Origin of the sequence: Rhizobium sp. WW_1 (genome assembly GCF_003610155.1) — a bacterium.
Lineage (GTDB): Bacteria > Pseudomonadota > Alphaproteobacteria > Rhizobiales > Rhizobiaceae > Rhizobium > Rhizobium tropici_A.
On the sequence record NZ_RAIN01000012.1, the window covers coordinates 1 to 57,671 of the forward strand.

47 protein-coding genes (1 of these 47 running past the window's edge) are annotated in these 57,671 nt (G+C 61.6%); 25 read left to right on the forward strand and 22 right to left on the reverse strand.

Features of this window, described 5'->3' with window-relative positions; genetic code table 11:
- The first annotated feature begins 477 nt into the window (after nt 1–477).
- From hrpB to BJ928_RS27545, 3 genes are all read left to right on the forward strand, one after another.
- Nucleotides 478–2,955 carry an ATP-dependent helicase HrpB gene (gene hrpB / locus BJ928_RS27535; RefSeq protein WP_047633916.1) on the forward strand — a complete coding sequence of 826 codons (2,478 nt, stop codon included), beginning with the start codon at nt 478–480 and terminating at the stop codon, nt 2,953–2,955.
- Nucleotides 2,956–2,957: 2 nt separating this feature from the next.
- Entirely contained in the window at nt 2,958–4,295 is a 1,338-nt protein-coding gene (locus tag BJ928_RS27540; protein WP_047633918.1) for an ActS/PrrB/RegB family redox-sensitive histidine kinase, read from the forward strand.
- 75 nt (nt 4,296–4,370) lie between these two features.
- Entirely contained in the window at nt 4,371–4,958 is a 588-nt protein-coding gene (locus BJ928_RS27545; RefSeq protein ID WP_047633921.1) for an ActR/PrrA/RegA family redox response regulator transcription factor, read from the forward strand.
- Between the two features lie 62 nt (nt 4,959–5,020).
- Here the strand turns inward: BJ928_RS27545 and BJ928_RS27550 are convergent, their stop codons facing one another.
- Nucleotides 5,021–5,509 (reverse strand): MmcB family DNA repair protein, encoded by a 489-nt coding sequence (locus tag BJ928_RS27550; protein WP_047633922.1) that lies wholly within the window; start codon nt 5,507–5,509, stop codon nt 5,021–5,023.
- Nucleotides 5,510–5,690: 181 nt separating this feature from the next.
- Here BJ928_RS27550 and BJ928_RS27555 point away from each other — a divergent pair, with 181 nt between their 5' ends.
- Nucleotides 5,691–6,365: a L,D-transpeptidase gene (locus BJ928_RS27555; protein ID WP_047634108.1), complete on the forward strand. Its 675-nt coding sequence runs from the start codon at nt 5,691–5,693 to the stop codon at nt 6,363–6,365.
- Between the two features lie 276 nt (nt 6,366–6,641).
- Here the strand turns inward: BJ928_RS27555 and BJ928_RS27560 are convergent, their stop codons facing one another.
- The 6 genes from BJ928_RS27560 to hslV all read right to left on the reverse strand — a co-directional run bounded on the left by BJ928_RS27560 (nt 6,642) and on the right by hslV (nt 15,535).
- Nucleotides 6,642–8,810: a malate synthase G gene (locus tag BJ928_RS27560; protein ID WP_047633925.1), complete on the reverse strand. Its 2,169-nt coding sequence runs from the start codon at nt 8,808–8,810 to the stop codon at nt 6,642–6,644.
- A gap of 118 nt (nt 8,811–8,928) precedes the next feature.
- On the reverse strand, nt 8,929–10,932 hold the full coding sequence (locus BJ928_RS27565; RefSeq protein WP_047633927.1) for a hydantoinase/oxoprolinase family protein: 2,004 nt from the start codon (nt 10,930–10,932) through the stop codon (nt 8,929–8,931).
- 87 nt (nt 10,933–11,019) lie between these two features.
- Nucleotides 11,020–12,414, reverse strand: coding sequence for a cytochrome P450 (locus tag BJ928_RS27570; protein ID WP_047633928.1), 1,395 nt, complete (start codon nt 12,412–12,414; stop codon nt 11,020–11,022).
- Nucleotides 12,415–12,535: 121 nt separating this feature from the next.
- Nucleotides 12,536–13,489, reverse strand: a complete 954-nt coding sequence (locus BJ928_RS27575) for a DUF1402 family protein (protein ID WP_047633929.1) — start codon at nt 13,487–13,489, stop codon at nt 12,536–12,538.
- Nucleotides 13,490–13,652: 163 nt separating this feature from the next.
- Nucleotides 13,653–14,963: an ATP-dependent protease ATPase subunit HslU gene (hslU, locus tag BJ928_RS27580; protein ID WP_047633930.1), complete on the reverse strand. Its 1,311-nt coding sequence runs from the start codon at nt 14,961–14,963 to the stop codon at nt 13,653–13,655.
- A gap of 44 nt (nt 14,964–15,007) precedes the next feature.
- On the reverse strand, nt 15,008–15,535 hold the full coding sequence (gene hslV, locus BJ928_RS27585) for an ATP-dependent protease subunit HslV (protein ID WP_047633932.1): 528 nt from the start codon (nt 15,533–15,535) through the stop codon (nt 15,008–15,010).
- Nucleotides 15,536–15,747: 212 nt separating this feature from the next.
- On the opposite strand from hslV, the gene hisB reads away from it, so the two are divergent.
- The 7 genes from hisB to coaA are packed head-to-tail and all read left to right on the forward strand — an operon-like array spanning nt 15,748 to nt 20,417.
- Nucleotides 15,748–16,356 carry an imidazoleglycerol-phosphate dehydratase HisB gene (hisB, locus tag BJ928_RS27590; RefSeq protein ID WP_015338215.1) on the forward strand — a complete coding sequence of 203 codons (609 nt, stop codon included), beginning with the start codon at nt 15,748–15,750 and terminating at the stop codon, nt 16,354–16,356.
- A 24-nt stretch (nt 16,357–16,380) separates the two neighbouring features.
- Nucleotides 16,381–16,878: a DUF2628 domain-containing protein gene (locus BJ928_RS27595; protein WP_047633934.1), complete on the forward strand. Its 498-nt coding sequence runs from the start codon at nt 16,381–16,383 to the stop codon at nt 16,876–16,878.
- A gap of 2 nt (nt 16,879–16,880) precedes the next feature.
- Nucleotides 16,881–17,531, forward strand: a complete 651-nt coding sequence (gene hisH, locus BJ928_RS27600) for an imidazole glycerol phosphate synthase subunit HisH (RefSeq protein ID WP_047633935.1) — start codon at nt 16,881–16,883, stop codon at nt 17,529–17,531.
- A gap of 26 nt (nt 17,532–17,557) precedes the next feature.
- On the forward strand, nt 17,558–18,301 hold the full coding sequence (gene hisA, locus BJ928_RS27605; RefSeq protein ID WP_047633936.1) for a 1-(5-phosphoribosyl)-5-[(5-phosphoribosylamino)methylideneamino]imidazole-4-carboxamide isomerase: 744 nt from the start codon (nt 17,558–17,560) through the stop codon (nt 18,299–18,301).
- Nucleotides 18,298–19,086, forward strand: a complete 789-nt coding sequence (gene hisF, locus BJ928_RS27610) for an imidazole glycerol phosphate synthase subunit HisF (RefSeq protein ID WP_047633937.1) — start codon at nt 18,298–18,300, stop codon at nt 19,084–19,086. Before hisA ends, hisF begins: the two co-directional genes overlap by 4 nt.
- Nucleotides 19,087–19,099: 13 nt before the next feature.
- Nucleotides 19,100–19,414, forward strand: coding sequence for a phosphoribosyl-ATP diphosphatase (locus tag BJ928_RS27615; protein WP_047633939.1), 315 nt, complete (start codon nt 19,100–19,102; stop codon nt 19,412–19,414).
- Between the two features lie 7 nt (nt 19,415–19,421).
- Nucleotides 19,422–20,417, forward strand: coding sequence for a type I pantothenate kinase (coaA, locus tag BJ928_RS27620; RefSeq protein ID WP_047633941.1), 996 nt, complete (start codon nt 19,422–19,424; stop codon nt 20,415–20,417).
- A 3-nt stretch (nt 20,418–20,420) separates the two neighbouring features.
- Here the strand turns inward: coaA and BJ928_RS27625 are convergent, their stop codons facing one another.
- From BJ928_RS27625 to BJ928_RS27635, 3 genes are all read right to left on the reverse strand, one after another.
- On the reverse strand, nt 20,421–21,029 hold the full coding sequence (locus tag BJ928_RS27625; protein ID WP_047633943.1) for an alpha-ketoglutarate-dependent dioxygenase AlkB: 609 nt from the start codon (nt 21,027–21,029) through the stop codon (nt 20,421–20,423).
- Nucleotides 21,030–21,310: 281 nt separating this feature from the next.
- Nucleotides 21,311–21,745: an alternative ribosome rescue aminoacyl-tRNA hydrolase ArfB gene (arfB, locus tag BJ928_RS27630; protein ID WP_047633945.1), complete on the reverse strand. Its 435-nt coding sequence runs from the start codon at nt 21,743–21,745 to the stop codon at nt 21,311–21,313.
- Between the two features lie 216 nt (nt 21,746–21,961).
- A complete protein-coding gene (locus BJ928_RS27635; protein WP_047633947.1) occupies nt 21,962–23,572 on the reverse strand; it encodes a phosphoenolpyruvate carboxykinase in 1,611 nt (536 codons plus the stop codon).
- 351 nt (nt 23,573–23,923) lie between these two features.
- Between BJ928_RS27635 and BJ928_RS27640 the strand changes: the two genes are divergently transcribed.
- From BJ928_RS27640 to trxA, 12 genes are all read left to right on the forward strand, one after another.
- Nucleotides 23,924–24,658 (forward strand): response regulator transcription factor, encoded by a 735-nt coding sequence (locus BJ928_RS27640; RefSeq protein ID WP_197070140.1) that lies wholly within the window; start codon nt 23,924–23,926, stop codon nt 24,656–24,658.
- Between the two features lie 149 nt (nt 24,659–24,807).
- On the forward strand, nt 24,808–26,646 hold the full coding sequence (locus BJ928_RS27645; RefSeq protein WP_047633951.1) for a sensor histidine kinase: 1,839 nt from the start codon (nt 24,808–24,810) through the stop codon (nt 26,644–26,646).
- A gap of 8 nt (nt 26,647–26,654) precedes the next feature.
- Nucleotides 26,655–27,119: a serine kinase gene (locus tag BJ928_RS27650; protein ID WP_047633953.1), complete on the forward strand. Its 465-nt coding sequence runs from the start codon at nt 26,655–26,657 to the stop codon at nt 27,117–27,119.
- A 140-nt stretch (nt 27,120–27,259) separates the two neighbouring features.
- The gene (locus BJ928_RS27655) at nt 27,260–27,661 is read left to right on the forward strand and encodes a PTS sugar transporter subunit IIA (RefSeq protein ID WP_015338202.1); all 402 of its coding nucleotides are present in this window, start codon (nt 27,260–27,262) and stop codon (nt 27,659–27,661) included.
- A 19-nt stretch (nt 27,662–27,680) separates the two neighbouring features.
- Nucleotides 27,681–27,956: an HPr family phosphocarrier protein gene (locus BJ928_RS27660; protein ID WP_047633955.1), complete on the forward strand. Its 276-nt coding sequence runs from the start codon at nt 27,681–27,683 to the stop codon at nt 27,954–27,956.
- 183 nt (nt 27,957–28,139) lie between these two features.
- Nucleotides 28,140–29,540 carry an adenosylhomocysteinase gene (gene ahcY, locus BJ928_RS27665; protein ID WP_047633957.1) on the forward strand — a complete coding sequence of 467 codons (1,401 nt, stop codon included), beginning with the start codon at nt 28,140–28,142 and terminating at the stop codon, nt 29,538–29,540.
- Between the two features lie 317 nt (nt 29,541–29,857).
- Entirely contained in the window at nt 29,858–32,437 is a 2,580-nt protein-coding gene (locus tag BJ928_RS27670) for a PAS domain-containing sensor histidine kinase (protein ID WP_047633959.1), read from the forward strand.
- A complete protein-coding gene (tsaE, locus tag BJ928_RS27675) occupies nt 32,434–33,942 on the forward strand; it encodes a tRNA (adenosine(37)-N6)-threonylcarbamoyltransferase complex ATPase subunit type 1 TsaE (RefSeq protein WP_047633961.1) in 1,509 nt (502 codons plus the stop codon). Before BJ928_RS27670 ends, tsaE begins: the two co-directional genes overlap by 4 nt.
- 74 nt (nt 33,943–34,016) lie before the next feature.
- Nucleotides 34,017–34,748, forward strand: a complete 732-nt coding sequence (locus BJ928_RS27680) for a nucleotidyltransferase family protein (RefSeq protein WP_047633962.1) — start codon at nt 34,017–34,019, stop codon at nt 34,746–34,748.
- Between the two features lie 4 nt (nt 34,749–34,752).
- Nucleotides 34,753–37,944: a double-strand break repair protein AddB gene (gene addB, locus BJ928_RS27685; RefSeq protein WP_047633964.1), complete on the forward strand. Its 3,192-nt coding sequence runs from the start codon at nt 34,753–34,755 to the stop codon at nt 37,942–37,944.
- On the forward strand, nt 37,937–41,503 hold the full coding sequence (addA, locus tag BJ928_RS27690) for a double-strand break repair helicase AddA (RefSeq protein ID WP_047633966.1): 3,567 nt from the start codon (nt 37,937–37,939) through the stop codon (nt 41,501–41,503). The genes addB and addA overlap by 8 nt, the downstream gene beginning before the upstream one ends.
- Before the next feature lie 75 nt (nt 41,504–41,578).
- Entirely contained in the window at nt 41,579–41,899 is a 321-nt protein-coding gene (gene trxA, locus BJ928_RS27695; RefSeq protein WP_047633967.1) for a thioredoxin, read from the forward strand.
- A 269-nt stretch (nt 41,900–42,168) separates the two neighbouring features.
- Here the strand turns inward: trxA and BJ928_RS27700 are convergent, their stop codons facing one another.
- The 11 genes from BJ928_RS27700 to BJ928_RS27750 all read right to left on the reverse strand — a co-directional run bounded on the left by BJ928_RS27700 (nt 42,169) and on the right by BJ928_RS27750 (nt 54,224).
- Nucleotides 42,169–43,521, reverse strand: coding sequence for a folylpolyglutamate synthase/dihydrofolate synthase family protein (locus BJ928_RS27700; RefSeq protein WP_052227824.1), 1,353 nt, complete (start codon nt 43,519–43,521; stop codon nt 42,169–42,171).
- A gap of 32 nt (nt 43,522–43,553) precedes the next feature.
- On the reverse strand, nt 43,554–44,465 hold the full coding sequence (accD, locus tag BJ928_RS27705; protein ID WP_047633968.1) for an acetyl-CoA carboxylase, carboxyltransferase subunit beta: 912 nt from the start codon (nt 44,463–44,465) through the stop codon (nt 43,554–43,556).
- Nucleotides 44,466–44,573: 108 nt separating this feature from the next.
- Nucleotides 44,574–45,413: a tryptophan synthase subunit alpha gene (gene trpA / locus BJ928_RS27710; protein ID WP_047633969.1), complete on the reverse strand. Its 840-nt coding sequence runs from the start codon at nt 45,411–45,413 to the stop codon at nt 44,574–44,576.
- A gap of 10 nt (nt 45,414–45,423) precedes the next feature.
- Nucleotides 45,424–46,638, reverse strand: coding sequence for a tryptophan synthase subunit beta (gene trpB / locus BJ928_RS27715; RefSeq protein ID WP_047633971.1), 1,215 nt, complete (start codon nt 46,636–46,638; stop codon nt 45,424–45,426).
- Nucleotides 46,635–47,309, reverse strand: coding sequence for a phosphoribosylanthranilate isomerase (locus BJ928_RS27720; RefSeq protein ID WP_047634110.1), 675 nt, complete (start codon nt 47,307–47,309; stop codon nt 46,635–46,637). Before BJ928_RS27720 ends, trpB begins: the two co-directional genes overlap by 4 nt.
- Nucleotides 47,310–47,612: 303 nt before the next feature.
- Nucleotides 47,613–48,374, reverse strand: coding sequence for a SprT family zinc-dependent metalloprotease (locus BJ928_RS27725; protein WP_047633973.1), 762 nt, complete (start codon nt 48,372–48,374; stop codon nt 47,613–47,615).
- A gap of 100 nt (nt 48,375–48,474) precedes the next feature.
- Nucleotides 48,475–48,915, reverse strand: a complete 441-nt coding sequence (locus BJ928_RS27730; protein WP_047633975.1) for a DUF2852 domain-containing protein — start codon at nt 48,913–48,915, stop codon at nt 48,475–48,477.
- Nucleotides 48,916–49,235: 320 nt separating this feature from the next.
- The gene (gene phaZ / locus BJ928_RS27735; protein WP_047633978.1) at nt 49,236–50,513 is read right to left on the reverse strand and encodes a polyhydroxyalkanoate depolymerase; all 1,278 of its coding nucleotides are present in this window, start codon (nt 50,511–50,513) and stop codon (nt 49,236–49,238) included.
- A 299-nt stretch (nt 50,514–50,812) separates the two neighbouring features.
- Entirely contained in the window at nt 50,813–51,655 is an 843-nt protein-coding gene (locus tag BJ928_RS27740; protein WP_047633980.1) for a fumarylacetoacetate hydrolase family protein, read from the reverse strand.
- Nucleotides 51,656–51,792: 137 nt separating this feature from the next.
- A complete protein-coding gene (locus BJ928_RS27745; RefSeq protein WP_047633982.1) occupies nt 51,793–53,205 on the reverse strand; it encodes a pyridoxal-dependent decarboxylase in 1,413 nt (470 codons plus the stop codon).
- 65 nt (nt 53,206–53,270) lie between these two features.
- Nucleotides 53,271–54,224 (reverse strand): glutathione S-transferase family protein, encoded by a 954-nt coding sequence (locus BJ928_RS27750; protein WP_047633983.1) that lies wholly within the window; start codon nt 54,222–54,224, stop codon nt 53,271–53,273.
- A 158-nt stretch (nt 54,225–54,382) separates the two neighbouring features.
- Here BJ928_RS27750 and BJ928_RS27755 point away from each other — a divergent pair, with 158 nt between their 5' ends.
- The gene (locus tag BJ928_RS27755) at nt 54,383–54,667 is read left to right on the forward strand and encodes a DUF2218 domain-containing protein (RefSeq protein ID WP_047633984.1); all 285 of its coding nucleotides are present in this window, start codon (nt 54,383–54,385) and stop codon (nt 54,665–54,667) included.
- An 85-nt stretch (nt 54,668–54,752) separates the two neighbouring features.
- Nucleotides 54,753–55,352, forward strand: coding sequence for a nitroreductase family protein (locus BJ928_RS27760; RefSeq protein ID WP_047633986.1), 600 nt, complete (start codon nt 54,753–54,755; stop codon nt 55,350–55,352).
- A gap of 65 nt (nt 55,353–55,417) precedes the next feature.
- Here the strand turns inward: BJ928_RS27760 and gyrB are convergent, their stop codons facing one another.
- Nucleotides 55,418–57,671, reverse strand: partial view of a DNA topoisomerase (ATP-hydrolyzing) subunit B gene (gyrB, locus tag BJ928_RS27765; RefSeq protein WP_047633987.1) — the 3' portion only. Its footprint extends 176 nt past the window's final position; the window shows 2,254 of its 2,430 coding nt (coding positions 177–2,430); the start codon falls outside the window, past its right edge; it ends in the stop codon at nt 55,418–55,420.

The window sequence follows — 57,671 nt, forward strand, 5'->3', positions numbered from 1 at the left end:
AAGGAAACACCAGAGCGAAGGACTTCGTCGCCAGCAGCGCCGCCGCCCTCGTCAGTGATCGGGCTTATAGACCCCCCAACCCGACATAGTCAACACCGCCGCTGTAAAAATTCTGACATTTTTCTAAGCCACTGTTTTTAAACAACTATTACAACCGTCAACCAAAATACAGAAGAAACTTACTCAAACGGGGGCGGTTTCCGGATTCATTTTACGCCCTTTGCCGGAATCGCCCGGATGACTGCTTGCAAAAGCCACCGCGAGGCCCCTCGACTAAGGTCTCATTGCCAGCCACACGCCCAGCACCTAATAGACATCGAACGAATGAAGGAAGCGAAGCATGTTGCTTCTTGATGAAAAGCGAACGCGGATGGCATTGCGCTGGCATCAATTGACCGGGGTTAAGGCCCTCACTCTTGGGTGCAGCCTCATACCAGCCCGGCATCACAGCGACAGCGCAATACGGAGCCGGCGGGCGTGACATATAGAGTACCTCCATTGCCGGAGCTGCCGGTCTCGCATGTGCTTGCCGATATCGGCACGGCGCTTATCGATCATCGCCGGGCCGTGCTTTCCGCGCCGCCCGGCGCTGGCAAGACGACGCTGGTGCCGCTTTATCTTCTTGGTCAGACCTGGCGCGGCGACGGCAGGATCATTCTCTTGGAGCCGCGCCGGCTGGCGGCAAGGGCTGCGGCCGCCCGCATGGCGTCGCTGCTTAATGAACAGGTGGGCGACACTGTCGGCTACCGCATGCGGCTCGACAACCGTATTTCCTCCAAGACCCGCGTCGAGGTGGTGACTGAAGGCGTGTTCGCGCGGATGATCCTCGACGATCCCGAACTTTCGGGCATCTCCACCGTCATCTTCGACGAATTCCACGAGCGCTCGCTGGATGCGGATTTCGGCCTGGCGCTGGCGCTCGACGTGCAATCGGCACTGCGCGAGGATCTGCGTATCCTCGTGATGTCCGCGACGCTGGACGTGGGGCGCATCGCAGCACTCCTCGACCATCCGCCTGTGATCGAAAGCATGGGCCGGAGCTTTCCCATCGATATTCGCCATCAGGATAGACCAGCAGGAGAGCGGATCGAGGATACGGTGACGCGGGCGATCCTGGATGCGCATGCGAGCGAACAGGGCTCGATCCTTGCCTTTCTGCCCGGACAGGCAGAGATCAGCCGGACGGCGGAGCGGCTCGAAGGCCGGCTCGGACCGGAGACGATGATCGCCCCGCTTTATGGCAATCTCGGCCAGAGAGAACAGGATGCCGCAATCCAACCAGCCCCCAAGGGCACGCGCAAGATCGTGTTGGCCACCTCGATCGCCGAAACCTCCATCACCATCGACGGCGTACGGATCGTGATCGACAGCGGTCTGCAGCGCCTGCCCGTCTTCGAGGCTTCGACCGGCATCACGCGGCTGGAGACGGTGCGCGTGTCGCGCGCATCGGCCGACCAACGGGCCGGCCGCGCCGGGCGAACCGAGCCGGGCATCGCCATCCGGCTGTGGCATCCGGGGCAGACGGCGGCGCTGCCCGCCTTTACGCCGCCGCAGATCCTTTCGAGCGACCTTTCGGGCCTTGCACTCGATTTGGCCCATTGGGGCGTACAGGACCCGTCGACCCTTGCCTTCGTCGACCAGCCGCCGGCGATAACGCTTGCCGAGGCTCGGACCTTGCTGCGGCAGCTCGGAGCGCTCGACGCGGAAAACGCGCTGACCGCGCGGGGCCGGCTGATGCGCGAGCTCGCCTTGCCCCCACGGCTGGCGGCCATGGTGATTTCGGCTGGCGAATTCGGCCAGGGGCGCGAAGCCGCGCTGCTTGCGGTGCTGCTGACGGAACAGGGGCTCGGCGGACAAAGCATCGACCTGGAAGAAAGGCTGCGGCGCTTCAAGACGGAGAAGGGCGAGCGGGCGGAGGCGGCACGCCGGTTGGCCGGTCGTCTTGCACAGGCAGCCGGCGAAAGCGGCAACTCCGGTTCCGCCGTGCCGCAGCTTGCCGGAGCATTGCTGCTGCACGCCTTTCCAGATCGGATCGCCCTGCAACGCGGCGGTCGCGGACGCTTCGTCATGGCCAATGGGCGAGGTGCTGAGCTGCCCGAGACCGAGCGGCTGGCAGGCTCGCAGATGCTCGTGATCGCCGATCTCACAGGCCGGGCGGCGCAGGCGCGCATTCTCGCGGCGGCGGAGATTTCCCGCGCCGATGTCGAAGAGCATCTGCCGGGCGAGATCCGCACGGAGGATCAGAGCTTTTTCGACAGAGCGAGCCGGCAAGTGCGGGCGCGGCGGGCGACACGGCTCGGCGCCATCATCTTCGAGGAAACGCCCCTGCCGCGCCCCAGCGGCGAACAGGCGGCCAAGGCGCTGGCAGAAGGCATTCGCGAACTCGGGATCGGCGTCCTGCCCTTCTCCAAGGAGGCGGCGCAGCTGCGCGACAGGATCGGCTTCTTATATAGGACGATCGGCGATCCCTGGCCCGATATGAGTGACGATGCCTTGGCAGCCCGGCTCGACGACTGGTTCACACCGTTTCAGACCGATGCGCGCGGCCTTTCCGACATCTCGGCCGGCGGGCTTTCCAACGGGCTGATGTCGTTGGTGCCGCATGAACTGCAGCGCGATCTCGCCCGGATGGCGCCGACGCATTTCGAAGCGCCGACCGGCCAGCGCCATCCCATACAATATGATGGCGAGGAGCCGCTGCTCACCATTCGCGTCCAGGAGCTCTTCGGGTTGAAACAGCACCCGGCGATCGGTGGCGGCAGATTGCCGCTGGTGCTGGAGTTGACATCACCGGCGCACCGGCCGATCCAGACGACGCGCGATCTGCCGGGCTTCTGGGCCGGATCCTGGAAGGACGTGCGCGCCGATATGCGCGGGCGCTACCCGAGACATCCCTGGCCGGAGGACCCGGCCGAGGCCTTGCCGACGACACGCGCCAAGCCAAGGGGGACCTGACGATGGCACGCTTCTTCCGGGGACTGGAAAAACTCTCCGAAGCCGAGCTGAAGGCACAGGAGGGCCATCACACCAGCCGGCGGCTGCGGCTGCAGACGCTGGTGCGCCTGCGCTGGCTTGCGGTCGGCGGCCAGACGGTGACTGTCATGATCGTCGCCTTCTGGCTGAAATTTCCAATGCCGCTCCTGCCCTGCTGCGTGCTGATCGCCTGCCTTGCCTGGATCAACTTCTTCCTGACGCTGCGCTATCCGCCGACGCACCGACTGGAGCCGCCTGCGGCCTTCGCCCTGCTCAGCCTCGACCTTTTGCAGCTTTGCGGATTGCTGCTGATCACCGGCGGGCTTGCCAATCCCTTCTCGGCCCTGGTCTGCGTGCCCGTCATCATCTCCTTCGCCTCGCAGCCTATCCGATACAGCATGCCGCTGATCCTGCTTGCGATGATCTGTATCACCGGTCTTGCCTTCTCGCCCTTTCCCCTCCCCTGGTACGAAGGCGTCACCATCAGTGTGCATAGCGTGATGCAGCTCGGCGTCTGGTGCTCCATCGCCTCCACCATGGCCTTCGCCGCCTTCTATGCCTATCGCGTCTCCATGGAAGCCTCGCAGCTTGCCGACGCGCTCTCGGCAACGGAGCTGGTGCTGCAGCGGGAAAAGCACCTTTCGCAGCTCGATGGCCTGGCGGCGGCGGCCGCACACGAACTCGGCACGCCGCTTGCGACCATCAGCGTGGTCGCCAAGGAGATGGAACGCGAACTCAAGGAGGACGACCGTTTCCGCGAAGACGTGGCGCTGCTGCGCAGCCAAAGCGAGCGCTGCCGCGATATTCTCAGGCGGCTGACGACGCTTTCCTCCGAGGACGAGGCGCATATGCGGCGGCTGACGCTATCCTCGATGATGGAGGAGATCATCGCGCCGCATCGCGAGTTCGGCATCGCGCTGGAGCTGATTGAAAGGAGCCCACGCTCCGGCGAGCCAGTGCTGTCACGCAATGCCGGCATCATGTACGGCCTCGGCAACCTGATTGAAAACGCGGTCGACTACGCCCGCAAGACCGTGACCGTCACCGTGGAATACACGGCCGATATCCTGACCATCGTCATCGAAGACGATGGCAGCGGCTATTCGCCGGAAATATTGGCGCGGATCGGCGAACCCTACGTCACCTCGCGCCAGCGCGACGACACCGCGGGCGGCCTCGGCCTCGGCCTCTTCATTGCCAAGACGCTGCTTGAACGCTCCGGTGCCGCGCTTTCCTTCGGCAATCGCGATTCGGAGACGCCGGGCGCTCGCATCCGCGTCGAATGGCCGCGAATGTTAATCGACAGTAATTCGACAAAATGATTTTCACAGCTTAAAACAGCCTTCGTTACAATCGGTAGAATATGCAGGCGGATGATCGCCGGGATAGAAGATAGAATGACTGATAAAGAGAGCAGTGCCCCGCTGGCCGGGGCCAATGATGCCGCGGCCCACATAGGCCCGGATGCGACATTGCTGATCGTCGATGACGACGGTCCTTTTCTGCGCCGGCTGGCGCGCGCCATGGAAACGCGCGGCTTTGCCGTTGAGACGGCGGAATCCGTGGCGGAAGGCGTTGCGAAATCGAAGGCCAACCCGCCGAAACATGCCGTGGTCGACCTTCGCCTCGGCGACGGCAACGGACTTGATGTGATCGAGGCAATCCGCCAACGACGCGACGATACGCGCATCGTGGTCCTGACGGGCTACGGCAACATCGCGACGGCGGTGACCGCGGTCAAGCTCGGCGCGGTCGACTATCTCGCCAAGCCCGCCGATGCCGACGACGTTTATGCCGCGCTGACGCAGCGCCCGGGCGAGAAGGCGGAAGTGCCCGAGAACCCGATGTCGGCGGACCGCGTCCGTTGGGAACATATCCAGCGCGTCTATGAGATGTGCGAGCGCAACGTTTCCGAAACGGCCCGCCGCCTCAACATGCATCGTCGCACGCTGCAGCGCATTCTTGCCAAGCGCGCGCCGAAATAGAGCAATTCCAGGGAAGTGCGAAGCGGTTTTCCGTCCGGAATCGCGCTGGAGAGCAAGCTAACCTATTCGGAAGCGAAAGACTTGCCCGTCGCCCATTCGGCCAATAGCAGGCGCTCGGCGGCGGCGCGCGAGAAATTGAGCGTGACCGACTTGCGCGTCGCGGGCGACAGGCGATGCTCCGGCGCTTCGCGGAGCATGTGGGCGCCATAGCCGTCGGACAGAAACAGTCCGCAATCCTCCGGAAATATATCCAGCGGCACATCCTTGTGCGTGGCGAAGAACATCCTGTCGCAATGCTGCCGGTATTCCGGCCATTTGCGGTCGACGCGGAAATCCTCGATCGAGGTCTTGATCTCGATGATCCAGATCTCGCCCTTTTCCGAAAGACTTATGAGATCGGCGCGGCGGCCGCTGGCAAGCGGTAGCTCCGGTAGTACGGCGTGGCGCATATCGTGCAGTAATAGTTGCACGCCCTTGCGTACAAGCATGGCCCGTTCCGACTGACGGCCATCTATTAACGGATTGTTATTGTAAACGTTCAAAATGGTCATGAATTGTCTCGCGGACAGGCCCGGCGTTGTTGCAAAAAAACCATGTCCTTCTAATTTGCGCGCCGGCGCTATTTTTGTAGGGCCAGAGCAGCTTGCAAAGCCAAGTTTAATGGAAAATAAACTTTAGACAAAGATGGTTGATAGCCATCCGTTTCCCGCCACGAAAATTCAAGAGACTTCCATGCGCATCCGTAATGCTATGACCGCACTCGGCCTTGTCGCAATGCTCGCATCGGCTGGCTATGCCACCACTGCCGCAGCAGCGCCGGCCGCAACCGCAAATTCGGCCACTGAGACCATCAAGACGTTCGATGGCGACTACGGTGTCACGAGTGACAACGGCTTCCAGCTGCCGGCAATCCCGATCCAGAAGGTGAAGCCGCAGTTCCGCCGTCAGATCGTCGAATACAAGTCCGACGAGGCTGAAGGCACGATCATCGTCAACACGCGCGAGCGTCATCTCTATTACATCCTCGGCAATGGCGAAGCGATGCGCTACGGCATCGGCGTCGGCAAGCAGGGCTTCTCCTGGTCCGGGACCGCCTATGTCGCCTGGAAGCAGGAATGGCCGAACTGGCACCCGCCGAAGGAAATGGCTGTTCGCCGTCCGGAAATCGCCAAGTATGTCGATGGCGGCATGAACCCGGGCCTGTCGAACCCGCTCGGTGCGCGCGCCATGTATCTCTACAATGAAAAGGGCCAGGACACGCTGTTCCGCCTGCACGGCACGCCGGAATGGGCCTCGATCGGCACTGCCGCGTCCTCCGGCTGCATCCGCCTGATCAACCAGGACGTGATCGATCTCTACAGCCGCGTTCTTCCGGGCCGCAGTACCAAGGTCATCGTTATCCAGTAATCACTGCGCATTCGGATTGAAAAGGCCGCCGGATATCGATCCGGCGGCCTTTTTGTTTGAGGAACTCGGGATCGATCCTAACCGCCCCACCTGCCCTCGTCCTTCGAGGCTCCGCCCCCTTCGACAAGCTCAGGGCCTGCGCACCTCAGGATGAGGCTGATCTTCTCTCCTGGCCGAGGGCTCTCTCCACCTCATCCTGAGGAGCCTTGCCGTCGAAGCGTCAGCGCAGACAGCAAGGCCTCGAAGGGTCGAGGTGGCCTCCGATGGAGAGACGGATCACTTCGCCTGCTTTGCCTTCAGTTCGATGCGGCGGCGATGCAGGACCGGTTCGGTATAGCCGTTCGGCTGCTCGCGGCCCTTGAGCACGAGATCAAGCGCTGCCTGGAAGGCGACCGAGCCATCGAAATTACCAGACATCGCGATGTAGTGGGGATCGTCGGCGTTCTGCTGGTCGACCACGGCCGCCATGCGCTTCATCGTTTCCAGAATCTGCGCTTCGGTAATGACCTTGTGATGCAGCCAGTTCGCCATGTGCTGCGCCGAGATGCGCAGGGTGGCGCGGTCTTCCATCAGGCCGACATTGTTGATGTCCGGAACCTTGGAGCAGCCGACGCCCTGGTCGACCCAGCGCACGACATAGCCGAGGATGCCCTGGCTGTTGTTGTCGATCTCGCGCTGGATTTCCTCCGGCGTCCAGTTGGGCCGCGAGGCGACCGGCACGGAGAGGATATCGGAGAGCTTGGCGCGGGCGCGGCTCTTCAGGCTCTTCTGGACGTCGGCAACGTTGACCCGGTGATAATGGGTGGCATGCAGCGTCGCGGCCGTCGGAGACGGTACCCAGGCGGTGTTGGCGCCGGCCTTGGGATGGGCGATCTTCTGCTCGAGCATGGCCGCCATCAGGTCGGGCATGGCCCACATGCCCTTGCCGATCTGGGCATGACCGGACAGGCCGCATTCCAGGCCGATATCGACGTTCCAGTTCTCATAAGCGCCGATCCAGGCCGCCTGCTTCATGTCGCCCTTGCGGATCATCGGGCCGGCTTCCATCGAAGTATGGATTTCATCGCCGGTGCGATCAAGGAAGCCCGTGTTGATGAAGACGACGCGCTCGCGGGCGGCGCGGATCGCTTCCTTGAGGTTGACCGTGGTGCGGCGCTCCTCGTCCATGATGCCCATTTTCATGGTATTTCTGGGCATGCCGAGCAGGTCCTCGACGCGCGTGAAGATATCGACCGCGAAGGCGACTTCTTCAGGACCGTGCATCTTCGGCTTGACGACATACATGGAGCCCGTGCGCGAGTTCTTGCGGCGGCCGTTGGGGCCGATGTCGTAGAGCGCGATCAGGCCGGTGATGACGGCATCCATAACGCCTTCTGGCACCTCGTTGCCATCCCGGTCGAGGATCGCCGGATTGGTCATCAGGTGGCCGACATTGCGCACCAGCATCAGCGAGCGGCAATGCAGGTCGAAGGTGCTGCCATCCGGCGCGGTATAGGCGACATCGGGGTTGAGCCGGCGCGTAAACGTCTTGCCGCCCTTGGCGACTTCCTCGGTCAGGTCGCCCGTCATCAGGCCGAGCCAGTTGCGATAGACCTCGGCCTTGTCTTCGGCATCGACGGCCGCGATGGAATCCTCGCAGTCCATGATGGTCGTGATCGCCGATTCCAGGCGGACATCGGAAATGCCGGCCGGGTCGGTCTTGCCGATCGCGGTTGTAGGATCGATGACGATTTCGATATGGATGCCGTTCTGCTTCAAGAGGATATGCGTCGGGGTGGCGGTATCGCCGAGATAACCGGCGAAATGGCTGGCATCGGCGAGCTTTGCCGTGCCGCCCTTGGTCGCGATCGACAACGCGCCATCCTTGACCGCAAGGCCAGCGACATCCTTCCAGCTTGCGCCATCGAGCGGCACGGTGGAATCGAGGAAATCGCGAACCCAGCCGATAACCTTCTCACCGCGCTTGGGGTTGTATCCCCTGCCCTTCTCGGCGCCATCGGTCTCGGGGATGGCATCGGTGCCGTAGAGCGCGTCGTAGAGCGATCCCCAGCGGGCATTGGCGGCATTCAGCGCGTAGCGGGCATTCATGACGGGAACGACGAGCTGCGGGCCGGCGATCGAAGAAATTTCGGGATCGACATTGGCGGTCGAAACGGCAAAGGCCGGACCTTCGGGCACTATATAGCCGATCTCGCGAAGGAAGGCTTCGTAAGCGGCGAGATCGATGGGCGCGCCGTTCTTGCGATACCAGTCATCGAGAGCTTCCTGCATGCGGTCACGCTTGGCAAGCAGCTCGCGATTCCTCGGCGCGAGATCGTGGATGATCCTGGAGAAACCGGCAAAGAAGGCATCGGCATCCACGCCCGAACCCGGTAACGCCTCCTTGACGAGGAAATCGTAAAGGACCGGTTCGATCTGAAGCCCGTGTTTCTCAATGCGGCTCATGCCATATACTCCTCAAGGCCGTTCTACGGCTCAATTTTTACATGTTGCCACTTTGCTGACGCTTTCACTTCTGTCAATTTGGCAATAGTTCGAAAGATTTATGCCTTTAGGGAAATAATCAGTCCGCAGCGATTCGCGGGCGACCGCTGGCGGTGGCGATGAACCGCGCCTCGATCAGCTTACGATTGCCCTCGACCTCCGGCGCATCAACTTGTTCGTCCACAGCCACGACGAGATCGACCGCACCATTCAGCTTTGCTTGCGCCATCGCGGCTTCGACGGCCCGCGAGCGGGCATCCGCAAAGCTTCTGCCTTCGTCGGTGAAGCGCAGGCTCTCGCCGGCGCCGTTCAAGATATAGATGCCGTCTTCGGGCATGGTGACGAAGACGATGGCGCTGGCCCGCACCTGTCCGACCACGGCGCCGACGGCATTGGCGACATCCGAATCACCCGGAATGTCGCTCTCGGTCGCCAGCATCCCGGCGATCGCAGGATAATAGACCGGAGCGGAAGCACCGAGCCCGACCAGAGGACGATCGAGCGAGATGGCGAAACGGGCAATCCCCGAAGCGCGGCGAAGCGCACGATCGATGGAGATGGATTTGGCGGGATCGAGATCGGCAACGCCGTCCTCGGCCAGGCAGGCAGCAAGAATGACATCGGCCGACTGGCGGGTGAGGCGATCGACGATCTTCTGCGCGAGTTCCTCGACTGATGCCGCGATGGGGCGGCCGGAACCATCCTTCAGCCGCATCGCGAGCGCCAATCCGAGGCGAGCCGCTTCGGCATTCCATTGGCTCTGCCTGCCGAGCACATGCATGGCATCGGAAGGCGTCAGACCACTCAGATGCACGAGGCCGCGCGCGACCAGCCGGTCCAAAGTCGCCTTCTGCGACGTCATCGTCAGGAGCTTGTCGAGCGCAACGGGAGCGGCGCCGATGCGATCGAACAACGCTTGTTCGGGTCCTGTGAGACCGCTTGCCAGATGATCCGGTACGCCGGTGCGGAGCGCAAAACGGCCGGCATTGCGGGCGAGATGCGGCGCTCGAAGCTGCTGCTCCAAGACATCAAGTACCGCCCCGCCGTGCATATGGGCAGCGAGGCTCAGCGGCAGCAGGCGGCGCGGACCGAGTTCGAAAGCGGCGACAAGGCCGCGGTCGTTGATCTTCACTTCGGAATCGCCGCCGAGGCCGTAAGTGCGCATGGCGACGGCCTCGACCATGGTGCGATAGCCGCCGATCACGGCGCCATCGGCATCCAGCCGCGGCCGGCCATCCTCCATGACGGCAACGTCGGTGGTCGTGCCGCCGATATCGGAAACAACGGCATTGTCGAGGCCGGTGAGATAGCGCGCGCCGACGAGACTTGCGGCGGGACCCGACAGGATAGTCTCGATCGGCCTGAGCTTGGCTTCGTCAGCCGAAATCAGGGCGCCGTCGCCGCGCACCACCATCATCGGCGCGGAAATGCCGCGCGTGGTCAGAAATCCTTCGCAGGCGCCGACGAGGCGGTCGATCATCGAGACAAGGCGGGCATTGAGCAGCGTCGTCAAGGCGCGGCGCGGGCCGCCCAACTTGGAAGAGAGTTCATGGCTGCAGGTGACGGGCAGATGCGAGATCTCGCGGATGCAGTCGCGCACTCTGATTTCATGAGCCGGATTCCGCACGGCGAAATAGCCGGCGACGGCGAAGGACGATACCGATTTGGCCAGTTCCGGCAGCGCGTCGCGCAGCGCCGTCAGATCGAGCGGGTTTTCATTGCCGTGAACATTGTGGCCGCCGGGAAGATAGATCACCGGATCGGACCCCAGCGCATCCGCCAAACCATCGCGCTTGAGATCCTCCGGCCCGAAACCGATCATGACTAGTCCGGCCCGGCCGCCCTGCCCTTCGACAAGCGCATTGGTGGCAAGCGTCGTCGACAGCGATACGAGGCCGATCGCCGAAACCGGAATATCGGCCTTGGCGATCACGGCATCGACGGCGCCGGCAATGCCGACGGCCAGATCATGCCGCGTGGTCAGCGATTTCGCCTTGGCGATCACGCCATCGGTTTCATGAAAGAGAACGGCATCGGTGTAGGTTCCACCCGTGTCGATGCCAAGCAGGAAGTGAGACGTCACGACAATATCCGGCCCTTGAACGCACTGTGATGCCGTTATTGCACCCTTCCGGGCCGAGCCGCTAGCTGGCAAGCGGCAAAAACAGTTCTACCGCCTCGTGACCCGCATCGGCAAACCGCCGCGTGGCTGGGTGGTGAGCTTCTGCACCGGCCAGGGATCGGTATCTTCGGTAAGATCGAAGCGGAAGCGGCGCATCATCACGGCAAGGGCAATGACGGCCTCCTGTAGCGCAAAGGTGGCGCCGATGCAGACGCGCGGGCCGGCGCCAAAGGGCAGATACTGGAAGCGATTGATCTTGCCCCGGTTCTCCGGAAGAAAGCGCTCCGGCATGAAGGCGCGCGGCTTTTCCCAGTAGAGCTCGTGGCGATGCAGCGTCCATGGCATGATCAGGACGGTGATCCCCTTTTCCATCGTCACCCGCTCGCCCTTGGCGCTCGTCCATTCGTCATCGGCGATCGCGGCACGATTGATCGACGGTGCCGGTGGATAAAGGCGCATGGCCTCCTCGAAGGCAGCGCGGACATGCGGCATCAGGTCGAGCCAGGCGACCGGCTCCGCATCGGATGCGAGCACTCGGTCGATTTCCTCTTCCATCGCGTCGCGAATATGCGGGCTGTTGGCGACACAATAGAGCGTCCAGGCAAGCGCACGGGCTGTCGTCTCGTGGCCGGCGCCGATGAAGGTGAGGATATTGTCCTCGATCTCCTCCATCGTCAGGCCATCCGGACCTGCCTTTTCCAGCAGCAGCGTCAGAAAATCATCCGGCGCGCTGGCGCGATCCCTACGCATCTTTTCCAGGCGCAAGTCCATCGTGTTGCGGACGATGCCGCGGAACTTGTCGAGCATGCGCTGGCCGCCAATGCGGGTGACGCGCGGCACCCAGCCTGGCGCGCGCAGGAGATCCATGGGATCGACGCGACCCATACGGTGCAGCAGCTCATTGACGTCGTCGGAAAAACTCGTGCTTTCGGTGACGATCTCGCCGGAGAACAGGGTTTCGGCCAGAATGACGAAGGTCAGCTCAGTCATGTCGGCCGCGATATCGAATACCGCGCCTTCGCCGCCAATCTCTTCATACTTCTGCAGATAGTCCAGGCTCTGGCTCAGCATCTGCCCGGCAAAACCCTGGGCATGGCGCGGCGTGAACACTGGTGCCACCGCCTTGCGCGAACGCTTCCAGACCTGCCCTTCCGCCGTCAGTAGACCGTCCCGCAGGATCGGCCGCAGCACGAGCTGGCGGATATCGGCCATGCGGTAGTTGGCGGCGTTATCGACCAGAACATGCTTGATCAGGCCGGGATCGTTGACGATCAGCGTCCGCTCGTTGAAGAACTTGGTCTTGATCCAGGGCAGCGTGTAGGAAGGCTCTCCCCAGAGTTCGAGCGGATTGCGCAGGATGGTCTTGATGATCGTCCATCGTGACGGAGGGATCGTGCGTGGGATCGGCGCCGGCGGGCAGAAGGCTTCCGGAATCATGTCCATGCGGTCCATTCTCCTCGAAAACCGGCCCATTGCCCGATCGATGCCACTCGAACGGCGCACCCATCCGATATGGGGAACGCCGCCCGCAAAATCCAGACGATAAAACGTCGCGCAGAGCCGCTTATAGAAGCGACTTCAGATCACTCAGCTTGTTGTTGATGAGCCAGCCATAGTAGTTCTCTTCCGGCCAGACCGGCTGCGAAGAGCCGCGATTCCTGGCCGCAAGGGCGGCGGCGCGCTTGCGGGAATTGCCGAGATTATAAAGCGTCGCGGTAATGCCGGGATTGCCTGAGATATCCATGCCGGCAATCGAACGGTAGTCATCGATCGACTTGCGGATTGCCGCAGCCACGAAAGCCAGCGACAGATCCGGGTCCATAATCGCCTTGTAGACGCCGCCGGCATCCTTTTCGTTGAGCTTCGGGATGCCCGAGGTGCGGCTGACGAGATCCGACAGCTCAAGGGCCGTCAGCGGATTGACCTGACCGAGGCCGAAGGTCTGGCCGGCATAGAAGGGCTGGAAGAAGACCGCGCTGAAGCGATTGTCGGGATAGGACTTGCCGCCGACCGTCTTGCCGCGGAAATCGTCTTCCCAGATATCCTCGCGGCAGGTCCAGAGACTGTAGGAATCGCCCTTGCCCTTGCAGGCATCGAATTGCGGCCGGGCGACGAAATCATCGACGTTTTCACCATTATAGGCGAAGCGGAAGCTTTGACCGGCGTAGGATGCGGCCTTCACGTAATAGGACTGCAGGCCGTCATAGGCATCGACATTATAGGTGTGCTCGCCGACAAGCGCCCCGATGATATGGATCGGATCGATACCGTAGGCCCGCGCCGTCGACTTGATCTTCGACATCAGCTTCTTGTCGGTTGCCAGCAGCTCCCGCACCTTCTGGTATTTGCGATCGAAAGTGGAGCTGGTGCCGCGCGTGCGCCGCACGGACGCGCCGGGAACCGGCGGTTGCTCGGCATTGCGGTTGCCTGGAGGCACCGAGGTCGCCGCGTCCGCATAGGCGGGAATCCAGGAGAGGCTGACAACCGCCAGAAGAAGAGTGATCAGTATACGTCGCAAGATGGCCGTCCTGTCGAAGTTTCAACCGATGTTTCCATGCGCGTCCCTGACGGATAATCTTGGCCGAATAAGGCCTTGTCACACAAAGAAACGGGCCCCTAACTAAAAAGTTAACGGCCCGTTGTCGAGTGTTTACTGTTTTAGATCGCCTTCACGCGCCCCATTACAGGATGAAGCGGGAGAGGTCGGTGTTGGTTGCGAGGTCGCCGACATGCTCGCGGACATAGGCGGCATCGATGGTCACCGATACGCCGGCGCGATCCGAGGCATTGTAGGAGATCTCGTCCAGCACCCGCTCCATGACCGTCTGCAGACGACGGGCGCCGATATTCTCGACGGTGGAGTTGAGATGCACGGCGACATCGGCAAGCGCATCGATCGCATCGTCGGTGAAATCGAGCTTCAGGTCTTCCGTTTCCATGAGCGCCTTGTACTGGCGGATAAGGCTTGCCTGCGGCTCGGTCAGGATGCGCCGGAAGTCCTCCTTCGTCAGCGGACGGAGCTCGACGCGGATCGGCAAGCGGCCCTGCAATTCCGGCAGCAGATCCGACGGCTTCGACACATGGAAGGCGCCCGACGCGATGAAGAGGATATGGTCGGTCTTGACCGGGCCATATTTCGTCGAAACCGTCGTGCCTTCGACCAGCGGCAGCAAGTCGCGCTGAACGCCTTCACGGGAGACGCCGGCACCCATGCCGCCGTCGCGTGCAGCGATCTTGTCGATTTCGTCGAGGAAGACGATGCCGTCATTTTCGGCGGATTGCACGGCTTCGCGCTGGATCGCTTCGTTATCGATCAGCTTGTCGGATTCGTCACGCACCAGTTCCTTGTAGGAATCCTTGACCGTGGTGCGCACCTTCTTGGTACGGCCGCCCATGGCCTTGCCGAACATTTCCGACAGGTTGAGAACACCGATATTGGCACCAGGCATGCCGGGGATTTCGAAACCGCCGGGCATGCCGGAACCGGTGTCAGCAACTTCGATATCGATTTCCTTGTCGTCGAGCTGACCGTCGCGCAGCTTCTTGCGGAAGCTATCGCGCGTTGCCGGCGACGCGGTAGCGCCGACCAGCGCATCGAGCACGCGCTCTTCAGCGCTCATATGTGCCTTGGCCTGTACCTCGGCGCGCTTCTTTTCACGCACCAGGCCGATGCCGACTTCGACGAGGTCGCGGACGATCTGTTCGACGTCACGGCCGACATAGCCGACTTCGGTGAACTTCGTGGCTTCGACCTTGATGAAGGGAGCGCCAGCGAGCTTGGCGAGGCGGCGGGAGATTTCCGTCTTGCCGACGCCGGTCGGGCCAATCATCAGGATGTTCTTGGGCATGACTTCGTCGCGCAGCTCAGGCTCGAGCTGCTGGCGGCGCCAACGATTGCGCAATGCGATCGCCACGGCGCGCTTGGCCTCATGCTGGCCGACAATATAGCGGTCGAGTTCGGAAACGATCTCGCGGGGGGAAAAAGTGGTCATTTCGCGTGTTCCCTGTCAGGGCTAGAAACTATCAAGAGAGGAACTTAGGCTTCGGCATCGAGCGTTTCGACAACCACATTGTGGTTGGTGTAGACGCAAATGTCGGCAGCGATATCGAGGGCACGGCGGGCGACATCCTCGGCTGATTTGTCGCTATCCATCAGCGCACGCGCGGCGGCGAGCGCGTAATTGCCGCCGGAGCCGATTGCGAGAGCGCCATGTTCCGGCTCAAGCACATCGCCGTTGCCGGTGATGGCGAGCGTTATATTCTTGTCGGCAACCAGCATCATGGCTTCGAGGTTGCGCAGATATTTGTCGGTGCGCCAGTCCTTGGCGAGTTCGACGGCGGCACGCATCAGCTGACCGGGATATTGTTCGAGCTTCTTCTCGAGGCGTTCGAGCAGGGTAAAGGCATCGGCGGTTGCGCCGGCGAAACCGGCGATGACATCGCCCTTGCCGATACGGCGAACCTTGCGCGCATTGCCCTTCATGACAGTCTGGCCAAGGCTCACCTGGCCATCACCAGCCATCACGACCTTGCCGTTCTTGCGAATAGTCACGATTGTCGTCATTTATCACCTGTTTGCCCCCATTTCGGCGGGCTTTCTGCCGGGCCGCGTATCGGCCCCGTCAGCACCTATGTAAGAGGGGTTTTGGCGATTGCAAATGGCGACCACGCGCGAATGATGGCGGCAAGCCGGCTAAACGCGAAGCCCCGCGCGTAACTTCTGGATATTTCCCGATACGCCTGATAAGGAACGGCCGTATTCGGATGGAGCATCCCATGGCAGAGACCGCAGCGAGCCGCACGGCAAGCGTTTCCCGCAAGACCAACGAGACCTCGGTCTCCGTTTCCGTCAACATCGACGGCAGCGGAAAATCGACGATTTCGACGGGGGTCGGCTTCTTCGACCATATGCTGGAACAGCTGTCGCGACATTCGCTGATCGACATGGAGATCGACACCAAGGGCGACCTGCATGTCGACGATCATCATGCCGTCGAGGATACCGGTATCGCGATCGGACAGGCGATTGCCAAGGCGCTCGGCGACCGGCGCGGCATCACCCGCTATGCCTCGATCGACCTTGCCATGGACGAGACGATGACGAAAGCGGCCGTCGATCTATCGGGCAGGCCCTTCCTCGTCTGGAATGTTTCGTTCAGTGCGCCGAAGATCGGCACCTTCGATACCGAGCTGGTGCGCGAGTTCTTCCAGGCCTTAGCGCAGAATGCCGGCATCACACTGCATATCCTCAACCATTATGGCGCCAACAATCACCATATAGCCGAGACATGCTTCAAGGCCGTTGCGCGCGCATTGCGCACCGCAACCGAGATCGATCCGCGGCAGGCAGGCCGAGTGCCTTCGACGAAAGGCACGCTCGCCTGAGCCCCAAAATGGGGAATTGAGGAAATGGCAAGCTTTCTGATTTTGTCTCCCCCCGGAGCGCCCAATCGATCCGCAGTATCGGATCGGTATCGCGACGAGACGCGATTCATCCGTGACGGCTTTTCGTGGAAGGCGTTTCTGTTTCCAGCGTTCTGGATGCTGTTCAATCGCCTCTGGTTGCACGCCGTCGCCGCAATCCTGTTGCAGGGCTTTGCCTTGGAACTGACGCGCCAGCCGGGATTTTTCATCGCCGGAGCAGCCATTTGGCTGGGCGTTCATATTCTGGCGGGACTTGAGGGGCCGGATGCGGTGGGACAGCGGCTGATCAACCGCGGCTGGAAGATCGAAAACCTCGTTTCCGCGCGGGATCTGGCCACGGCGGAAGAGATTCACTTCTCCCAAGTCGAGCAGGAGTCGCAAAGGGATATCCATCCAAGGAATTGGGATATTCCTGCCACCAATACCAATACCAGCCGCCCAGGCCCGAGCTTCGGCCTTCCCGGCTATGACGGAGGACGCTGACCATGCGCGTCGCGATTATCGACTATGGCTCCGGCAATCTGCGCTCGGCCACCAAGGCTTTCGAACGGGCCGCACGTGAGGCGGGTATCGACGCGCAGATCGACCTGACCGATGACGCCGAGCGCGTCGCCACGGCAGACCGCATCGTGCTTCCCGGCGTTGGCGCCTATGCAGATTGCCGGCGTGGCCTCGATGCCGTTTCCGGCATGGCGGAAGCCGTGATCGAGGTCGTGGAACACAAGGCCCGCCCCTTCCTCGGCATCTGCGTCGGCATGCAGCTGATGTCGTCGCGCGGGCTGGAGAAGACGATCACGCAAGGGTTTGGCTGGATCAAGGGCGACGTTAAGGAAATGACCCCGAGCGATCCCAGCCTGAAAATCCCGCAGATCGGCTGGAATACGCTGGAGATCCGGCATCCGCACGCCCTGTTCGACGGGATTGCGACCGGACCGGATGGGCTGCACGCCTATTTCGTCCATTCCTACCATCTGGCGGCGGACCATAGCGAGGATGTGATCGCGACGACGAGTTACGGCGGGCCGATGACCGCCTTCGTCGGCCGCGACAACATCGCCGGCGCGCAGTTCCATCCGGAAAAGAGCCAGAAGCTCGGCCTTGCCCTCATCGCCAATTTCCTGCGCTGGAAGCCGTAACGCCTAGCGCTCCAAGGACAGACATCATGATTCTTTTTCCCGCTATCGACCTGAAAGACGGCCAGTGCGTGCGCCTCAAGCTCGGCGACATGGAGCAGGCGACCGTCTACAACCCCGATCCCGGCGCCCAGGCGAAAGCCTTTGAAGACCAAGGCTTTGAGTGGCTGCATGTGGTCGATCTCAACGGCGCTTTCGCCGGCGAGACCGTCAACGGCGCAGCCGTCGACGCCATTCTCAAGGCAACCAAGAACCCGGTTCAGCTCGGCGGCGGCATTCGCACGCTCGAGCATATGGAAAACTGGCTGTCGCGCGGCCTCGCCCGCGTCATTCTCGGCACGGTGGCCGTGCGCGATCCGGCGCTCGTCGTCGAAGCCTGCCGCCGGTATCCGGGCCATATCGCCGTCGGCATCGATGCCAAGGGTGGCAAGGTGGCGGTCGAAGGCTGGGCAGAAGCCTCCGAACTCGGCGTCGTCGAACTCGCCAAGAAATTCGAGGGCGTCGGCGTTGCCGCGATCATCTATACCGACATCGACCGCGACGGCATTCTCACGGGCATCAACTGGGACTCGACGCTGGAACTGGCCGAGGTCGTTTCCATTCCGGTCATCGCCTCCGGCGGCCTTGCTTCGCTCGACGACATCCGCCGCATGACGCAGCCGGACGCCCGCAAACTGGAAGGTGCGATTTCCGGCCGCGCGCTTTATGATGGCCGGATCGATCCGAAAGAGGCGCTGGCCCTGATCAAGCAGGCCAAGGAGGCTGTGCAATGACCCTGAAAGCCCGCGTCATCCCCTGCCTCGACGTCAAGGACGGCCGCGTCGTCAAGGGCGTCAACTTTCTCAATCTTGTCGATGCCGGCGATCCGGTCGAAGCCGCCAAGGCCTATGACGCCGCCGGTGCCGACGAGCTCTGCTTCCTCGATATCACCGCCTCCTCCGACAATCGCGACACCATCTTCGACGTTGTGGCACGTACGGCGGAACAATGCTTCATGCCTGTTACCGTCGGCGGCGGCGTGCGCGCTATCGCCGATATCCGCAAGCTGCTGCTCTGCGGCGCCGACAAGGTCTCGATCAACTCGGCGGCGGTCAACAATCCGGATTTCGTGGCCGAAGCGGCCGACAAGTTCGGCAACCAGTGCATCGTCGTTTCCATCGATGCGAAACGGCGGCGCACCGAGGCACTCGGCGGCGACAATATGAGCGCCTGGGAGATCTATACCCATGGCGGCCGCAACGCGACGGGCATCGATGCCGTCGATTTTGCCCGCAAGATGGTCGAGCGCGGCGCCGGCGAGCTGCTCGTCACCTCCATGGACCGCGACGGCACCAAGGTCGGCTACGATCTGGAACTGACACGGGCGATTGCCGATGCGGTGCGCGTTCCCGTCATCGCGTCCGGCGGCGTCGGCGATCTCGACGATCTCGTTGCCGGCGTCAAAGAAGGTCATGCGACGGCCGTGCTTGCGGCATCGATCTTCCACTTCGGCACCTATTCGGTGGGCGAGGCAAAGCGCTACATGGCCGAGCGCGGCATTCCGATGCGGCTGGATTAGGAGGCAGCGAGCGATGAGCGGATTTACCCTTTCCGACCTCGAAAAAATCGTCGAGGAACGCTCCAAGGCCTCGCCGGACCAATCCTGGACGGCGAAGCTCTTTGCGGCCGGGCAGCCGAAAGCCGCCAAGAAACTCGGCGAGGAGGCAATCGAGGCCGTGATGGCCGCTGTTGTCAACGATCGAGACAACCTCACCTATGAGGCCGCCGATCTGCTATATCATCTTTTGGTCGTATTGAAGATTGCGGGCATTCCGTTAGAGAATGTCATGGGTGAGCTCGAAAGGCGCACCTCACAATCCGGCCTTCAGGAAAAGGCCAGCCGGTAAGAACGCGATGACGATAGCGACCAAGAGCGAGCCCGCGCCCGAAACTCTCGATATTTTTGAGGCGAAAGCCTATTCGCCCTATTATTTCTTCTCTTCGGAAGAATGGGCGAAATTCCGGGCGGACACGCCGCTAACGCTGACATCTGACGAAGTGAAGCGGTTGCGCTCGATGGGCGACCCGATTGATCTTGACGAGGTCCGGCGCATCTATCTGTCGCTGTCGCGACTTCTGTCCTCGCATGTGGAATCCTCGCAGATCCTGTTCGAGCAGCGCAATCGCTTCCTCAGCCTCTCCGATGTCGCGAAGACGCCCTTCGTCATCGGCATTGCCGGTTCGGTCGCGGTCGGAAAATCCACCACGGCCCGTATCCTGAAGGAGTTGCTGGGTCGCTGGCCATCGAGCCCGAAGGTCGATCTGGTCACGACGGACGGCTTTCTCTATCCGAACGCCGAATTGCAGCGCCGCAACCTGATGCAGCGCAAGGGCTTTCCGGAAAGCTACGATACGGCCGCGCTGCTGCGCTTCCTCTCGGCGATCAAAGCCGGCCAGCCCAATGTGCAGGCGCCCTCTTACTCGCATCTTGTCTATGACGTGCTGCCGAACGAGTTCAAGACGGTCGACCGCCCGGACATCCTGATCTTCGAAGGCATCAACGTACTGCAGTCGCGCCATTTGCCGGCCGACGGCAAGATCGTGCCGATGGTCTCGGATTTCTTCGATTTCTCGATCTATATCGATGCCGAGGAACAGCAGATCCATAACTGGTACGTCGCCCGCTTCATGCGGCTGCGCGAGACCGCCTTCCGCGACCCCAACTCCTTCTTCCACCGTTACGCGTCGATCAGCGAGGAGGAAGCGCTGGCGATTGCCGAGGGGCTCTGGAAGAACATCAACCTGAAGAACCTGCGCCAGAACATCCTGCCGACGCGCCCGCGCGCCGACCTCATCCTGCAGAAGGGCAAGAACCATCTGATCGAACAGGTTGCGCTCAGAAAGCTCTGAGGATCAGGGCTGGACACGCCGGAGGGTCAGATTGATCCGCCCGCCGTTCTTCAGCAATGTCGAAGTTGTCGGATAGATGCGGTCGACGCCATGGAAGCACAGCCTGCCCTCGCCGCCGAGAACGACGATATCGCCGCTCGCAAGCTTGAAAGATAGCGTGCGATCATTGCGGTTGAGGCCGCCGACGCGAAAGAGGCAGGTGTTCCCGAGCGAGACCGATAACACAGGTGCGTTGAGATCCTGCTCGTCGCGATCCTGATGCAGGCCCATGCGGGCATCGTCGCCATAAAAATTGACGAGACAGGCTTCGGGCGGTTTTTCATAGCCCGCTATATCGCGCCAGAAATCGAGCAATTGCTTCGGCATGGCCGGCCATGGGCGGCCGGTGACGGGATGCGTCGGCTGGTAACGATAGCCACGCTGTTTGTCCGTGACCCAGCCGAGCGAGCCGCAATTGGTCATCCGCACCGACATTTCCTTACCGGTGCCGGGCATGACCGGCGTGAACAGCGGCGCGTCGGCCACGACGGCGCGGATCGCCTCGAAGAGCGCCTCCTGCGCGGGGCGATCGAGATAACCGGGCAGATGGCGAATTCCGTTCGGGAGCTGCATTTTTGTTTCCTGATGGTGCGGGTCAGAGGGGGATGCCGTCGCCGCGCTTTGGTAAATGGCCCCTCACCCCAACCCTCTCCCTGCTCGCGGGGCGAGGGAGTCTAATCTGCCTCTAACCAGCCACTCAAGAGCGTCTGTGTTTCACGCTGTCGTCCCTTCTCCCCGCTCGCGGGGAGAAGGCTAGGATGAGGGGCCACGCAGATAGCATCCACGAAATCGAACTCGCCTGACCATCATCAACCTCGCCCAATCGAACCAAAGCCGCCACCCGAAAAGCGAGTTTAGTCGCCGCCGACCTTGCCGCGCATCTTCTTGACTTCGGAACGCCCGGATTTCTCCTTCAGCCGGCGCTCGATCGAGCCCTTTGTCGGCTTGGTCTTTCTGCGCGGCGGCGGCGGCGGGGCGGCAGCTTCAAGGATCAGCTCTTTCAGCCGCTCGCGTGCATCCTCGCGGTTGCGGTCCTGGCTGCGAAAGCGGCTGGCCTCGATCAGCAGCACACCTTCCTTGGAGACGCGGCGGCCGGCAAGTCTGATGGCGTTGGCCTTGACACGCTCCGTCAGCGATGGGGAATTCTGGACATTGAAGAATAGCTGGACCGCAGTTGCGACCTTGTTGACGTTCTGACCGCCCGGGCCGCCCGCCAGAACGAACTGTTCCGTCAGCTCCCAGCCGGCGATCGTAATCCGGTCGTTGATGTAAAGCGCTTCGCTGGCCATGATCTTCTCCGCGCCTGTCGAGGTCGGTGAACATCCGGCTGAAGCCGCGTCGCCGCTCTATCGTCAGTCTAGGCAATTCCAAGCGGAAAACCGCCGAGCACTTTTCCTGAAATCGCTCTATTCCACATTGCATTGCGCTTGAAAACATCCCGTGGAACGAAAAACCCGGCGGATTGGCCGCCGGGTTTCACGTGAGTCATTGCTGTTGCGAAAAATCTACTCCGCAGCGACCGGCATGCCTGGGGCCGCATCGCGGACGTTACCGTCCACATGATCCTCGAATTTCGCGAAGTTGGTGACGAACATCTGTACCAGCTTCTTGGCCTGCGCATCGTAGGCGTCGCCATCGGCCCAGGTGGAGCGCGGGTCGAGGATGGCCGTATCGACGCCTTCGACCGCGACCGGAACCGCAAAGCCGAAATTCGCGTCCGTGCGGAACTCGACATTATCGAGATCGCCCTTGAGAGCGGCTGCGAGCAGCGCGCGCGTCGCCTTGATCGGCATGCGGCTTCCCTTGCCGTAGGCGCCGCCGGTCCAGCCGGTGTTGACCAGCCAGCAACGGGCGCCGTGACGGGCAATCAGCTCCTTGAGCAGGTTGCCGTATTCCGTCGGATGACGCGGCATGAAGGGAGCGCCGAAGCAGGTCGAGAAGGTTGCTTCCGGCTCGACGACGCCCTTTTCCGTGCCGGCGACCTTGGCGGTGTAGCCGGACAGGAAGTGGTACATCGCCTGATCCGGCGTCAGCTTCGCAATCGGCGGCATGACGCCGAAGGCATCGGCCGTCAGCATGATGATCGTTTCGGGATGGCCCGTGATGCCGGATTCCGACGCATTCGGGATGAAATGCAGCGGGTAGGCGCTGCGGGTGTTTTCCGTCAGCGAACCGTCGTCGAGATCCGGCCGGCCATGCTCGTCGAGCACGACGTTTTCCAGCACGGTGCCGAAACGGCGGGTCGTCTCGTAGATTTCCGGCTCGGCCTCGGCCGATAGGCGGATGGTCTTGGCGTAGCAGCCGCCTTCGAAATTGAAGATGCCGTTTTCGCCCCAGCCATGCTCGTCGTCGCCGATGAGCGTGCGGGTCGGATCGGCCGAGAGCGTCGTCTTGCCGGTGCCCGACAGGCCGAAGAAGATCGCCGCATCGCCTTCGGGGCCGACGTTTGCCGAGCAGTGCATCGGCATGACGCCGCGCTCCGGCAGCATGTAGTTCAGCGCCGTGAACACGGATTTCTTCATTTCGCCGGCATAGGAGGTACCGCCGATTAGGACGATGCCGTTGACGAAGTCGCAGGCGATCACCGTTTCCGTGCGGCAGCCATAGCGCTCGGGATCGGCGCGGAAGCTCGGCAGGTCGATGATCGTCAGCTTCGGCACGAAGCCTTCGAGCGTCGAGCGCTCAGGGCGGATCAGCAGATTGCGGATGAACAGGGAGTGCCAGGCGAATTCGGTGATGACGCGCGTCGGCAGCGCATATTCGGCATCGGCGCCGCCGATCAGGTCTTGAACGAACAGGTCCTTGCCACGAGCATGCGCCAGCATGTCTTCATGCAGCAGCGCAAAATGCTCCGGCGACATCGGCTTGTTGTTGTCCCACCAGATCTGGTCCTCGGTGGTAGCGTCGCGCACGACGAACTTGTCTTTCGGGGAACGGCCGGTGTGCTGTCCAGTGATGGCTCTCAGCGCGCCATCGGCGGTCAGATCGGCCTCACGACGGCGAATCGCCTCCTCATAAAGATGGGCTGCCATCAGGTTGTAACGCACACTGGCGGCGGCTCCCAGGCCGATCGATCCCAGTTCGGTTGCGGGATTGCGAACGCCGAATTGCTCCATCACTTTTTCCTCTACAAAGGGGCTTGGCCGTTAGAACTGTCTAAAGCGTAGAGGGCTCCTTTTAAAAGCACAAGAGCGAGAAGCAAAAAATGTTTAATGATATCAGGTATTTAATCGATTTAAATAAATTTCGATAATTTTAAATCGTTTGAATGGAGGAAGGCGAGACGTTTCGTCGCACAACTAATGCGCAAGGGTTTTGCGCCGCGACAATCCTCCCCTTTATCTTTGCCACAATTTGTTCCACCTTTATCCCCATAAGCGCGCCAGGTTACCGCCGACCGAGCTGGCAGACCGCCTGGGCTGGATTCCAAATCCGGGAGACGCGCACTGATGACGGAGACGAATACCATGTTGACAATCGCGCTCGTTGACGACGACCGCAATATCCTGACTTCCGTATCGATTGCCTTGGAAGCAGAGGGATATAAGGTAGAGACCTATACGGACGGAGCCTCGGCGCTGGACGGCCTGCTTGCCCGGCCGCCGCAACTGGCGATCTTCGATATCAAGATGCCCCGCATGGACGGCATGGAGCTCTTGCGCCGCCTGCGCCAGAAATCCGATATACCGGTGATCTTCCTGACCTCGAAGGATGAGGAAATCGACGAACTCTTTGGCCTGAAGATGGGTGCCGACGACTTCATCACCAAGCCGTTCTCGCAGCGTTTGCTCGTCGAGCGCGTCAAGGCGGTGCTCCGCCGCGCCTCGGCTCGCGAAGCCGCGAATGCCGCTGGCGGCGCCAATGCCGCTGCAAAGCCGGGCGCCACGCAGCAGGCCCGCTCGCTGGAGCGCGGTCAACTCGTCATGGACCAGGAACGCCACACCTGCACCTGGAAGGGCGAACCGGTAACGCTGACCGTCACCGAATTCCTCATCCTGCATTCGCTGGCGCAGCGCCCCGGCGTGGTCAAGAGCCGCGACGCCCTGATGGACGCGGCCTACGACGAGCAGGTCTATGTCGACGACCGCACGATCGACAGCCACATCAAGCGGCTGCGCAAGAAATTCAAGATGGTCGACCTCGATTTTGATATGATCGAGACGCTGTATGGCGTCGGCTATCGCTTCCGCGAGGCTGCCTAGAGCCGGATGATCTTGGGTCTGGCCGACCCAAGATCTCAATCCGCTCCGGTGGCAAATTGAGAGCATGATGTCGTCCGAAGGCCCCTCATACTTTCGGCATCATGCTCGAATAGTTAACTGGACCATGCGGCTGAGAATGGAATAAGAGCATGCGAACGGGGTCGCGGAGCCCGTTCTTCGAAAGGGCCGTTGGCTTGGCACAGCTGGTGCAGGACAGAGACATAGACGACTCGGAAAGCCCGAGCGGCGCTCGACCCGCGCGCCGCCGCTGGACTCATCCGTTCGTTCTGATCCGCCGCATCTTCGGCAATGCCGTCTTTTCGAGCCTGACGCGGCGCATCCTGTTCTTCAATCTTGCCGCCCTCGTCGTGCTTGTCGGCGGCATTCTCTATCTTAACCAGTTCCGCGAGGGCCTGATCGATGCCCGCGTCGAGAGCCTGCTGACGCAGGGCGAGATCATCGCCGGCGCCGTTTCCGCTTCGGCATCGGTCGACACGAACTCCATCACCATCGATCCCCAGAAGCTCCTGGAGCTGCAGGCCGGCCAGAGCATCACACCCGTTCCGAACGACGAGGATCTCGAGTTCCCGATCGATCCGGAAAAGGTGGCGCCCGTCTTGACGCGGCTGATCTCGCCGACGCGGACCCGCGCCCGCATCTTCGACGCCGATGCCAACCTTTTGCTCGACAGCCGCCACCTCTATTCCCGCGGCCAGGTGCTGCGCTACGACCTGCCCCCCGTCGACGACGAGAAGCAGAGCTGGTCCGACTGGTTCAGTGGGTTGCTCAACAAGATGCTGCAGCCGGGCAACCTGCCTGTTTACAAGGAAGCGCCCGGAGGTGACGGCTCGATCTATCCGGAAGTCATGAACGCGCTGACCGGCGTGCGCGGCGCGGTCGTCCGCACCACCGAAAAAGGCGAGCTGATCGTTTCCGTCGCGGTGCCCATCCAACGCTTCCGCGCCGTTCTCGGCGTCCTGCTGCTCTCGACCCAAGCCGGCGACATCGACAAGATCGTCCATGCCGAGCGCCTGGCGATCATGCGCGTCTTCGGCGTCGCGACGCTCGTCAACGTCGTGCTGTCGCTGCTTTTGTCCTCCACGATCGCCAACCCGCTACGCCGGCTCTCGGCCGCCGCCATCCGGGTGCGCCGCGGCGGGGCGAAGGAACGCGAGGAAATCCCGGACTTTTCCGCCCGCCAGGACGAGATCGGCAACCTTTCGATTGCCCTGCGCGACATGACCTCTGCACTCTATGACCGCATCGATGCGATCGAAAGTTTCGCGGCCGATGTCAGCCACGAGCTGAAAAACCCGCTGACATCGCTGCGCAGCGCCGTCGAGACGCTACCGCTTGCCAAAAGCGACGATTCGAAGAAGCGGCTGATGGACGTGATCCAGCACGATGTTCGCCGCCTCGACCGCCTGATCAGCGATATCTCCGACGCATCGCGCCTCGATGCCGAGCTTGCCCGCTCCGATGCCAGGTCGCTGGATATGGAAGTGCTGCTGCGCGACATGATCGAGATTTCGAGACAGGTCGGACACAGCAAGAAAGCGGTCGAGATCGAATATATCGTCGACCGCAAACAGGGCAACAAGGCGAAGTTCACGGTCGACGGCCATGATCTCCGTATCGGCCAGATCGTCACCAATCTCATCGAGAACGCCCGCTCCTTCGTTGCGAAGGAAACCGGCAAGATCACCGTACGGCTGACGCGGACGCGGACACGCTGCGTCATCTATATCGAGGACAATGGTCCCGGCATCCAGGCCGAGAACATCGACCGCATCTTCGAGCGCTTCTATACCGACCGACCGGAATCCGAAGGGTTCGGACAGAATTCCGGCCTTGGCCTTTCGATCAGCCGGCAGATCGCCGAGGCGCATGGCGGGTCGCTGCGCGCCGAAAACATCATCGACGGCGATGGCGCGACGCTGCTTGGCGCCCGCTTCATCCTGTCGCTGCCGGCCAAGACGCCGGCGTGAGCGGCCGCATGACCGGCGAAACAACCAACATTCATGCAACTGCGATCGTCATCGGCAAGACGGGCCTTTTGTTTCTCGGCCCTTCGGGCAGCGGCAAATCCGCCCTCGCCTTCTCCTGTCTGGCGGCGGCAAGACCGCTCGGTCTCGCCGCGAAGCTGATTGCGGACGATCGCGTGCTGATTTCCAGGCACGATGGCTCGGTGATTGCCGAATGCCCGCCGTCCATCGCTGGCCTGATGGAAATCCGCTACACGGGAATCGTTCGCCTGCCTTATGCTTCGCGGGGCGAAATGCACTTCGCCATTCGCCCTGTCGACCCGACAACGGCGGAGAGAATGCCACCCGAAGACGAGTGGATCGATATTACCGCATCCGCAAGGTTGCCGTTGATCCGCTTGTCCGCAACCTCGGCGAATCCGCTCGCCATAATAATGGCGAAAATCGGCGCGAGTTTCGATGAATCGGCCATTTAGGCCCGCACAGGCACGCAAATCCTATATTTTAAGCTTGCACTTCGTCTTTTCATCGCCAAGATGTCCCCCCACTGGTGGACGACATTGCTGCATTGCGATATGGGCCACCTGTTTGCGGATGCGATGGGAGCAGTAATATCATGATTGGACTTGTGCTTGTCACTCATGGCAAGCTGGCTGAAGAGTTTCGGCATGCTGTCGAGCATGTCGTTGGTCCGCAGAAGTTCATAGAAACGGTATGCATTGGTCCCGAAGACGACATGGACAAGCGCCGGCAGGACATTCTGCAGGCCGTTGCCGGTGCCGACGACGGGCACGGCGTCATCATCCTGACCGACATGTTCGGCGGCACTCCCTCCAACCTCGCCATCTCCGTCATGAATAGCGGCCACACCGAGGTCATCGCCGGCGTCAATCTGCCGATGCTCATCAAGCTTGCGGGCGTGCGCGGCGACAACAACATGGAAAGAGCCCTGGTGGAAGCATCAGAGGCCGGGCGTAAATATATCAACGTGGCGAGCCGCGTGCTCAGCGGCAAATAACGAGGCAAGCACCGCCCCCATGAATGAGCTTTCCCGGGAACTCCTGATTATCAACAAGCGGGGCCTGCATGCCCGTGCTTCGGCGAAATTCGTGCAGACCGTCGAAGCCTATGACGCGGCAATCACCGTTTCCAAGGACGGCACGACGGTGGGCGGCACGTCGATCATGGGTCTGATGATGCTGGCGGCCAGCCCCGGTTGCAGCGTGCTGGTGACGGCGAGCGGCAATCAGGCCGCCGAAGCGCTCGAGGCGCTCGACCAGCTGGTCGCCAACAAGTTCGGCGAGGAAATCTAAGCTTTTGCCTGCAGTCGCCAACTGGATATAAAGATATAAAGACTTCTTTATATCTTCATTGATTTCCCTCCTGAAGCCTGATACACGGCATCATCCACACGCTGTCAGCGTGCAATTTTTGTTGCATTCGGTCGAGGCGTCTGCCCGCGGCGCGACTGCATCGTTCAGGCTGGAGACCCATTGATGAGCACTGAAAAGGACTACATCGTCGCCGATATCGGCCTTGCCGACTTCGGCCGCAAGGAAATCACGATCGCCGAAACCGAAATGCCGGGTCTGATGGCCTGCCGCGCCGAATTCGGCGAAGCGCAGCCGCTGAAGGGCGCGCGCATCACCGGTTCGCTGCACATGACGATCCAGACGGCCGTCCTCATCGAGACGCTGGTCGCGCTCGGCGCTCAGGTGCGCTGGGCATCGTGCAACATCTTCTCGACGCAGGACCACGCCGCCGCCGCGATCGCCGCTTCCGGCGTTCCGGTCTTCGCCATCAAGGGCGAGAGCCTCGAAGACTACTGGACCTACACCGACAAGATCTTCCAGTGGACCGATGGCGGCGTTTCCAACATGATCCTCGACGATGGCGGCGACGCCACGATGTACATCCTGCTCGGCGCCCGCGCCGAAGCCGGCGAGGACGTGCTCTCTCATCCGCATTCGGAAGAAGAGGAAATCCTCTTCGCACAGATCAAGAAGCGCCTGCAGGCTTCTCCGGGCTGGTTCACCAAGCAGCGCGACGCCATCAAGGGCGTGACCGAAGAGACCACCACCGGCGTCAACCGCCTCTACCAGCTCAGCCAGAAGGGCCTGCTGCCCTTCCCGGCCATCAACGTCAACGACAGCGTCACCAAGTCGAAGTTCGACAACAAGTACGGCTGCAAGGAATCGCTGGTTGACGGCATCCGCCGCGCCACCGACGTCATGATGGCCGGCAAGGTCGCCGTCGTCTGCGGTTATGGCGACGTCGGCAAGGGTTCCGCCGCCTCGCTTTCCGGCGCCGGCGCCCGCGTCAAGGTGACCGAAGTCGACCCGATCTGCGCGCTGCAGGCCGCCATGGACGGCTATGAAGTCGTTCAGCTCGAGGACGTCGTTTCCTCGGCCGACATCTTCATCACCACGACCGGCAACAAGGACGTCATCCGCATCGACCACATGCGTGCGATGAAGGACATGGCGATCGTCGGCAACATCGGTCACTTCGACAACGAAATCCAGGTTGCCGCTCTGCGGAACCAGAAGTGGACGAACATCAAGCCGCAGGTCGACATGGTCGAGTTCTCCAAGGGCAACCGCATCATCCTGCTGTCGGAAGGCCGCCTCTTGAACCTCGGCAACGCCACCGGCCATCCGTCCTTCGTGATGTCGGCGTCCTTCACCAACCAGACGTTGGCCCAGATCGAGCTCTTCACCAAGCCCGGCCACTACAAGAACGAAGTCTATGTGCTGCCGAAGCATCTCGACGAGAAGGTCGCCCGTCTGCACCTTGCCAAGCTCGGCGTGAAGCTGACGGAGCTTTCCGAAGAGCAGGCTTCGTATATCGGCGTGACGCCAAAGGGTCCGTTCAAGTCCGACCACTACAGATACTGATTACCGAAACAGTATCCACAACATCTTGTGGCCCTGGCATTGACAAATGCCGGGGCTTATTTTTTAGCCAGCTCCCTTCCCGCAGATTCCCTTAGGCAGTATTGTTTTTACACTTGATTCGTGACGAACCGGGCGTGCCCGGAGCCATGAAAATGGGATGTCTTGTCAGGATGCGGCACAGTAGAGCCAGATGATTGAAGGTCTGTTCGGCCTAAAATCTGAATTCGCTCTACAATCAAATAAGTAGAGCATGATGTCATCCGAAAACCGCTTGCACTTTTCGGCATCATGCTCTGAAGGACGGAGACAGACCTCTTATGTTTGAAGGGGAAGACAACCTGCATCGACCAGCGCTACGCCAAGTGGCGACGCAGTTGCGGCAGGGCAGTGCATACCAGCTTTCGGCGAGAGCGAAGCGCGGCAAGAGCCGGCTGGCCTCCTTCAGCCGCCTGTTGCGGCTCAGTGTTTTTGGTGGTCTCGTGACCGGTCTGGCCGGACCTGTTCTTGCGCAGAGCAGCAATGCCGCCCAGTCGAGTATGCGTCTCTTCACCTCGTCGGAAATGGCCGTCTTCTCCGTCATCATCGGCGTCATCTCCGCTGCACTCCTCTCGACCATGTGGATGGTCCGGCAGCGCGGCAACATGGAAAGCGAAAGCCGCGAGATCCGCACGGCTCTTTCCGACGCCAACCAGCGCATTTCGCAATATCAGGCGCTGATCGCCGACAAGAACCGCCGGATCGTCATCTGGGATGGCCAGAATGCCAGGCCGGAACTGCTCGGCCAGCTTCCGGTCGAAACCGGTGCCCCGCAGGACAATGAATTCCTCGCCTTTGGCCGCTGGCTGAAATCATGGTCGGCCGGCGAACTCGACAAGGCGATCGACAAGCTGCGCGGCAGCGGCCAGAGCTTCGACATGGTGGTCGAGACCAACCGCGACGAGATCCTCGAAGCGCAGGGCCGCATTTCCGGCGGGCGCGCCTTCGTTCGCTTCATCGCACTCAACAATCTGCGCGCGGAACTCGCCGAGCTGAAGATCGAGCGCGACCGGTTGATGACGTCGATCTCCACCTTCCAGAACCTGCTCGACGCCATCGACCTGCCGGTCTGGCAGCGCGATGCGGAAGGTGTGCTTACCTGGGTCAACCAGGCCTATGGCGAGGCCGTCGAAGCGGTTTCGACCGAAGAGGCCGTGCGCGAGGGACGGGAATTCCTGACCACCGTGACCCGCGAGCGCATTCGCGCCGCGACCACGCCGGAATCACCATTTCACGACAAAATTTCGACCGTCGTGCATGGCAACCGCACCTTTTTCGATGTCGTCGACGTCAAAGCCCCGAACGGTTCGGCCGGCATCGCCATCGACGTATCGGAGGCAGAATCGGTGCGAGCAGAGTTGGCGCGCACGCTGAAGAGCCACGCCGAAACCCTCGATCATCTGGCGACACCCGTTGCGATCTTCGACGGCGACAGGCGACTGCAATTCTATAATCAGGCTTTCGTCCAGCTCTGGGAACTCGACATCGCGTTTCTGGAAAAGCGGCCCGACAATAGCGAGCTTCTGGACAGACTGCGCAGCGCCAAAAAGCTGCCCGAGCAGCTGAGCTGGAAGACATGGAAGGACGGCGTCCTTTCGGTCTATCGCGCGCTCGATACGCAGACCGATCTCTGGCACCTGCCGAACGGCCAGATCCTCCGGGTTTTTGCCACCGCGCATCCGCAGGGCGGTGCCACCTGGGTATTCGAGAACCTGACCGAGCAGGTCGATCTCGAAACGCGCTACAACACGCTGGTCAAGGTGCAGGGCGAAACCATCGACCACCTTTCCGAAGGCGTCGCCGTTTTCGGTCCGGATGGCCGCATCCGCCTGTCCAACCCGGCCTTCCGCATTCTCTGGAACATCACGGAGGTGCAAGCGAAACCCGGCACGCATATTCAGGCGCTGGCCGAGGCCTGCGCTCCCTCTTATGATCGGCCTGACGGCTGGAAGCGCTTTGCCGAGCAGATCACCAGCTTCGACGACGAGCGGCCGTCCTCGCAGGGGACGCTGGAGCTCTATTCCAATCTCGTGCTCGACTACGCCGTCATTCCGCTGCCGAACGCGCAGACCATGCTGACCTTCGTCAACATGACCGACAGCGTGCGCGCCGAACGCGCCCTCACGGAAAAGAACGAGGCACTGCTAAAGGCGGACGAGCTGAAGAACGATTTCGTCCAGCATGTGTCCTATGAGCTGCGCTCGCCGCTGACCAACATCATCGGTTTCACCGATCTCCTGAAGACGCCGGGCATCGGCTCGCTGAACGAGCGGCAGGCCGAATATATCGACCATATCTCGACCTCGTCTTCCGTGCTGCTGACGCTGGTCAACGACATTCTCGATCTGGCGACCGTCGATGCCGGTATCATGCGGTTGAATTATTCCGAGATCGTGCTTTCCGACCTGCTCGACGAAGTCTCCATGCAGATCGCCGACCGGCTGCAGGAAAGCGGCGTGACACTCGAAATCACCGTGCCGGCCCACCTCGGCTCCATCGTCGCCGATCAGCAACGATTGAAGCAGATCCTGCTCAAGCTTCTGACCAATGCTGCCAATTTCGCGCCCGAGGGATCAACGATCGCGCTGAAATGCGGGCGCGAAGGCGCAGACTTCGTGTTCTCGGTCTCCGACAAGGGTCCGGGCATACCGGAAGAGTTGCTTCACAGCGTCTTCAACCGCTTCGCCTCGGGTGGCAAGGCTGGCAAGCGCAGCGGCGCGGGCCTCGGTCTATCCATCGTCGAAAGCTTCGTCAGCCTGCATGACGGCGAGGTTTCCATCGAAAGCCAGCCGGGCAAGGGCACGACTGTCACCTGCCGGATTCCTTCGGCCGAACTGCCCCATTCCGTCGCCGCAGAATGACAGCCTCGAACAGCAGCATTTCCCTCTTCCTCGCAGACGACGCGGCCACGGCTCAGCTTGGCGAGGATCTGGCACTGGCCTTGAAGGTCGGCGACTGTCTCGCACTATCAGGCGATCTCGGCGCCGGCAAATCTTCGCTCGCGCGCGCGCTGCTGCGCGCCATGGCCGACGATGCGGAACTCGATGTCCCGAGCCCGACCTTTACGCTCGTTCAATCCTACGAGTTGCGTATCCCTGTCTCGCATTTCGATCTCTACCGCCTCGGCGATCCCAGCGAGTTGGCGGAACTCGGCTTCGACGAGGCCTTGCAAATCGGCATCTGCCTTGTCGAATGGCCCGAAATGGCCGAAGGCGAGCTGCCGAAGGAACGCATCGACCTCAAGCTCACGCATGAGGGCGAAGGACGACGGGTAGCGGTCACGGCACCGGTCAAACAGATGGCACGCATCGAGCGTGTCCTTGCTATCCGCGCCTTTCTCGATACGCACGGCTATCGCGGCGCGCATAGGCGCTTCCTGACCGGCGATGCCTCGCTGCGGGCTTACGAATCCATCTATCCCAAGGATGGTGGCCGTGTAATCCTTATGGATTGGCCCGGCCTGCCGGAAGGGCCGCCCGTGCTCGACGGCAAGCCCTATCCCAAAGTCGCGCATCTTGCCTGGGATACCTATCCTTTCGTGGCGATCGCCAATATCCTCCGCGAGAACGGCTTTGCCGCTCCGGAAATCTTCTGTGCCGATTACGACCAGGGCATTCTTCTGATCGAGGATCTCGGCACCGATGGCGTGCTCGACGCCGAGGGCAAACCGATTGCCGAGCGCTATCGCCAAAGCGTTGCCTTCCTCGCGCATCTGCACGGTCTCTCTATTCCGCACGATATTCCGGTGACGCCGGATCATGTCCACCACATTCCGGATTTCGACCGAACCGCGATGAAGATGGAAGCGCGGTTGCTTCTCGACTGGCATCTGCCCTGGAAGCGCGGCACGCCGGCGAGCGACGAGGAGCGCGCCGACTATCTGGCGATCTGGGACAGGCTGATCGATCAGCTCGAGGATGCTGAAACGAACCTGCTGCTGCGCGACATGCATTCGCCCAACATCATCTGGCAGGCGCATCAACAGGGCATCAAGCGCGTCGGCATCATCGATTTCCAGGATGCGATGATCGGGCCGACCTCCTACGACGTGGCTTCACTGGTGCAGGATGCGCGGGTGACGATCGAGCGCGATCTGCACGACCAGCTGATGTCAGACTATCTTGCCCTTCGGCACGCCCAAGGCGGCTTCGACGAGGCGAAATTCCTGAAAAGCTGGGCAATCATGTCGGCGCAGCGTAATTGCAAGCTCGCCGGCCTCTGGGTGCGGCTGCTCCAGCGCGACGGCAAGCCGGGATATCTGAAGCACATGCCGCGCACGCTCGCCTATCTCGCCATCGCCTTCGAGCACGAAGCGCTCGCGCCCTTGCGCGAATGGTGCGAGAAGGCCGGGATAGGTCGGGCATAGCGGACCAAGACCCGCGACGGCTTTCCGGCCCTGTGCTATGGAAATCAGATAGCGAATCGGAAATTCGAGACGAAATGACCATCAAGCAAGCCATGGTATTGGCCGCGGGGCTCGGAACCCGCATGCGGCCGATCACCGACACCATCCCGAAGCCGCTGGTGAAGATCGCCGGCAAGCCGATGATCGATTATGTACTGGATGCGTTGGTGCAGGCAGGTGTCGAACGGGCCGTCGTCAACGTCCATCATCACGCCGACCAGATGGAGGCGCATCTGCGCTGTTATCGCGGTCTCGAAATCCTGATTTCCGACGAGCGGGACGCGCTGATGAACAATGGTGGCGGCATCGTCAAAGGCTTGAAGCTGTTGAGCCGTGATCCGATTTTCGTCATGAATGCCGACCTGTTCTGGATCGGAGAGAAGCCCGGCCATCCGAGCAATCTCGATCATTTAGCCGGATTCTGGGACGAACAGCATATGGACATGGCCATGCTCTGCGTCGAGCTGGAACGGACCACGGGCCATAACGGCAAGAATGATTTCTCTATGGCCGACGACGGACGGCTCACGCGTTATCGCGACAACCCACATAACGGTGTCGTCTATGCCGGTGCCTTCGCCATGAAGCCATCTTTCCTTGACGATGCGCCTGATGATGCCTTCAACATCAACATCTATTTCGACAAGGCCATCGCCAAGAACCGGCTCTACGGCACCATGCTCGACGGCCACTGGCTGACGGTGGGCACGCCTGAAGCGGTCGGCGAGGCGGAGGAAGCGATCCGGAACTTCCGGGCGTTTGCGTGAGCCCATGGCAGGCGGACACCGGCAGCGTATCCTGACGATTCCGGCGGGCCTGCCCTTCCTGAAGACCCTTGCGGCGGCGCTCTGCGACGGACGGCTGACCGAGCATTTCCGTCATGATCCGGACGACCCGCTGTCGCTTGCTAAAGTCAGTATCTTCCTGCCGACGCGGCGCGCCGCGCGCGTGCTGCGCTCAGAATTCGTGGAGCTGCTCGGCGGCCGTTCCGCCATCCTGCCGGTCATTCGCCCGCTCGGCGAGACCGATGACGATAGCGGCTATTTCGAGGAAGCCCTGCCCGAAACTGCCGATCTGGCGCAGCCGCTTGCCAATACCGCCCGGCTCTTGGAACTGGCGCGACTGATCCTCGCCTGGCGCAACAAGCTGCCGCAGATCGTGCGCGACATTCACTCCGATTCGCCGCTGGTCGCACCGGCAAGCCCCGCTGATGCCATTTGGCTCGCTCGCAACCTCGCCGAACTCATCGATTCCCTTGAAACCGAGGATCGCGAGTGGAGCGAGCTTGCCAATCTCAGCGCTGAAGACCACGCGCTCTGGTGGCAGCTGACGGCGGAATTTCTGCGGATCGCCAGCGCCTTCTGGCCGGCGCGCCTCGAAGAGCTCGGCAAATCGTCGCCGGCCCGTAACCGTAACGCCGTTCTTCGCGCCGAAGTGCAGCGGATCTCCACCATGCGGCACGCCGGGCCCGTCATCATCGCAGGCTCGACCGGCTCGGTGCCGGCAACCGCAGAACTGATTGCCGCCGTCGCCTCGCTGCCGCAGGGCGTGATTGTGCTACCAGGCCTCGATCTTTCGATGCCGGACGAAGACTGGCAGCTCGTGACGCCGGAAACGGCCGCCGGCGAGCGATCCGACCCCACCACCCGCAGCCATTCGCAATATGGCCTGTCGCTGCTGCTCAAGCGCCTGCACGTCACCCGGCGTGATGTCGAAACCGTCGCCGAAGCGCCAGACACCATGCGGATGCGGGCAGAAATCCTGTCGCGCGCGCTGGCGCCGGCAAAAGCGACGAGCGGCTGGGGAAGCTGGCGCAAGACGCTTGCCTCCAACGCCATCGCGGACGCCTTCGCAGACGTGTCTCTGATAGAGGCATCGAACGAGCGCGAGGAAGCGACGGCAATCGCCATTGCATTGCGGCTGGCACTGGATAAGCCCGGGCGCAACGGCAACGAGAGCCAGGCCGCCCTGATCACCCCGGACCGCAATCTCGCGCGGCGCGTCACCGCCGAGCTTGCCCGCTTCGGCATCACCGCCGACGATTCGGCCGGCACGCCGCTGAATGCCACGCCGCAGGGCACGCTGCTGCAATTGCTGCTGGAGGCGTCCCTTCGCCCCGGCGATCCCGTCGCCGTCGTGGCGCTGCTGAAACATCCCCTCGCCTTATTCGGCCTGCCGGCGGAAACCCACCAGCCGGGCGTCGACGCGCTGGAGATCCTGGCGCTCAGGGGCGGCGTCGCCAACATCGACATCGGCAGGCTGGAAGCCCTGCTCGATGAGCGCGTCGTCGAGCAGGCCAATGATCGCCATGCGCCGCAGTGGCGCAAATCACTGCCGCCTGGGGCTATCGAACATGCGCGGGTGCTAGCCCAACGTGTGACCACCGCCTGCGAGCCGCTGATGTCGGTTCTTTCCCTGCCAGCGTCAGAGGGGCTGCCGACCCTTTCGGACTGGGCCGAGCGCACGGGCCGTGCCCTCGAAGCCGCAGCGGTCGACGAGCGTGGCAGCCTGGTGGGCCTCTGGTCGGGCGAGGCCGGGGATACGCTTGCCAGCCTGCTCAGGGAGATCATCGATACCGACGGCCAGCTTGAAGCCGACGGCGTGCAGTGGATCGATATCACGACGGCGCTCTGTGTGGGCCAGGCAGTGAAACCGCGCGCGCTCAGCCATCCCCGCCTCTTCATCTTCGGTACGCTGGAAGCGCGCCTGCAGAGCGTCGACACGCTGATCCTCGGCGGCTTGAACGAAGGGTCTTGGCCGGGGCAGACGGCGAACAATCCCTTCATTTCCCGCAGCATGAAGACGGAGATCGGCCTGGAGCCGCCGGAGCGCCGCATCGGCCAGCTCGCACACGACTTCGAAATGGCGAACGGCACGCGCGACCTGATCTATTCCCGCGCCCTGCGCCAGGGTTCGACCCCGACGGTCGCCTCGCGCTGGCTGCAGCGGCTGATCGCGCTCGGCAGCGAAGAGCTGGAGGACGCCATGAAGGCGCGCGGCGACCAGTATCGCCATTGGGCCGCAATGATCGACGAGGGCGAAAACCAGGCGCCGGCGCTGCGCCCCGCCCCAAAGCCGCCCGTGGAATTGCAGCCGAAGAGCTATTCCTTCAGCGAAGTGGGCCGGCTGCGGCGCGATCCCTACTCCATCTATGCCCGGCGTGTGCTGCGGCTCGATCCGGTCGATCCGTTCAACCGCGATCCCGGACCGGCCGAGCGCGGCACGCTCTACCACAAGATCATCGACCGTTTCGTCCGCGAGGGGCATGTGGCCGGCACGCCGGATGCTACACTGGCGATGGATCGGATCATCGCCGACCTCTTCGACGCCGAGCGGCTGCCCGTGTATATCGACAGCGTCTGGCGGCCGCGTTTCCGCGAAGTGGCCCGTGCGTTCCTCGATTGGGAAGCGCAACGACGCCCCGAGGTGCGCCAAACGGCGACGGAAGTGCCTGCCGGCGTCGAGATCGAGCCGATCGGCATTCGCCTCACGGGCGTTGCCGACCGTATCGACGTCAAGAGCGACAAAGCAGCCGATCTCATCGACTACAAGACCGGCTACAATCCCTCGCCGGCGCAGGCCCGCGCACTGCTCGACCCGCAGCTGGCGCTCGAAGCCTATGCGCTGAGGTCCGGCGCATTCCGCAATATCGGTGCGCTGGTGCCCGAAAACCTGCTTTACGTCCGGCTGCGGCCGGGCGATCGCTTCAAGGTCGACCAGGTCAACAACGAGCATTCGAGCCGCGGCGGCAAGACGGAAACGAAGTCGGCTATGGATCTCGCACAGGAATCGATGGACCAGCTGGTGAAATTCGTCTCGCTGCTGCAGTCGGGCGAGAAGGGTTTTTCCTCGCGGCTGATCCCGGCGCAGCAATTCGAATATGGTGGCGATTACGATCACCTCGCCCGCGTCTCGGAATGGTCGACGGCGGAAACCGAGCAGGAAGGAGGCGGCGATGAGTGAGCTTTCCATCGATGACACCGCCACCCTGCCGGAAAGCGATGATCCCGGTGTCTGGATCGGCTGGACGACGATCCAGCAATCGATCGCGTCGGACCCCGAACGCTCGGCCTGGGTTTCGGCCAATGCCGGCTCCGGCAAAACGCATGTGCTGACGCAGCGCGTTATCCGCCTGCTTCTTGCGGGCGCGCGTCCCTCTGCCATTCTCTGCCTCACCTATACCAAGGCTGCGGCGTCCGAAATGTCGAACCGCGTCTTCGACCGGCTAGCGGCCTGGGCGACGATGCCGGACGAGGAGCTGAAGAGGCGCATCGCCGATATCGAGGGCAAGGAGCCGGATCTCTTCAAGCTTGCCGAGGCACGGCGGCTCTTTGCCAAGGCGCTGGAAACGCCCGGCGGACTGAAGATCCAGACCATCCACGCCTTTTGCGAGGCACTGCTGCATCAATTCCCGCTCGAGGCCAACGTCGCCGGGCACTTCTCCGTTCTCGACGACCGGGCGGCGGCAACCTTGCTCGACGATGCCCGGCGCGCGCTGCTGTCATCCGCAACGCCGCATGGCGATGCCGAATTGGCGGATGCTTTTGCCTATGTGCTCGATCTCGGCGACGAATCGGGTCTGGAAACGCTGCTTGGCGATATCGTCGCCAATCGAAACGCCATTCGCCGCTTCACAGAGCCGGCAGAGCGTCAAGGCGGCGTTGAAGCGGCGCTCTTGGCAAGGCTCGACCTCTCTGCCGGCGATACGGAAGGCGGCATCGCGGGGCAATATTGGCCCCTTCCCGGCCTCTCCGGCGCAACGCTTGAGCTCTATCTGACGCTTGCCGACCAGAAGGGTGGCGCCAAGGCGCAGGAGATCGCTTATGCGCTGCGACTCGCCAAGCGCGAGACAGATCCGATCGCGCGCGCCGAAATCCTAGAAAGGACCATGCTGACCGCCAAAGGCGAGCCGAAGTCCGACAGCCAGTTCTTCGTCAAGGCGATGCTGGCGGATGCCCCTGCCCTGGCAGAGGCCATCTCCGAAGCGCGCGCCCATGTCGTTGCCTGCCGCGACCGGTTGAAGCTGATGCGGATGTACCGCGCGACGCGGGCCGCCCTCATTCTCGCCGACCGGCTGAACCGCGACTACGAAGAGCTGAAGAAGCGACGCAGCCAGCTCGATTTCGAAGACCTCATCACCCGCACGGCCGATCTTCTGACCAAGAAGGATGTCGGCCCCTGGATTCACTACAAGCTGGATCAGGGCATCGATCACATTCTCGTGGACGAGGCGCAGGATACGAGCCCGATCCAGTGGAGCGTCATCCAATCGCTGGCGGAGGATTTCTTCTCCGGTGACAGCGCCCGGCCGACATTGCGCACCATCTTTGCCGTCGGCGACGAGAAGCAGTCGATCTATTCGTTCCAGGGCGCCCGGCCCGAGCGCTTTTCCGAGGAGAGCGACCGGACGCGGCGGCGCGTGGCGGCGAGCGGCCAGCAATTTTCGTCGATCCGCCTGCCCCTCTCTTTCCGCTCGACTGCCGACGTGCTCGGCGCCGTCGATCACGTCTTCACCAGCCCGGAGAATGCCCGCGGGCTCAGCGCCGTCGACGAACCCGTGGTGCATCGCTCCAGCCGCATCGGCCATCCCGGCGCCGTCGATCTCTGGGAGATGATCGCGCCGGAGCCGGCCGCAAAGGAGGAAGACTGGACCGCGCCTTTCGATTCGACGCCGGAAAGTGCGCCCGCCGCTATCCTTGCGCGGCGGATGGCGCACACGATCGGCAATCTGGTCGGCCGGGACAAGATCATCGAGAAGGGCAAGGCCCGCTTCATCGAAGCAGGCGACATTCTCGTCCTCGTGCGCAAGCGCGACAGCTTCGTCAACGCGCTGACCCGCGCTTTGAAACGACGCGGCAATATTCCCGTCGCCGGCGCCGATCGTCTGGTGCTGACCAGCCATATCGCCATTCAGGATCTCCTCGCGCTTGGCCGCTTCCTGCTGCTGCCGGAGGACGATCTTTCGCTTTCTGCCCTGCTGAAAAGCCCCTTGTTCGATCTCAGCGAGGAAGACGTCTTCGCCGTCGCCGCCTATCGCGATGAAGAGGAAAGCGTCTGGAGCCATCTGCAAAGATTTGCCGACGATGGACATGAACGCTTCAGGCAAGCAGTCGAACGACTGAGAACCTTCCTTGCCTTATCGAAAAGCCTTCCCGTGCATGATTTTTATGCGCGCGTACTCGGCAGCTTCGGCGGCCGGCGCAAATTTCTGGCGCGGCTCGGCACCGAGGTCAGCGATATCCTCGACGAATTCCTCACCTTCGCGCTCGATCACGAGACCAGCGGCCTGCCCGGCCTGCAGTCCTTCATCTCGACGCTGGAGCTGGAAGCGCCGACGGTGAAACGCGAGCAGGACAAGGGCCGCAACGAGGTGCGGATCATGACCGTGCACGCCTCGAAGGGGCTGGAAGCGCCGATCGTTTTCCTCGTCGATGGCGGCGGCAAGGCATTCACCCACACGCATCTGCCGAAGATGCGGCTGATCGAGACCGGCAGGGACCAGATCCCGCTGCCGGTCTGGGTTCCGGTCTCGGCCCTTGCCAATTCGCTGACGCAGGCTGATACCGCGCGGCTGCAGTCGTTGGCGGAGGAGGAATATCGCCGCCTGCTCTATGTCGGCATGACCCGCGCCGCCGACCGGCTGGTCATCTGCGGCTATCGCGGCATCCGAGAAAATGCCGATACCTGGCACGCCATGATTTCGGCCGCCCTGCGCGGGGATGAGCTGCACAGCACACAGAAGACCTTCTCCGGACCCGATGGTGACTGGGAAGGGTTGAGCTGGCGGGTTGCTCAGGTCCAGCTCGAATTCCAGACCACAAGAGAGCAGGAGAAGCGCTCTGACCGTGTTGGCCTGCCTGAGGGCCTCAACCGGCCGCTGCCGCCGCAGAAGAGCCTCCCACGGCCGCTGAGCCCCTCCGGCGTCGGCACCGTCATCGACGAGGAAGCCGACGATCTGCTGGTGACGTCGGCGCTTTTCGGCGAAAGGGCCAAGTCCGACCGCGCATTGCAAAAGGGCCGCTTCATCCACCGGATGCTACAGACCTTGCCCGAGATCGCGCCCGAGGAGCGCGCCGCCGCCGCGCGGCGCTATGCGGAGCGAGCCGCCCGCTTCTGGCCGCAGGCCGAGCGGGACGCGCTGGTGAACTCCGTCATCGCGCTCCTGTCGCATCCGGATCTGCAGGGCACGTTCGGCACCCACGCACAGGCGGAAGTCTCGATCATGGGCACGCTGAAGCTCGGCGGCCAGTCCTACGCCGTCTCCGGCCGCATCGATCGGCTGGCTGATCTGGACGATCGCGTCGTCATTCTCGACTACAAGACGAACCGCGTGCCGCCCGGCGAGGAAAGCAGCATTCCGTTTGCGCATCGTGCCCAGCTCGCGATCTACCGCGAGATCCTTTCGCCGCTCTATCCGGGAAAGCGTGTCGATTGCATGCTGGTCTACACCGAAAATGCCTCGATCTACACGCTGTCCGACAGCACCCTTGCATTGGCGCTTGCGGAGCTCCAAACAAAGTGAAATACCAAATATTGAAATTTGGGCGTCGTACCATCACATATCTAGCAACCCCAAATCCTGGTTAAGGAGCAGCCTATGGCTACCGTTAAAGTCGATACCTCCAACTTCGCCGCCGAAGTGCTGCAGTCCGCAGAGCCTGTCGTCGTTGATTTCTGGGCCGAATGGTGCGGTCCGTGCAAGATGATCGCCCCGGCTCTCGAGGAGCTTGCCGTGCAGTTCGAAGGCAAGGTCAAGGTTGCCAAGCTCAACATCGACGAAAACCCGGAACTGGCCGCCCAGTTCGGCGTTCGCTCGATCCCGACGCTTGCCATGTTCAAGGGTGGCGAAGTCGCTGACATCAAGGTCGGCGCTGCTCCGAAGACAGCCCTGCAGAACTGGATCTCCAGCGCATCCTGATCGGTATCGATCGCATGAAACAAAAGCCCCGCTTCGACGGGGCTTTTTTGTTGTGCGGAGAACACAGGCCATCCTCGCCCTTCGAGGCTTTGCGCCTCAGCAACCGTGTCGTGTTTGCGCTTGCCACATAGGCCGCCCCGATCCTTCGACGGGCTCAGGATGAGGGCCGAGCAAGTTGCGAGCCAGATAAGGGAGTAGCCCTCATGGTGAGGAGGCCCGCAGGGCCGTCTCGAACCACGAGGGCGCGTGGTGAATAGCGACTGCCAGGACTACCGTGGCGGCGTGCCGTTGTCGGCGAGGACGTCGCCGACGAGATAAAGCGAACCGCCGATCAGGATACGCGGCGCGGGTGAATTCGGCACAGCCAGAGCCTTGATCGCATCCAGCGCCTCAACAACGCTGGACATCGGCTCGGCGATGAGGCCGGCATCATAGGCGGCATTCGCCAGGATGACCGGGTCGATCATGGCTTCGCTGCCGCGGATCGGCACGCAATAGACCTTCTCCGCAAGACCGGCGAAAGCCTTGAAATAGCCGATCGGGTCCTTGGTGTTGATCATGCCGATGATCAGAAACAAAGGCCGCGGCTGGCGCTCCTCGAAATTGGCCATGGCCTCGGCGATGACTTCGCCGGCGCCGGGATTATGGCCGCCATCGACCCAGATCTCGGCGCGCTCGGGCGCATGCGCCATAAGCTCGCCTTCCGTTAGCCGTTGCAGGCGCCCCGGCCACTCAACCGAGGCCATCGCCTGTTCCATCATCGCGTCGGTAACGGCGAGGCCGGCGGCCTTGACGGCGCGGATCGCGGCAGCGGCATTGCCATATTGATGACGGCCCGGCAGGCGCGGCAGCGGCAAGTCGGCAAGACCGAACTCGTCCTGATAGACCAGCTTGCCATATTCCTCGTGCGCCGAAAAATCCTGGCCGAAAACGGCGGTCGGGCAACGCAAACGCTCGGCCGTCGAGATCAGCACGTCGAGCGCCGCGTCATATTCCTGATGGCCGATGACGACGGGATGGCCGGATTTCATGATGCCGGCCTTCTCCGCAGCGATCAACTCGACGCGATCACCGAGATAGGGCTGGTGATCGAGCGAAATCGGCATGATGACGGAAACGGCGGGATCGGAAATGACATTGGTGGCATCAAAACGGCCGCCAAGACCGACCTCGATCACGGCGACATCGGCCGGATGCTCGGCAAAGAGAAGGAAGGTCGCCGCCGTCAGAATCTCGAAAACGGTAATCTTCTGCCCGTCATTCGCCTTGGCTATGCGCCGGAGCACATCGGCGAACACGGCGTCGTCGACAAGCTGGCCGCGACCACCCTTGACGCCGATGCGATAGCGCTCATGCCAGTTGACGAGGTGCGGCGAGGTGTGGACATGCACGCTGTAGCCGCCTGCCTCGAGCAGGGCGCGGCAGAAGGCCGTCACAGATCCCTTGCCGTTGGTGCCGGCGACATGAATCACCGGCGGCAATTTCTGATGAGGATTGCCGAGGACGTCGAGCAGACGGGTTATTCTCTCCAGAGAAAGATCGAAGCCCTTGGGGTGCAACCCCATGAGCTTCTCGATCTCCCGTGCTGCCTCGCTCATTGCGGACTGGTCCATAGACGTCATCGCGCACCTCCGCCCGTCGGCAATCGATAATGTCAGGCGCTCGCTGCTACCGGCAGCGCAGCACCGTTCTTGCTCTTGGCCGGCACATCGTTCGCCGGCACCTTCGTCAGGATCTTCAAAAGCGTCGCCAGCGTGTCCGGAATGTCGTGACGCTTGACGACCATGTCCACCATGCCGTGCTCCAACAGGTATTCCGAGGTCTGGAAGCCTTCAGGAAGCTTTTCGCGCAGCGTCTGTTCGATCACCCGCTTGCCGGCAAAGCCGATTTCAGCGCCGGGTTCGGCCAGATGAATATCGCCCAGCATGGCGTAGGAAGCCGTGACACCGCCGGTGGTCGGGTTGGTCAGAACCACGACATAGGGCTGGCCCGCTTCCTTCAGCATGTCAACGGCAACCGTCGTGCGCGGCAGCTGCATCAGCGACAGGATGCCCTCCTGCATACGCGCACCGCCGGAGGCCGGGAACATGACCAGCGGACATTTTTCGGCAATGGCACGCTCGAAAGCCTTCACGATGGCTTCGCCGGCGGCCATGCCGAGCGAACCGCCGATGAAGTTGAATTCATGCACGACCGCCACAAGCTTGAGGCCGCGAACCTTGCCGATGCCGGAAAGGATCGTATCCTCCTGCTCGGTCTTGATACGGCTGTCCTTGAGGCGATCGATGTACTTCTTCGAGTCGCGGAACTTCAACGGATCCTGCGCGACCTTCGGCTGCGGCAAGGCTTCATATTCGCCGTTGTCGAAAAGGTCGGCAAGGCGAGCCTTGGCCGGCATCTTCATATGGAAACCGGAAGCTGGGATGACCCACTTGTTGCCTTCCAGATCCTTGTGGAAGACCATCTCGCCCGTTTCCGGGCACTTGATCCAGAGATTCTCCGGAACCTCGCGACGGCCCAGCATGGAATTGATCCGCGGGCGGACGTAGTTCGTGATCCAGTTCAATTCGAAACTCCTAATCGACCGAATTAATCGATATCCTAGTCGTCACCAAATGCCCATAGGCCTCTTCCTTCAATCCGCAGGGATTGATCGAAGGCCTATATGGGGAAACTATTCGGCGGCAACAAGGCGGGCGGAACGCGTTCCAGTGGACAAACCGCGCACCAGGGTCGCAACCGCCTGGATGGTATCGGCCGTCGCCTTGCCGTCCTTGCTGAGGCTGGTGGCGATCTGGTTGACGATGGCTGTGCCGACGACGACGCCATCAGCGGCAGCGCCGATCAGCTTGGCGTGCTCGGCGGTCTTGACGCCGAAGCCGACGCAAACCGGCAGCTCCGTGTGCTGCTTGATGCGCTTGACGGCACCCGAAACCAGCGACGGGTCCGGCAGGGCCGAACCGGTGATGCCGTTCATCGAGACGTAGTAGACGAAGCCCGTCGTGTTCTTCAGCACGGTCGGCAGGCGCTTGTCATCAGTGGTCGGTGTCGCCAGGCGGATGAAATTGATGCCCTTGCGGATCGCCGGGATGCAGAGTTCGTCATCCATTTCCGGCGGCAGGTCGACGACGATCAGGCCGTCGATGCCGGCGGCAATCGCATCGTCGAGGAACTTTTCAACGCCGTAGATATAGATCGGATTGTAGTAGCCCATCATCACGATCGGCGTATCGGCATCGACTTTACGAAAATCGGCTGCGAGCTGCAGCGTCTTCTTCAGCGTCTGGCCGGCCTTCAGGGCGCGCTGGCCGGCAAGCTGGATCGCCGGGCCGTCGGCCATGGGATCGGAAAAGGGCATGCCGAGTTCGATGACGTCGGCGCCGGCTTCGGGCAGCGCCTTCATGATGCCGAGCGAGGTCTCGTAATCGGGATCGCCGCCCATGAAATAGGTGACGAGTGCGGGGCGGCCTTCAGCCTTCAGAGCGGCGAAGCGTTTGTCCATACGTGCGGTCATGGCGTCTAACTCACATTCCCAGAATCTTGCCGACGGTGAAGATGTCCTTGTCGCCGCGGCCGGAGAGGTTCATCAGGATGATCTCGTCCTTGCCCATCTTCGGGGCACGCTTGATCACCTCGGCGAGCGCATGGCTCGGCTCGAGCGCCGGGATGATGCCTTCGAGGCGCGTCAGCGTCTGGAAGGCATCCAATGCCTCATGGTCCATGATCGGCACATATTCGGCGCGGCCAATATCGTTCAGCCAGGAATGCTCCGGGCCGATGCCGGGGTAGTCGAGGCCAGCAGAAATCGAATGACCTTCCTTAATCTGGCCGTCGCCGTCCTGCAGCAGATAGGTGCGGTTGCCGTGCAGCACGCCGGGCGAGCCGGCGGTGATGGAGGCGCAATGCTCGTCGCCCTCAAGGCCCTTACCGCCGGCTTCGACGCCGACGATCTTGACGCTTTCGTCATCGAGGAAGGGATGGAAGATGCCGATCGCGTTCGAACCGCCGCCGACGGCAGCGATGACCAGATCCGGCAGACGGCCTTCGGCCTCCAGGATCTGCGCGCGAGCTTCCGTGCCGATCACGGCCTGGAAATCCCGGACCATTTCCGGATAGGGATGCGGACCGGCAGCCGTGCCGATCAGATAATAGGTGTCCTCGACATTGGTGACCCAATCACGAAGGGCCTCGTTCATCGCGTCCTTCAGCGTACCGCTGCCGGCGGTGACCGGGATAACCTCGGCTCCCAGGAGCTTCATGCGGAAGACGTTCGGCGCCTGACGCTCGACATCGGTCGCGCCCATATAGACGACGCAGGGCAGGCCGAAGCGGGCTGCAACGGTCGCAGACGCGACACCATGCTGGCCGGCGCCGGTTTCAGCGATGATGCGGGTCTTGCCCATGCGCTTGGCGAGCAGGATCTGGCCGATGCAGTTGTTGATCTTGTGCGAACCGGTGTGGTTCAGCTCTTCGCGCTTGAAATAGATCTTCGCGCCACCGAGCTCGGCCGTCAGGCGCTCGGCGAAATACAGCGGGCTCGGGCGGCCGATATAATGCGTGCCGAGCGACTTCAATTCCGCCTGGAAGGCCGGATCGTCCTTCGCCTTCGCCCATTCCTCCTGCAGATCCAGGATCAGCGGCATGAGCGTTTCGGCAACGAAACGACCGCCGTAAATACCGAAGCGGCCGTCCTCATCAGGGCCGGCACGGAAGGAATTGAGTTTAGGCGTCTGGTTCACTTTCTACTCCCTGCTGCCGGTTCCGGCAGACATGCTTCTGCAAAAGCGTCGAAAAACTGGTCGATCTTCCCGAGATCCTTCACGCCCGGCGCGCTTTCGAGCGCGGAGGAAAGATCGATGCCGCTGGCATTGGTCGAGGCCAACGCCTCGGCGACGTTGTCCTTGTTGACGCCACCCGAGAGCATGTAATCCACGCTATCGTCGAGCCAGCTCATCAGGCTCCAGTCGAAGGACACGCCGTTTCCACCCGGCAACACCGAGCCCGCAGGCGGCTTGGCATCGAAGAGGAAGCGGTCGGCAATGCCAATATAGGATTCGACCCGCTTCAGATCATCGGCCTCGCGCACCGACATGGCCTTCATGACGGGGACATTATAGACCGCTTTGATGGTCAGCACACGCTCCGGGCTTTCATTGCCATGGAGCTGCAGCATGTCCGGCTTCACCAGCGACATGATCTCGTCGAGATCGTCATTGGTGGGATTGACCGTGACGGCAACGACCTTGGCCTTGCCGCGGGCGCGCTCGGCCAGCTGGCCGGCGAGATCGGGCTCGATATAGCGCGGGCTCTTTTCAAAGAAGATGAAGCCGATATGGGTAGCGCCGCGCTCCAGAGCACGATCCACCGCTTCCGGCGTCTTCAGACCACAAATTTTGATATCGGGGTTCATGGCAGCGGAGTGGCATGAAAATTCGAAAGAGTCGAGCCTAAAGGCGACGTTGGCGGGATTTTTGAGTGGCTCCGAGGCCATCGCATATCAAATAAAAGTGCCCCTCACCCCAGCCCTCTCCCCGTTTTGACGGGGAGAGGGAGCGACAACGCCAAACTCCTTCGCCCCGCGTGCGGGGAGAAGGTGGACTCGAACGGTTGAGCGAAGCGAAACTGTGAGAGGACGGATGAGGGGCTAATCTGCCCATATGCAATTGCAAGCAATCACTCTGGGCGCATTCCAGCTTGCACCGGCAGAATGCACTCAATCGAAATCGATCGCGTGCAGATGGCTGCCGTGGCGCTTCAGCCAGGCTTTGGCCTCGTCCATGTCGGGGCAGAGCTTGCGGCAGAGCGCCCAGAAGCGCGGGCCGTGGTTCATTTCCCTGAGATGCGCGACTTCGTGGGCGGCGAGGTAATCGATAACAAGCGGCGGCGCCATGACGATGCGCCAGGAAAAGCTCAGGTTCCCCTGCGAGGAACAGGAGCCCCAGCGGCTGCGGGTATCCTTCATGGTGATGGACGTGACGGTGGCGCGGATGGTCTTGGCGTGCACCGCCACATATCGTTCCAGATCTGCGCGCGCCTCCTTCTTGAGGAAGGTGGCGATGCGGCGGCCGGCATGTTCCGGCATACCGCTGACGCGCAACACTGGAGCGCCCTCGACGACGATGGCTTCGGTGAGGCCGCGCAGGGTGCCGGTATGCTCGATGCGATGGCGCACGCCGCGCAGAAGGATTTCGCTGCCGCCGCGCAGGCTGTTGTCGACGGAAAATTTCGCGAGCTTGGTCAGCAGCCAGCCCTGGTGCCGGTCGAGAAAGGCATTCACCTCACGGGCGGCGAGGCCGCGCGGAATGGTCATCTTTAGAGATCGCCCGCCCGGCTCGATCCTGAGCGTGATGCGGGTCGCGCGCTCGTGCTGACGGATCGTCAGCGGCATCAGCCGGCCGGCGACATCGAGGGTGCGCGTTTCCGGCGCGGGCGGCTTGGCCGGCGTTTTGCGGGATCTGGAGAGCAGCGGAAACATGAAGGCAGTTTTATATGATTCGCTGGAGGATCTGGCAAAGAAAAACCGGCATCATCCGATGCCGGCTTCGACTATATGATGCAGCTGCTCTCACAGCCCATCACGGCGTCTGGAATTCGGTCGGCGAGCCGCCATTGTCATTGCGCTTGACGTTGTTGCGTTCGCGCATGAAACGGTCGAACTCCTCCTGGTCCTTGGCGCGGCGCAGCTCGCGGGCGTAGGCGTCGAACTCGGCGCGCATTTCGTCTAGCTTGCGGCGTTCCTGCTCGAGGCGCTCAAGCTCTGCCCGGCGCCAGTCGTCGAAGGCGACGTTGCCTGTGGCGGAGAAGGAATGGCGATGACGATTGCGATAGCGTCCGCAGCCAGCAAACATGCCGTCGGTCCTTTCGTTTACATCCCGTTTGAAATCCCGCAGACGTTCTCCGAAGAGAATATAGGCGAGCATGGCAAAGCCAAGCGGCCAGAAGACCACGAAGCCTAGCACCATGAGGGCAATAGTAGCCGGAGTCCAATCCGGGCGAAGCAATGCAGATTGGTTCATTGTCAGGTATCCTCGCACGGCGCATCGCCCCTCGACCGACACCGGTCAATGGTAAGGCTTCTGCGCGGTTTTTAAAGCTCTACCTGCATCTCAGCGCGTTCCAAGGGCGCGCGGCGCGGTAAACGGCCCGATCTTTGCGGTACCGCTGGAATCGAGATGGTAACCTCTTCGTGAGGCTTCAATGGGATCGCCTGATGGAATCGGACAAGTGTTTGAATCCGCCCGATTAATTCAACAAAAGCTAATAGTTTGCGCTGATGAAGCGGTTCCTCGCCTCATCTGATGCCGGAACCGCTCCATCTATTTGATTTTGAACGCTATCAGGCGGACTTGCCGCCCTTGATGACCCGCTTGACCACCGAGCGGCCGGTGCGGGCATGTTCGCGCGTGAAGGCCAGGATGCGCGGGGCGATCTCTCGGCGGAAGCGAGAACCGTTAAAGACGCCGTAATGACCGACATCCGGCTGCAAGTAGTGCATGCGCATGTGGTCGGGGATGTTGGTGCAGATGGTCTGCGCCGCATGGGTCTGGCCGACGCCCGAGATATCGTCGTTTTCGCCCTCGACGGTCAAAAGCGCGACGTTGCGAATGGCCGAGGGATCGACGCACTGGCCGCGATGCATGAGCTCGCCCTTGGGCAGCGCGTGCTTGATGAACACCTGGTCGACCGTCTGCAGATAGAATTCCGCCGTCAGATCCATGACAGCAAGGTATTCGTCGTAGAAATCGCGATGCTTCTCGGCTGGCTCGCCGTCATTCTTGACGAGATGGACGAAGAAATCCTTGTGGGCAATCATGTGACGGTCGAGGTTCATCGACATGAAGCCGGAAAGCTGCAGGAAGCCGGGATAGACGGGCCGCATGAAGCCCGGCTGCGGCCAGGGCACGTTCATGACGACATTGTCGGCAAACCATTCCAGCGGCTTTTCCTTGGCGAGCTGGTTGACAGCGGTCGGATTGATGCGGGTGTCGATCGGGCCGCCCATCAGCGTCATCGACGAGGGCGCCAGGCGATCGCCCGCCGCTTCCATCACAGCCGCGGCGGCAAGCACCGGCACGGACGGCTGGCAGACGGCGACGACATGCGTATCCGGGCCGAGGTGATGCAGCATCTCGATGACGTAATCGATGTAATCCTCAAGATCGAAGGTGCCGTCGGTCATCGGCACCATGCGCGCATCGATCCAGTCGGTGATGTAGACGTCGGCGCCGGGCAGTAGCGCTTCCACCGTGCCACGCAGCAGCGTCGCATAGTGTCCCGACATCGGCGCAACGATCAGGATGCGCGGATCGGCGCTATGGCCGGCGGGCAGGCTGCGCTCGAAATGGATCAAATTGCAGAAAGGCTTCTTCCAGACGATCTTTTCATGCACCGAGACGGATTTGCCTTCGATCTGCGTCTGATGGAGGCCGAATTCCGGCTTGCCGTAGCGTCTGGTCGTGCGCTCGAAAACCTCGAGGCTGGCCGTCAGGGTGCGGCCGAACACCGTATGCGAAAGGGGATTAAGCGGATTGGCATAGGCCAGGCGCATCATGTCTGCCGCGGCGCGAAAAGGGGCGAGAGCGGCATGATTGAGTTCGTAAAACTGATAAAACATGGGGGCTTTACCTCTTGTGATGCGGGTATGCGACCACGCAAATCACCTAAATCATTAAAACGCACGCGCCTTACGTGTCGCTGTCTTCGCTGCGGCGCTTCTCCACTCGCGCCCTGCAGCAGGATGATCGCAGCTCCTCTGCACACCTCATCCTTTAAGCTCTTACTATCTAACCTAGCAGTTTTTGCTGCAGGGCAACATAACCAGAATTGGTTCTTATCTATAAAAAACGCCGGAGAATCGCTTCTCCGGCATCAAGAATGATCTCAAAAGGTTAAAGTTCCTGAGCTTCGCACGCCTTACGCGTCAGCGAGGAAAGTCTGCTTCTGGGTGCCCAGGCCTTCCATGCCCAGTTCGACGACATCGCCCGGCTTCAGATACTGCGGCGGCTTCATGCCCATGCCGACGCCAGGAGGCGTGCCGGTGGAGATGACGTCGCCCGGATGCAGCGACATGAACTGGCTGAGATAGGAGACGAGGAAGGCGACGCCATAGACCATGGTCTTGGTCGAGCCGTTCTGCATCATCTTGCCGTTGACCTTCAGCCACATGCCGAGATTCTGCGGGTCGGCGATCTCGTCCTTGGTAACGAGCCAGGGGCCGATCGGGCCAAAGGTGTCGCAGGACTTCCCCTTGGTCCACTGACCCGAGCGTTCCGTCTGAAAAGCGCGTTCGGAGACGTCGTGCGAGACGCAGTAACCGGCGACATAATCGAGAGCGTCGGCTTCGCTGACATATTTCGCCGTCTTGCCGATGACGACGCCGAGTTCGACTTCCCAGTCGGTCTTTTCAGAGCCGCGCGGGATCAGCACGTTGTCGTTCGGGCCGACGATGGCCGAGCTTGCCTTCATGAAGATGATCGGCTCCGGCGGCACGGTGGCGCCGGTTTCGGCAGCATGATCGGAGAAGTTCAGGCCGATGCAGATGAACTTGCCCGTACCGGCAACGCAAGCGCCAAGGCGGCCTTCCGCCAGTTCCGGCAGGCTCTTCGGATCGAGAGCCGCAATCTTTGCCAGGCCCGCGGGCGAAATGGCCTCGCCGCCGATATCGGCGACATGGGCGGAGAGATCGCGGATCTTGCCATCGCTATCCAGAAGCGCCGGCTTTTCCTTGCCGACTTCGCCAACGCGCAAAAGTTTCATGGATTTTCCTTCCCTGCATTTTCAAAGACGAAATTGATGGCACCATATATGAACGAATTATTCACCAGTGTCACCAATCGATTTCGGAGAGCCTAGCATGGCTCGGCTCTCCGCGCCGGAAAAACAGCCCAACCAGTCTAGGATAATGATCTGGCGATTTCGACGATGACGTCGAAAGCCGTATCGATATCCTCGGCCGTCGCCTCGAACTGACCGGCCTGGAAACGAATGACCAGACGACCGGAAACACGGGTCTGCGTCAGATAGATGCGGCCATCATTGTTGATGGCATTGAGAAGCCGCTGGGTGTGGCTTTCCTGATCCACGCCCTCGGGTGCCCTGTGATCGAAGGAAAACAGCGACAGGAACGGCTCGGTGACGATTTCGAAATCCGGTTCGGCGGCAAGGCGCTTCGCCAGATTCTGCGACCAGGAGACATGGTTGCGGATCATCGTCCGCAGGCCTTCGAGGCCGTGATAGCGCAGCAGGAACCAGAGCTTCAGCGCGCGGAAGCGGCGGCCGAGCGGCACCGACCATTCCGAATAGTTGATGATGCCGTCATGGCCATGGGTGCGCAGATATTCGGGCTGGATCGCCAGCGTGCGGACCAGCGTTTCCGGCTCGCGCACGAACTGGACGGAGCAATCGAACTGCGCGCCGAGCCATTTATGCGGATTGAAGACGATGGAATCGGCGCGTTCGACGCCCTGCCACAGGTCACGGAATTCCGGGCAGATCATCGCCGAGCCCGCCCAGGCGGCATCGACATGCACATAGAGCCCATGTGCATGCGCCACTTCAACAACGGCGGCGATATCATCGCAGGCGCCGACGCTGGTGCCGCCGACGCAGGCGATGACGCCGGCCGGCAGCAGCCCGGCCGCGCGATCGCGCTCGATTGCGGCGGCAAGCGCCTTCGGGTCCATGGCCTTGCTGGGCCCCCCCGAGGGAATGCGCACCAGATTTTCCTCACCGACGCCGGCAATCCAGATGGCGCGGTCGATCGAGGTGTGAACCTGATCGGTGGAGTAGATGCGGACCGCCTTGTTTCCGGCAAGCCCGCTCGCATTGCCCTGCCAGTTCAGCGCTCTCTCGCGCATGACCAGAACGGCGGCAAGGGTTGCGGTCGAGGCAGAATCCTGAATGACGCCGGTGAAGGTTTCCGGCAGGCCGAGCGCCTGGCGCAGCCAATCGACCACTTTCGTTTCAAGTTCCGTCGCGGATGGCGATGTCTGCCAGAGCATGCATTGGGCGGCGATGGCGCTGACCAGATATTCGGCGATCACCGAAACGGGGGCCGCATTGGCGGGGAAATAGGCAAAGAAGCGCGGATGCTGCCAATGCGTCATGCCGGGAACGAGGATATCCTCGAAATCCTTGAAGATATCCTCCATGGCTTCGCCTGTTACCGGCGGGGAATCAGCGATATGCGCGGCGATCTCCCCCGGTGCCGTCTTCGCCCGTACCGGCCGGTCCCGAAGCGACGCGCGATAATCCGCTCCCCAATTCGCCGCTTTCTCCGACCACTGCCGGAACTCCTCCCAATTCATGACGGTCCTCCCTTTTCCATCAAAGCGAGGCGGACCTTAGACGGCTTTTCCGAGGCAGTCGAGTATCAGAACAGCTCGTCCAGCGCCGGCCCGAGCGGCACGATTCCAGTCGGATTGAGAGACGCGATCGAATAATATCCGCGCTTGATATGATCGAAATTCACAGTCTCGGCAATGCCGGACCAATCGAGCATACGGCGGCAGAAAGACTGGAGGTTGGCGTAATCCGACAGCCGGCGCAGATTGCATTTGAACAGGCCATGATAGGCGACGTCGAAACGGACGAGGGTGACGAACAGCCGGATGTCACTTTCCGTGGGGTGGTCGGCGAAAAGGAAGTCCCTGCCCTCCAGCTCCGTCTCGACCTGGTCAAGGCAATTGAACACCTCGTTGAAGGCCTCTTCATAAGCGATCTGCGTCGTGGCGAAGCCTGCGCGATAGACGCCATTGTTGAGAACGGGATAGATCCGGGCATTGAAGCTATCGATGTCTTCCCGCTTGCCGACCGGATAAAGATCGATGTTGTTGCGAGCGAGATCACCGAAGCCGTCGTTCATCATGCGCAGGATATCGGCCGATTCGTTGTTGACGATCGTGCCCGTGTTCTTGTCCCAAAGGACCGGAACGGTGGCGCGGCCGGTAAAGACCGGATCAGCCTTGGTATAGATCTCGTGCATGTAGGTGGCGCCGTTGACCGGATCGTTCGTGGCGCCCGGATAATCGCCAAATCGCCAACCCTGCTTGCTAAGCACGGGTTCGACCACGGAAACGGAAATGGCGTCCTCCAGGCCCTTCAGCTTGCGGCCGATCAGGGTGCGCGAGGCCCAGGGGCAGATCAGCGCGACGTAAAGATGATAGCGGCCGACTTCCGCCGCAAAGCTACCCTTGCCCGTCGGTCCCGGACGGCCATCGGGCGTGACCCAGTTGCGGAAGCTGGAAATCTGGCGAACGAAACCGCCCTTCTCGTCCTTGGCCTGGACCGGCTGCCAATCTTCAGTCCATTTTCCATCTACCAGCAAGACCTGTCTCCACCCGCGCGTTTTTCCTCAGCGCAGCATAGCGGAACAGAATTTCACTGGAATAACGCAAACTTGAAACAGACTGTCTACCTGGCGAATGCTGATGCCTCTATGTATGAAATCGTGCGTTTCGCGATCAGGCTTATTGGAGCAATCCCATGGCGACATCAGTTTCCAACGTTAAGACCGACCATGCCAGCCGCTATCTGCAGCAGCTCTGCAAGCATTGGAGCCATCGCTTCAGCGTGGAATTCGATGCCGCTGCCGGCAAGATACCGTTCAGCCCGGAAAACTCTCTCGACTTGGTGGCCGAGCCCGGCAACCTCGTCATGACACTGACGGTGGAGAAGCCCGAAGACCTCGAGCGTATGCAGGGCGTCGTTGCCGATCACCTCAAGCGCTTCGCTTTTCGCGAAGAACTCGACGTGACCTGGGCGGCCTGAATTTAAGTTCTCATCCTCTGTTTGTAACCAGCCAACGGTCGGTCTCAACGGCCAGCGGCCGACCATCTTCAACGAAAGAAGCCTCATGACCTCAAGCAATAGCCGCGAATCCCAATATCCGATCGACAAGCTCTTCCTCGACCGCTGGTCGCCCCGCGCCTACTCCAACGAGACCATGCCGGAGCAAGACCTGCTGACCATTCTGGAAGCGGCGCATTGGGCACCCTCCGCCTCGAACCTGCAGCCTTGGCGCTTCCTCTATGCTCTGCGCGGTTCTGAGCACTGGGAGCGGTTTTTGAGTGTGCTGGTCGACTTCAACCAGGGTTGGGTAAAATCCGCATCCGCGCTGCTTTTCGTCATTTCCCGCACTCACAGCGGCGAGCTCGGTTCGTCGGAACAGAAGCCGAGCTACAGCCACTCGTTCGATGCGGGCACTGCCTGGGGTTTCCTGGCGATCCAGGCACATTTAGCTGGCTACGAAGCGCATGGCATGACCGGCTTCCATGTCGAAAAGTCCTATGAAGTTCTCGGCATTCCCGAAGGCTTCCGCGTAGAGGCTGCAGTTGCCATCGGCAAGATCGGCGACAAGAGCCAGCTGCCGGAAAAGCTGCGCGAGCGCGAAGTACCGAGCCAGCGCAATCCGCTCTCCGGGCTCGCATTCAACGGGACCTTCGCCGCCAGGTAATTGATAAAAGAGAGAAAGCCCGCCAAGAGTGTCCTGGCGGGCTTTTTTGTGTCTGGATTAAACGATCAGATGTCGAGATTGGCGACGTTCAGCGCGTTGTCCTGGATGAATTCGCGCCGCGGTTCGACCTCGTCGCCCATGAGCCGGGCAAAGAGCCCGTCGGCATCGGTCGCGTCCGTGACCTTCACCTGCAGCAGCGTGCGGACGTTCGGATCGAGCGTCGTTTCCCAAAGCTGCTCGGCATTCATCTCGCCAAGGCCCTTGTAACGCTGCAGGGTCAAGCCCTTGCGGCCGCCCGCGAAGATCGTATCCAGCAGCATGCGCGGTCCGGAAATCTCCGTCTCACCATCGCGTCGGGTGAGCTTCGGCGGAGTCTGGTAGACTTCCTTCAGCCGCGTCCCGAGCTGGTCGATGAGGCGGGCATCCTGCGAGCCGATGAGCGCCATGTCGAGGAACACGACCTCCTTGACGCCGCGCACCGTGCGTTCGAAACGCAGCCCACCCTCGCCGGTCACGGCGCCGGTCCAGCCGCGCTCGGTTTCCTCGGCAATGACGTCAAGCCGCTTGGCGACTTCGTTTGCCAGCGTTTCCGCACGAGCTGGATCGCTCACCGTTTCGGCGTTGAGAGCACCGGCGATCGCCGCCTGCTCGACGGCGGAACGATTGTAGCGGGAATGCAGATTGTCGATCAGGGTGCGCAGACGCAGCGCGTCGTAGATCGCCTCGCGCAAATCCTGGCCGACGCGCACTTCGCCATTGCCGAGGCGCAGGCTCGCATCGTCGGTACCCTGGCCGATCAGATATTCTTCCAGCGCCTTTTCATCCTTCACATACTGCACCGACTTGCCGCGCGTCACCTTATAGAGCGGCGGCTGGGCGATATAGAGGTGGCCGCGTTCGATGAGATCGGGCATCTGGCGGAAGAAGAAGGTCAAAAGCAGCGTACGAATATGAGCGCCGTCGACGTCTGCGTCCGTCATGATGATGATTTTGTGGTAACGCAGCTTATCGGCGTTGAACTCGTCCTTGCCGATGCCGGTGCCGAGCGCGGTGATCAGCGTACCGATTTCCTGGCTCGACAGCATCTTGTCGAAACGGGCGCGCTCGACGTTGAGGATCTTGCCGCGCAACGGCAGGATGGCCTGATTTTCACGCGAGCGGCCCTGCTTGGCCGAACCGCCTGCCGAGTCACCCTCGACGAGGAAGACTTCGGACTTGGCGGGATCGCGTTCGGAGCAATCAGCGAGCTTGCCGGGCAGCGAGGCAATATCCAGCGCACCCTTGCGACGGGTCAGTTCGCGCGCCTTACGGGCGGCCTCACGGGCGGCGGCGGCCTCAACCACCTTGCCGACCAGAACCTTGGCATCGGACGGATGTTCTTCGAGCCACGTCCCAAGCGCCTCGTTGACAAGGCTTTCGACAACTGGACGCACTTCGGATGAGACGAGCTTGTCCTTGGTCTGTGACGAGAATTTCGGATCGGGAACCTTGACCGACAGAACGGCGGTCAGGCCTTCGCGGCAGTCGTCGCCGGTCAGCGTTACCTTTTCCTTCTTGGTGATACCGGACGTATCGGCATAGGAGGTGATCTGGCGCGTCAGGGCGGCACGGAAGCCGGCCATATGCGTGCCGCCGTCGCGCTGCGGGATGTTGTTGGTGAAGCAGAGCACGTTTTCGTGGTAGCTGTCGTTCCACCACATCGCCACTTCGACGGTGATGCCATCCTTTTCGCTGCGGATCGAAACCGGCTTTTGAACGAGCGGCTTCTTGGCGCGGTCGAGATAGGAGACGAAGGCTTCCAGGCCGCCGTCGTAAAGCATCTCTTCCTGCTTGACGTCGGAATGACGCTTGTCGGTCAGGAGAATGCGGACGCCGGAATTCAGGAAGGCGAGCTCGCGCAGACGGTGCTCAAGCGTACCGTAGTCGAACTCGATCATGGTGAAGGTTTCGGAGCTCGGCATGAAGCTGACCTCCGTGCCGGTGAGATTGCCGGCATCACCCGTTTCCTTCAGCGGTGCGTCAGCGACACCATGGGTAAAGCTCATTTCATGGATCTTGCCCTGGCGGCGGATCTTCAGGCGCAGCCAGACGGAAAGCGCATTGACGACCGAGACGCCGACACCGTGCAAGCCGCCGGAAACCTTATAGGAATTCTGGTCGAACTTACCGCCGGCGTGAAGCTGGGTCATGATAACCTCAGCCGCCGAAACACCTTCACCGCTGTGAATGTCCGTCGGGATGCCGCGGCCATTGTCGGTGACCGTGACCGAACCATCCGGATTGAGGGTTACGGTTACGATATCAGCATGACCGGCCAGG

Excerpts from the sequence above, each read along its gene's own strand:
- BJ928_RS27550 (WP_047633922.1), bottom strand. The coding sequence starts at position 5,509 with ATGACCATTTTGAACGTTTACAATAACAATCCGTTAATAGATGGCCGT.
- hisB (WP_015338215.1), top strand. The coding sequence starts at position 15,748 with ATGGCAGAGACCGCAGCGAGCCGCACGGCAAGCGTTTCCCGCAAGACC.
- phaZ (WP_047633978.1), bottom strand. The coding sequence starts at position 50,513 with ATGTTTTATCAGTTTTACGAACTCAATCATGCCGCTCTCGCCCCTTTT.
- BJ928_RS27645 (WP_047633951.1), top strand. The coding sequence starts at position 24,808 with ATGCGAACGGGGTCGCGGAGCCCGTTCTTCGAAAGGGCCGTTGGCTTG.
- hisA (WP_047633936.1), top strand. The coding sequence starts at position 17,558 with ATGATTCTTTTTCCCGCTATCGACCTGAAAGACGGCCAGTGCGTGCGC.
- trxA (WP_047633967.1), top strand. The coding sequence starts at position 41,579 with ATGGCTACCGTTAAAGTCGATACCTCCAACTTCGCCGCCGAAGTGCTG.
- BJ928_RS27680 (WP_047633962.1), top strand. The coding sequence starts at position 34,017 with ATGACCATCAAGCAAGCCATGGTATTGGCCGCGGGGCTCGGAACCCGC.
- hslV (WP_047633932.1), bottom strand. The coding sequence starts at position 15,535 with ATGACGACAATCGTGACTATTCGCAAGAACGGCAAGGTCGTGATGGCT.
- BJ928_RS27560 (WP_047633925.1), bottom strand. The coding sequence starts at position 8,810 with ATGAGCCGCATTGAGAAACACGGGCTTCAGATCGAACCGGTCCTTTAC.
- trpA (WP_047633969.1), bottom strand. The coding sequence starts at position 45,413 with ATGACCGCACGTATGGACAAACGCTTCGCCGCTCTGAAGGCTGAAGGC.
- arfB (WP_047633945.1), bottom strand. The coding sequence starts at position 21,745 with ATGGCCAGCGAAGCGCTTTACATCAACGACCGGATTACGATCGCCGGC.
- BJ928_RS27625 (WP_047633943.1), bottom strand. The coding sequence starts at position 21,029 with ATGCAGCTCCCGAACGGAATTCGCCATCTGCCCGGTTATCTCGATCGC.
- BJ928_RS27745 (WP_047633982.1), bottom strand. The coding sequence starts at position 53,205 with ATGAATTGGGAGGAGTTCCGGCAGTGGTCGGAGAAAGCGGCGAATTGG.
- BJ928_RS27670 (WP_047633959.1), top strand. The coding sequence starts at position 29,858 with ATGTTTGAAGGGGAAGACAACCTGCATCGACCAGCGCTACGCCAAGTG.
- BJ928_RS27650 (WP_047633953.1), top strand. The coding sequence starts at position 26,655 with ATGACCGGCGAAACAACCAACATTCATGCAACTGCGATCGTCATCGGC.
- tsaE (WP_047633961.1), top strand. The coding sequence starts at position 32,434 with ATGACAGCCTCGAACAGCAGCATTTCCCTCTTCCTCGCAGACGACGCG.
- BJ928_RS27700 (WP_052227824.1), bottom strand. The coding sequence starts at position 43,521 with ATGACGTCTATGGACCAGTCCGCAATGAGCGAGGCAGCACGGGAGATC.
- addB (WP_047633964.1), top strand. The coding sequence starts at position 34,753 with ATGGCAGGCGGACACCGGCAGCGTATCCTGACGATTCCGGCGGGCCTG.
- BJ928_RS27730 (WP_047633975.1), bottom strand. The coding sequence starts at position 48,915 with ATGAACCAATCTGCATTGCTTCGCCCGGATTGGACTCCGGCTACTATT.
- BJ928_RS27555 (WP_047634108.1), top strand. The coding sequence starts at position 5,691 with ATGCGCATCCGTAATGCTATGACCGCACTCGGCCTTGTCGCAATGCTC.
- BJ928_RS27755 (WP_047633984.1), top strand. The coding sequence starts at position 54,383 with ATGGCGACATCAGTTTCCAACGTTAAGACCGACCATGCCAGCCGCTAT.
- BJ928_RS27720 (WP_047634110.1), bottom strand. The coding sequence starts at position 47,309 with ATGAACCCCGATATCAAAATTTGTGGTCTGAAGACGCCGGAAGCGGTG.
- hslU (WP_047633930.1), bottom strand. The coding sequence starts at position 14,963 with ATGACCACTTTTTCCCCCCGCGAGATCGTTTCCGAACTCGACCGCTAT.
- BJ928_RS27570 (WP_047633928.1), bottom strand. The coding sequence starts at position 12,414 with ATGGACATGATTCCGGAAGCCTTCTGCCCGCCGGCGCCGATCCCACGC.
- BJ928_RS27655 (WP_015338202.1), top strand. The coding sequence starts at position 27,260 with ATGATTGGACTTGTGCTTGTCACTCATGGCAAGCTGGCTGAAGAGTTT.
- BJ928_RS27615 (WP_047633939.1), top strand. The coding sequence starts at position 19,100 with ATGAGCGGATTTACCCTTTCCGACCTCGAAAAAATCGTCGAGGAACGC.
- BJ928_RS27595 (WP_047633934.1), top strand. The coding sequence starts at position 16,381 with ATGGCAAGCTTTCTGATTTTGTCTCCCCCCGGAGCGCCCAATCGATCC.
- BJ928_RS27725 (WP_047633973.1), bottom strand. The coding sequence starts at position 48,374 with ATGTTTCCGCTGCTCTCCAGATCCCGCAAAACGCCGGCCAAGCCGCCC.
- addA (WP_047633966.1), top strand. The coding sequence starts at position 37,937 with ATGAGTGAGCTTTCCATCGATGACACCGCCACCCTGCCGGAAAGCGAT.
- coaA (WP_047633941.1), top strand. The coding sequence starts at position 19,422 with ATGACGATAGCGACCAAGAGCGAGCCCGCGCCCGAAACTCTCGATATT.
- BJ928_RS27635 (WP_047633947.1), bottom strand. The coding sequence starts at position 23,572 with ATGGAGCAATTCGGCGTTCGCAATCCCGCAACCGAACTGGGATCGATC.
- hisF (WP_047633937.1), top strand. The coding sequence starts at position 18,298 with ATGACCCTGAAAGCCCGCGTCATCCCCTGCCTCGACGTCAAGGACGGC.
- BJ928_RS27740 (WP_047633980.1), bottom strand. The coding sequence starts at position 51,655 with ATGAAACTTTTGCGCGTTGGCGAAGTCGGCAAGGAAAAGCCGGCGCTT.
- hisH (WP_047633935.1), top strand. The coding sequence starts at position 16,881 with ATGCGCGTCGCGATTATCGACTATGGCTCCGGCAATCTGCGCTCGGCC.
- BJ928_RS27760 (WP_047633986.1), top strand. The coding sequence starts at position 54,753 with ATGACCTCAAGCAATAGCCGCGAATCCCAATATCCGATCGACAAGCTC.
- BJ928_RS27640 (WP_197070140.1), top strand. The coding sequence starts at position 23,924 with ATGTTGACAATCGCGCTCGTTGACGACGACCGCAATATCCTGACTTCC.
- BJ928_RS27660 (WP_047633955.1), top strand. The coding sequence starts at position 27,681 with ATGAATGAGCTTTCCCGGGAACTCCTGATTATCAACAAGCGGGGCCTG.
- BJ928_RS27545 (WP_047633921.1), top strand. The coding sequence starts at position 4,371 with ATGACTGATAAAGAGAGCAGTGCCCCGCTGGCCGGGGCCAATGATGCC.
- BJ928_RS27540 (WP_047633918.1), top strand. The coding sequence starts at position 2,958 with ATGGCACGCTTCTTCCGGGGACTGGAAAAACTCTCCGAAGCCGAGCTG.
- ahcY (WP_047633957.1), top strand. The coding sequence starts at position 28,140 with ATGAGCACTGAAAAGGACTACATCGTCGCCGATATCGGCCTTGCCGAC.